Source organism: uncultured Chitinophaga sp., from assembly GCF_902168175.1.
Lineage (GTDB): Bacteria > Bacteroidota > Bacteroidia > Chitinophagales > Chitinophagaceae > Chitinophaga.
On sequence record NZ_CABHOU010000016.1, the window covers coordinates 1 to 57,671 of the forward strand.

The 57,671-nt window shown below is 47.9% G+C and carries 42 protein-coding genes (1 of these 42 running past the window's edge); 4 read left to right on the forward strand and 38 right to left on the reverse strand.

The window, feature by feature from the left end:
- Positions 1–382 precede the first annotated feature (382 nt).
- From QZT80_RS01705 to QZT80_RS01720, 4 genes are read right to left on the reverse strand one after another with little or no spacing between them, the layout of a single operon-like run.
- A complete protein-coding gene (locus QZT80_RS01705; RefSeq protein WP_295116975.1) occupies positions 383–910 on the reverse strand; it encodes a cytochrome c in 528 nt (175 codons plus the stop codon).
- Positions 900–1,496 carry an SCO family protein gene (locus QZT80_RS01710; RefSeq protein WP_295116977.1) on the reverse strand — a complete coding sequence of 199 codons (597 nt, stop codon included), beginning with the start codon at positions 1,494–1,496 and terminating at the stop codon, positions 900–902. Before QZT80_RS01710 ends, QZT80_RS01705 begins: the two co-directional genes overlap by 11 nt.
- 15 nt (positions 1,497–1,511) lie before the next feature.
- A complete protein-coding gene (locus QZT80_RS01715; RefSeq protein ID WP_295116978.1) occupies positions 1,512–3,182 on the reverse strand; it encodes a cbb3-type cytochrome c oxidase subunit I in 1,671 nt (556 codons plus the stop codon).
- Between the two features lie 4 nt (positions 3,183–3,186).
- Entirely contained in the window at positions 3,187–3,639 is a 453-nt protein-coding gene (locus QZT80_RS01720) for a cupredoxin domain-containing protein (protein WP_295116980.1), read from the reverse strand.
- 286 nt (positions 3,640–3,925) lie between these two features.
- On the opposite strand from QZT80_RS01720, the gene QZT80_RS01725 reads away from it, so the two are divergent.
- Together QZT80_RS01725 and QZT80_RS01730 are read left to right on the forward strand one after the other, a co-directional pair.
- On the forward strand, positions 3,926–5,482 hold the full coding sequence (locus QZT80_RS01725; protein WP_295116981.1) for a PAS domain-containing sensor histidine kinase: 1,557 nt from the start codon (positions 3,926–3,928) through the stop codon (positions 5,480–5,482).
- Positions 5,483–5,487: 5 nt separating this feature from the next.
- Positions 5,488–6,549 (forward strand): response regulator, encoded by a 1,062-nt coding sequence (locus QZT80_RS01730; protein WP_295116983.1) that lies wholly within the window; start codon positions 5,488–5,490, stop codon positions 6,547–6,549.
- Here the strand turns inward: QZT80_RS01730 and QZT80_RS01735 are convergent.
- The 5 genes from QZT80_RS01735 to bglX all read right to left on the reverse strand — a co-directional run bounded on the left by QZT80_RS01735 (position 6,538) and on the right by bglX (position 15,491).
- Positions 6,538–8,007 carry a SusD/RagB family nutrient-binding outer membrane lipoprotein gene (locus QZT80_RS01735; protein WP_295116985.1) on the reverse strand — a complete coding sequence of 490 codons (1,470 nt, stop codon included), beginning with the start codon at positions 8,005–8,007 and terminating at the stop codon, positions 6,538–6,540. The genes QZT80_RS01730 and QZT80_RS01735 overlap by 12 nt on opposite strands.
- A gap of 2 nt (positions 8,008–8,009) precedes the next feature.
- The gene (locus QZT80_RS01740) at positions 8,010–11,291 is read right to left on the reverse strand and encodes a SusC/RagA family TonB-linked outer membrane protein (RefSeq protein WP_295116987.1); all 3,282 of its coding nucleotides are present in this window, start codon (positions 11,289–11,291) and stop codon (positions 8,010–8,012) included.
- Between the two features lie 81 nt (positions 11,292–11,372).
- The gene (locus QZT80_RS01745) at positions 11,373–12,347 is read right to left on the reverse strand and encodes a FecR family protein (RefSeq protein WP_295116989.1); all 975 of its coding nucleotides are present in this window, start codon (positions 12,345–12,347) and stop codon (positions 11,373–11,375) included.
- 24 nt (positions 12,348–12,371) lie between these two features.
- On the reverse strand, positions 12,372–12,974 hold the full coding sequence (locus QZT80_RS01750; RefSeq protein WP_295116992.1) for a sigma-70 family RNA polymerase sigma factor: 603 nt from the start codon (positions 12,972–12,974) through the stop codon (positions 12,372–12,374).
- A gap of 249 nt (positions 12,975–13,223) precedes the next feature.
- A complete protein-coding gene (gene bglX, locus QZT80_RS01755) occupies positions 13,224–15,491 on the reverse strand; it encodes a beta-glucosidase BglX (protein WP_295116994.1) in 2,268 nt (755 codons plus the stop codon).
- A gap of 105 nt (positions 15,492–15,596) precedes the next feature.
- On the opposite strand from bglX, the gene QZT80_RS01760 reads away from it, so the two are divergent.
- Complete coding sequence (locus QZT80_RS01760) at positions 15,597–16,496, forward strand: bestrophin family protein (RefSeq protein WP_295116996.1); 900 nt, start codon at positions 15,597–15,599, stop codon at positions 16,494–16,496.
- Between the two features lie 2 nt (positions 16,497–16,498).
- On the opposite strand, the gene QZT80_RS01765 is transcribed toward QZT80_RS01760, so the two are convergent.
- The 8 genes from QZT80_RS01765 to QZT80_RS01800 form a co-directional block, all read right to left on the reverse strand.
- Entirely contained in the window at positions 16,499–17,890 is a 1,392-nt protein-coding gene (locus QZT80_RS01765) for a sialate O-acetylesterase (protein ID WP_295116997.1), read from the reverse strand.
- Between the two features lie 214 nt (positions 17,891–18,104).
- Positions 18,105–18,962, reverse strand: a complete 858-nt coding sequence (locus QZT80_RS01770) for an alpha/beta hydrolase fold domain-containing protein (RefSeq protein WP_295116999.1) — start codon at positions 18,960–18,962, stop codon at positions 18,105–18,107.
- 83 nt (positions 18,963–19,045) lie between these two features.
- Positions 19,046–20,230, reverse strand: a complete 1,185-nt coding sequence (locus QZT80_RS01775; RefSeq protein WP_295117001.1) for an AGE family epimerase/isomerase — start codon at positions 20,228–20,230, stop codon at positions 19,046–19,048.
- Positions 20,231–20,251: 21 nt separating this feature from the next.
- Positions 20,252–21,193 (reverse strand): DUF4434 domain-containing protein, encoded by a 942-nt coding sequence (locus QZT80_RS01780; protein ID WP_295117002.1) that lies wholly within the window; start codon positions 21,191–21,193, stop codon positions 20,252–20,254.
- A gap of 37 nt (positions 21,194–21,230) precedes the next feature.
- Entirely contained in the window at positions 21,231–21,899 is a 669-nt protein-coding gene (locus tag QZT80_RS01785) for a GDSL-type esterase/lipase family protein (RefSeq protein ID WP_295117004.1), read from the reverse strand.
- Entirely contained in the window at positions 21,896–23,767 is a 1,872-nt protein-coding gene (locus QZT80_RS01790; RefSeq protein ID WP_295117006.1) for a sodium:solute symporter family protein, read from the reverse strand. Before QZT80_RS01790 ends, QZT80_RS01785 begins: the two co-directional genes overlap by 4 nt.
- A gap of 37 nt (positions 23,768–23,804) precedes the next feature.
- On the reverse strand, positions 23,805–25,163 hold the full coding sequence (locus QZT80_RS01795) for a DUF5009 domain-containing protein (RefSeq protein ID WP_295117008.1): 1,359 nt from the start codon (positions 25,161–25,163) through the stop codon (positions 23,805–23,807).
- Between the two features lie 4 nt (positions 25,164–25,167).
- Positions 25,168–26,946, reverse strand: coding sequence for an FAD-dependent oxidoreductase (locus QZT80_RS01800; protein WP_295117010.1), 1,779 nt, complete (start codon positions 26,944–26,946; stop codon positions 25,168–25,170).
- A gap of 455 nt (positions 26,947–27,401) precedes the next feature.
- On the opposite strand from QZT80_RS01800, the gene QZT80_RS01805 reads away from it, so the two are divergent.
- On the forward strand, positions 27,402–28,631 hold the full coding sequence (locus QZT80_RS01805; protein ID WP_295117012.1) for an ROK family transcriptional regulator: 1,230 nt from the start codon (positions 27,402–27,404) through the stop codon (positions 28,629–28,631).
- Here QZT80_RS01805 and QZT80_RS01810 read toward each other — a convergent pair.
- The 21 genes from QZT80_RS01810 to QZT80_RS01910 form a co-directional block, all read right to left on the reverse strand.
- The gene (locus QZT80_RS01810) at positions 28,628–30,511 is read right to left on the reverse strand and encodes a hypothetical protein (protein WP_295117013.1); all 1,884 of its coding nucleotides are present in this window, start codon (positions 30,509–30,511) and stop codon (positions 28,628–28,630) included. The two genes, QZT80_RS01805 and QZT80_RS01810, sit on opposite strands and share 4 nt — an antisense overlap.
- A 105-nt stretch (positions 30,512–30,616) precedes the next feature.
- Positions 30,617–31,774: a DUF5009 domain-containing protein gene (locus QZT80_RS01815; protein WP_295117015.1), complete on the reverse strand. Its 1,158-nt coding sequence runs from the start codon at positions 31,772–31,774 to the stop codon at positions 30,617–30,619.
- 91 nt (positions 31,775–31,865) lie between these two features.
- The gene (locus tag QZT80_RS01820) at positions 31,866–32,708 is read right to left on the reverse strand and encodes an energy transducer TonB (protein WP_295117017.1); all 843 of its coding nucleotides are present in this window, start codon (positions 32,706–32,708) and stop codon (positions 31,866–31,868) included.
- Between the two features lie 256 nt (positions 32,709–32,964).
- Positions 32,965–33,690 carry a 6-phosphogluconolactonase gene (gene pgl, locus QZT80_RS01825; RefSeq protein ID WP_295117019.1) on the reverse strand — a complete coding sequence of 242 codons (726 nt, stop codon included), beginning with the start codon at positions 33,688–33,690 and terminating at the stop codon, positions 32,965–32,967.
- A 63-nt stretch (positions 33,691–33,753) separates the two neighbouring features.
- Entirely contained in the window at positions 33,754–35,262 is a 1,509-nt protein-coding gene (gene zwf, locus QZT80_RS01830; protein WP_295117021.1) for a glucose-6-phosphate dehydrogenase, read from the reverse strand.
- Between the two features lie 24 nt (positions 35,263–35,286).
- Positions 35,287–36,699 carry an NADP-dependent phosphogluconate dehydrogenase gene (gene gndA, locus QZT80_RS01835; protein WP_295117023.1) on the reverse strand — a complete coding sequence of 471 codons (1,413 nt, stop codon included), beginning with the start codon at positions 36,697–36,699 and terminating at the stop codon, positions 35,287–35,289.
- A gap of 145 nt (positions 36,700–36,844) precedes the next feature.
- Positions 36,845–37,996, reverse strand: coding sequence for a methionine aminotransferase (locus QZT80_RS01840; protein ID WP_295117025.1), 1,152 nt, complete (start codon positions 37,994–37,996; stop codon positions 36,845–36,847).
- A 59-nt stretch (positions 37,997–38,055) separates the two neighbouring features.
- On the reverse strand, positions 38,056–38,916 hold the full coding sequence (locus QZT80_RS01845) for a S1-like domain-containing RNA-binding protein (protein ID WP_295117027.1): 861 nt from the start codon (positions 38,914–38,916) through the stop codon (positions 38,056–38,058).
- A gap of 9 nt (positions 38,917–38,925) precedes the next feature.
- Complete coding sequence (locus QZT80_RS01850) at positions 38,926–39,834, reverse strand: S-adenosyl-l-methionine hydroxide adenosyltransferase family protein (RefSeq protein WP_295117029.1); 909 nt, start codon at positions 39,832–39,834, stop codon at positions 38,926–38,928.
- The gene (locus QZT80_RS01855; RefSeq protein ID WP_295117030.1) at positions 39,831–41,117 is read right to left on the reverse strand and encodes an MFS transporter; all 1,287 of its coding nucleotides are present in this window, start codon (positions 41,115–41,117) and stop codon (positions 39,831–39,833) included. Before QZT80_RS01855 ends, QZT80_RS01850 begins: the two co-directional genes overlap by 4 nt.
- A 35-nt stretch (positions 41,118–41,152) precedes the next feature.
- Positions 41,153–42,049: an aldo/keto reductase gene (locus QZT80_RS01860; protein WP_295117032.1), complete on the reverse strand. Its 897-nt coding sequence runs from the start codon at positions 42,047–42,049 to the stop codon at positions 41,153–41,155.
- Positions 42,050–42,506: 457 nt separating this feature from the next.
- Entirely contained in the window at positions 42,507–43,313 is an 807-nt protein-coding gene (locus tag QZT80_RS01865) for an endonuclease/exonuclease/phosphatase family protein (RefSeq protein ID WP_295117033.1), read from the reverse strand.
- Between the two features lie 14 nt (positions 43,314–43,327).
- On the reverse strand, positions 43,328–44,929 hold the full coding sequence (locus tag QZT80_RS01870; protein WP_295117035.1) for a hypothetical protein: 1,602 nt from the start codon (positions 44,927–44,929) through the stop codon (positions 43,328–43,330).
- Positions 44,930–44,941: 12 nt separating this feature from the next.
- Positions 44,942–45,820: an endonuclease/exonuclease/phosphatase family protein gene (locus tag QZT80_RS01875; protein ID WP_295117036.1), complete on the reverse strand. Its 879-nt coding sequence runs from the start codon at positions 45,818–45,820 to the stop codon at positions 44,942–44,944.
- Positions 45,817–47,583 carry a RagB/SusD family nutrient uptake outer membrane protein gene (locus tag QZT80_RS01880; RefSeq protein WP_295117038.1) on the reverse strand — a complete coding sequence of 589 codons (1,767 nt, stop codon included), beginning with the start codon at positions 47,581–47,583 and terminating at the stop codon, positions 45,817–45,819. Before QZT80_RS01880 ends, QZT80_RS01875 begins: the two co-directional genes overlap by 4 nt.
- Positions 47,584–47,594: 11 nt before the next feature.
- Positions 47,595–50,885 carry a TonB-dependent receptor gene (locus tag QZT80_RS01885; RefSeq protein WP_295117040.1) on the reverse strand — a complete coding sequence of 1,097 codons (3,291 nt, stop codon included), beginning with the start codon at positions 50,883–50,885 and terminating at the stop codon, positions 47,595–47,597.
- A 75-nt stretch (positions 50,886–50,960) separates the two neighbouring features.
- Positions 50,961–51,995 carry a FecR domain-containing protein gene (locus QZT80_RS01890; protein WP_295117042.1) on the reverse strand — a complete coding sequence of 345 codons (1,035 nt, stop codon included), beginning with the start codon at positions 51,993–51,995 and terminating at the stop codon, positions 50,961–50,963.
- A gap of 11 nt (positions 51,996–52,006) precedes the next feature.
- Complete coding sequence (locus QZT80_RS01895; RefSeq protein ID WP_295117044.1) at positions 52,007–52,558, reverse strand: sigma-70 family RNA polymerase sigma factor; 552 nt, start codon at positions 52,556–52,558, stop codon at positions 52,007–52,009.
- A 189-nt stretch (positions 52,559–52,747) separates the two neighbouring features.
- Positions 52,748–53,557 carry a tyrosine-protein phosphatase gene (locus tag QZT80_RS01900; RefSeq protein WP_295117045.1) on the reverse strand — a complete coding sequence of 270 codons (810 nt, stop codon included), beginning with the start codon at positions 53,555–53,557 and terminating at the stop codon, positions 52,748–52,750.
- A gap of 26 nt (positions 53,558–53,583) precedes the next feature.
- Positions 53,584–56,451: a TonB-dependent receptor gene (locus QZT80_RS01905; protein WP_295117047.1), complete on the reverse strand. Its 2,868-nt coding sequence runs from the start codon at positions 56,449–56,451 to the stop codon at positions 53,584–53,586.
- A 150-nt stretch (positions 56,452–56,601) separates the two neighbouring features.
- Positions 56,602–57,671, reverse strand: the 3' portion of a protein-coding gene (locus tag QZT80_RS01910; protein WP_295117049.1) for a helix-turn-helix domain-containing protein. 109 nt of this gene lie beyond the right edge of the window; the window shows 1,070 of its 1,179 coding nt (coding positions 110–1,179); its start codon lies beyond the right edge, outside the window — the gene reads right to left on this strand; its stop codon occupies positions 56,602–56,604.

Sequence of the window (57,671 nt, forward strand, 5' to 3'; positions counted from 1 at the left end):
TGCTTGTAGATACGCTGCAAGGCGGAGATAGTGGCTTTGTTGTATATACAGGCAACACCTGCAGTTACCTGTTGGAACTTAAACGTATTCCCTTTGACGCAGGTAGAAAAGGAACTATTGATAATGAAGCTTTTCATAACGATTTAGATTAGTAATAAATTGATGCGAGTACATGAAGCGGGTTTCTTTTCAGTTACCCGTTTATTTTTTCTCCACACACAAAAAAGCGCGGGTAAAAACCCACGCCTGTTCGATTGGTCACATGTTTGACTAAAATATATACACAATGTCAGAACTTATCCTAAGGTGGTGGCACGGGTAGATACCCGTACCGGTTATATGATCAGCCGCGGTGATGCAGCTGATGTTTAAGCATAAACCATTATTTCTTTTTCAATTCCCGCTCTACACCTTTCACACTCACAGCTAACAACAGCACCAGTATGAGCAACAGCACCACACTTACGAAACCGGTTATATAACCATAGTCGGTAAGCTGCAAAGGCCTGTAAAGCGGCGCACGTACGCCTACAGATACCGTTTTGGTTAAGGAAACATCGCCCCCTTCCTGCGATTTGATGTACGCCACAATACTCTCTACCTGTGCGGCAGTGATGTCTTTGTGGTCGGGCATCGGCGTATTGTTGTACTCTTCGAACAAGGCAACGGCCTCTTTATCGCCGCTTTTAATTACCGCCTGGGATGACTGGATGAAACTGGTGATCCAATCCATACTATGTCTGTCATAAACTTTCGACAGCGCGGGGCCCAGTACTTTTTTATTGACGTTATGGCAGCCGGCACAGCGGTTCTTGAATATCAGCTTACCCTCTTCTTCGGAAGGTGGCGCGGCATAAGCACTAACGCCCAATACAAGCAGCAATAGCAGGAAAAATATATTACGGTTCATGGTTGAGTTGTTTTATATGGTGAATAAGCATATCTACAGCCGCGGCATCGGTACCTTCATAATATCCCCTGATCCTTGACTGGCCATCCAGCAGCACCAGCTGATCGCTGTGAATGAAATCGGTTGGTCCGCCATCGCCTTCGGTAGCTATGAGGCGGAAGCCATTGCGGGCCAGTCGGTAAAGCGATGCTTTATCGCCGGTGATGAGCTGCCAGTGTATACCATGCTTTGTTGCATATTGGTTTAACATGTTAGGATCATCGTGCGCAGGATCTACTGTAAAGGATAACATCCGCACTTCTTCTCCCAGCGCTGCCTGCACCCGCAACAACTGCTTCATCATTTTAGGGCATACGATCGGGCAACTGGTGAAGAAAAAACTGGCTACGGTTACACGGTTGCTCTTTTGCTCCAGCACAAAGGGTGCTGCATGCTGATCGATAAACACATAACTGCTATCGGTTTGCAACTGACTGTATATGGACAGCGCTACAAATTCTCTTTCGTAAGCCCTTACGCCCAGCCAGGCGATGAGCGGCAACACCAGCACCATTATTGCCCAAATCCATTTTCTCTTATGGTTCATATTACAAGGCTTTTATCAGATACCAGGCATGGGGTTGTGAGGAAGATGTGGCGGTGCCCCGGGACCACTATTACTCAACACATCTACCAGGGCAGGCACATAAGCAATAAGGATAATGATGATCATCACCAGCAACCACGGCTTGAAGCCGTTGAACAAGGGCACCATTTTTTCGTCGTGGTACGCTTCACTCACAGGTAAATCCAGTGCTGCCTTTTCTGTTTGTTTGCTGAAGAAGGTCCCGAAGAACACTACGAAGTACAACATGCCTGCTATAAACATAATGAAACCTCCGGCCAGCGCCAGCATGGTGGATGGCACCCACTGCGGATGATACAATTCGCTCCCAGGGTTCAGGTAAGTCATGCCCAGGTTGGTGCGCCTTGGCTCTCCCATCAATCCACCCCACATCAACCCTGTAGAGAATATCAGTACACCGATCATCCATAGATAAGGAATGATAACGTTTACTGCAGGCAGGAATATTTTACGGCCGCGCAATGTTGCCACCAGGTGTAAACCCATACCGATAATGGCGAGGAATACAGGCCCGGCTACTGTCATATGGAAGTGCCCGGGCAACCAGGAAGTGTTATGTATCACATTATTCAGTGCATAACTTGAATTGACGATGCCGGTAAAACCACCGAATATGAACAGGATAAGACCTGCGATCATATAAGCGAAGAGGTAACGGCTGCTATCGAGATAAGGCAGTTTACCAAAATAACCGAGTAAACCTTTCGCTCCCCGCTGCCTGCCAGCGTACTCCAAAGAAGCAGACAGTGTAAAAGCGGTAATGAAGCTCGGAATAGCTACGGCGAATGTGAGAATAGTAGACAACCATTTAGTGCTGCTGCTGATATTAGGATCGCTGAACTGGTGGTGAACACCTACAGGTACAGATAACAACAGGAACAGGAACAGCGCGATACGGCCTGCCAGGTCGGAGTACAACTTACCACCGGCCAGTTTAGGCAGCATGGTATAAAACATGATGTAAGCCGGTAACAGCCAGAAATATACCAGTGCATGACCAAAGAACCAGAACAGGGTACGCGCCAGGGTTACATTTACAGTAGGCGTATAACCCATAGCCCATGGCAGCAACAGCACCAGCACCTCATAAGCTACAGCCAGCGTACACACGAACCAGATGATAAAGTTCACCAGTGTGCCCAATACTGCCAGTGGCACCTTTTGACCGGGGTTCTCCCGTTTCCAGGTACGGTACATTACCCACCAGTCAAACAAAGGCAGCCATGAACCTACAATGAGCAGGGCGGTACCGAGGTAAAACAATGGGTGACCTTTTAAGGGAGGATAAAAAGTATACAGCACAGAAGCCTTACCGGCAATCATCGCCCAGGCCGCCATTACGGTACCCACTACCATTAAGGCAAGAGATATCCAGGATAACTTTTTATTGGGTTCTTTTTTAAGGTAAAAGATCATTGTAGCGTGCCCGAAAGCAACCGCAAAAAAGGTGGTAAGCACTATGGCATTAATAACGCCGTGCAGTGTAAGTCCCTGGTAATAGTCCAGTTTAACCGCCGCCGCCTGGTGAAGTACGCCGGCCCTGTACACTACCTGCATAAGGCCGTGATAAATACCAAGAATAAGAAGAGTGATGGGAACGAATAATTCTATGATAATTACATTCCGCATTGAACGACTAACTGACATATGATTAAGGATTAGGATAATCTACAATTACTTCCGCCTGCATGTTCTGGTGACCTGTACCACAGTATTCATGACAGGTAATCTTATATACCCCGGGCTCTTTGAACTTTACCGTAGTTTTGGAAATACCTCCGTAAACCGCCATCATGTTTACATTCCTTTCGGCGATATTAAACCCGTGTACCACATCTTTGGAGGTCACGTAAAAGTCGACCTCGGTACCGGGAGGAATATTGATCACGGAGGGCTCAAAAGACCACATACCCGCTACGGCGAACACCTGGTACGTTTTATCATCGATCTTCTGAATACGGGGCTCCGTGTAGGCTTTATCGTACGGTATACACTCTGTTACATCTACCTTTCGTTTGCCGGTTACATATAAAATGGCAAAGAAAAAGATGACGATGAGCAGCCCGGTGATGCGTAAAACCTTGATTTCGAATTTATCCAGCATAGGAAAATAGTTTAGGCCCGTTCGAGCATGATATTATAGATGTAAAACCAGATACCGGCACAAAGCAGCGCCAGCAGGATGAAAAAGGCAAGGCTGCCTTTTGGAATGAATTTTTCAGTGTCGTGATTCATGGTGTTTAGGATTTACGACAAAACTACCGGGCACAGGCCGCAACATACATGAGTGACATAACCATGACGCATGAGAGTCGTCAAAGCAGGAAATGACTTATGTCAGGTATGCCTGCCATACATTTGTTAACTTGCATCATTATATTACTACAACCATGTTTCGCTTCGGACAGCAACAAATTCTGGCAATAGCCGTCTTTATACTGGTCATAACGACCTACTTACTGGTCTGGCGGCCGGATTATAACTTTTTTGACGGGGGACTGATGACCGCCATCCTGCTCACCATGTTCATTAAGAAGGACGCGGCCACTCACTGGATGGGTGCGGCCTGTACGATCATCGTGATCGTTATTGCCTGCCTGCCCCACCGAAACCCCGACTACGCCGAAGTATTCATCGAACATTTCTTTTCCCTGATACTGGTAATAAGCGCCACCCTGCTTACCCTGTTCGTAAAAAGACTGTACCGCACACTGGAGGCTGATGAAAATCAACTGGACGCACTGTTCCGTAACGCCACCGAGGGTATCATCCTTACTAATTCCAAAGGCCGCATTGTGCTGGCCAACCCGGAAGTAGAAAAACTGTTCGGTTATGCATCTGAAGAATTATTAGGGAAGGATATTGAAACACTGATACCGAAGCGTTACTATAAATCGCACGTAACCCAGCGCAGCGAATACATGCACAAACCCGTTTCCCGCCCTATGGGCCACGGTGTAAACCTGTTCGGGCTGCGGAAAGATGGAAGCGAGTTCCCCGTAGAAGTAAGTCTCAGCCATTTCCGCCAGGCATCGGAAGATTTTGTACTGGCCTTTGTGATGGACATTACCATGCGTAAAATTGCAGAGAACGAGCAACTGGAGCAGAAGAAACAACTGGAAACCATGGCTGCCGAAATGCAGTTACTGAACCAGGAACTGGAACGAAAGGTAGAATCGCGCACCAACAACCTGCACGAGGCCATGAAACAGTTGGAGTTATCACAAACAGAACTGCAGGACGCTTTACATAAAGAGAAGGAACTTGGGGAGATCAAGTCCCGGTTCGTGTCCATGGCGTCCCATGAGTTCCGGACACCATTGAGCGCGATTTTATCATCCGCCGCACTTATTGGTAAATATACCACTACAGGCGACCAGGATAAACGGGAGAAGCACGTACATAAGATCAAGGAATCGGTTAAACACCTGAACGAACTGCTCGAAGACTTCCTTTCGCTGGGCAGGATAGAAGAAGGAAAGATACAATCGAAACCCACCTACTTAGACCTGCAAACATTTATATCCGAAACGGCAGATGAGGTACAGGGCCTGTTAAAGCCGGGACAAATATTACATAAGGAGCTAAGAGGTACTACAGGTTTTGTGACCGACAAACGTCTGCTCAAACATATTTTCGTGAACCTGCTTACCAATGCCTCCAAATTTTCGCCCGCCAACACGCCCATTACCTGGCAGGTATGGCAGGACGATGGCCACATAAAGGCCCGCGTAAGTGATAAAGGCATGGGCATTCCCGAAGAGGACAAACCCTATTTGTTCAGCAGCTTTTTCCGCGCCCGTAACGTAACAAATATCCAGGGCACAGGGCTTGGCCTGCATATTGTGAAAAGATATGTAGACATGCTGGACGGAGAGATTATTATAGACAGTAAAAACGGAGAAGGCACGAGTATACAGCTTAGCTTTCCAAACCATACAACCTGACAACAATGGCCACCATTTTAGTAGTAGACGATCACCAGGACATTCGCGAAAATGTAGCAGAAATATTATCACTCGCAGGTTACCAGGCGCTGGAAGCCGAAAACGGGAAGCGTGCCCTGGAAATAGCCCGGGCGCAAAAGCCCGACCTTATTGTGTGCGACATTATGATGCCCGAACTGGACGGTTACGGCGTATTACACCTCATGCGCAAGAACCCGGAAACAGAACACATCCCCTTTATCTTCCTGACTGCCAAAACGGAACGCAGCGACTTTCGTAAGGGCATGGAAATGGGTGCCGACGACTACATCACCAAACCATTTGAAGATGTGGAACTGCTGACCGCCGTAGAAATACGCCTCAAAAAGCAACAACTGCTACTCGACAAATTCAACGCGGCCGAAAAACAATCGGTCACCGCCATGCTACAGGAATGGCAGCAGGCAGGCCTCCTGCAGCTCGACATGGACCATTACCATACGGCGGCACTTACGAAAAAACAGGCCGTTTACCGGGAAGGCAAATACCCGCAATTCCTGTACTACGTAAAAAGTGGCAAGGTAAAAACCTACCGCCAGAACGACGATGGTAAAGAATATATCACCAACCTTTACAGCACCGGCGATTACTTCGGTTATGTTGCGCTGATAGAAGATCATATTTATGATGAGAATGCAGAGGCACTGGAAAATTCAGAGATCGTACAAATCCCCAAAGATATTTTCCTGCAGCAGCTGCTGAACGACATTCGCGCCGCAAGGGTGTTCATCCGACATATTGCATTGGATGTGAAAGAGAAGGAAGATCGCCTGCTGCAACTGGCTTACGATTCACTACGGAAGCGCGTAGCCAGCGGGCTGGTAGCCATCCACGACAAGCTGCATAAGGAACAGGGGCCTGATGCGTTAATAGAGCTGTCGAGAGATGATATTGCGCATTTCGTGGGTACAGCCACGGAATCGCTCATCCGCACCCTCAGCGATTTTAAATCGGAGAAACTGATAGAGATGCAGGGCACACGCATCCGCATTTTACAGGCGGAACAATTAAGGAAATTACTTTATTAGCCACATGCGGGTAGTTTGCTCATCACCCCCCATCTGCGTTTTAGCCTTTTGATATTCAACCGCGTTGTTGAGTATTTCGGTAAGCGGGTACATGTAGCGCAACGGAATGTTGCGATGCGCCGCCAGCGGACCAGTAGTGAACTGCGGAAAGCCGGTACGGCGATGGTCCATCCAACCTTCGGCACCAACAAATAACTGCGACAGCCACTTCTGCTGAATGAGCTGCTGCAGTGTTCCGTTGTATTTTATACTGTATTGTTTGTAGTAGTTATGAGCATCGGGAGTACCCGTCAGCCCATAATATTCCATAGACTGCTCTATACCACGCGTATAAAGGCTTTGTGCTGTTTCGCCACCCACGGTAATTTTACCCGCCTGCACACATTCTGCCAGTATGAACGACACTTCCCAACAGCCAATCAGCATGGCTTGGAAGGCATTATCCGCGGCTTTGTTAAGCGCCGGGGCAAAGTGAGAGATGTTACTGTTACCACCGTTATACTGCGCCGGCTGGGAAATAGCATTGGGTACACCTACGTAATCCTGGTTATCGACGGTACCGCGCGTGCGGTCAGCCACCTTATCTACCCAAACAGTGATACGCGGGTCTTTTAAATACAACAAGGCATCCACCAACTCTTTAGAAGGCTTACGTTTATCAAATTCGTCGTAACTATTGGCGATATCGCTGCCGGGCCAGCTGTTCTCAGCATTGGTGCCCAGGTATTTCAAACAGGCATTCTGCGATTGGGTGCCGATGAGCGGGTATTGAGAAGGATTATTGATGATCTGCTGAATTTCGGTATAGGCGGAGGCATAGTTTTTCGCACAACGAAGCAGCATACGCAGGCGAAGTGAATTAGCGAAGCGACGCCATAACAACTGGTCGCCATGAAACAACACATCGTAATCTGCATCTATTGCCGGCAATTGGGCCATCAGCACTTCATTACTTTCCTTCAGTTCTTTTAAAAGATCCGGATAAATGTCCTGCTGGCGGTCGAATGGCGCGTGGATAATATCGTCTGAACGTGCCAATAACGCCTTTGAGTAAGGTGCATCGCCCCACAGGTCGGTGATATAAGCAAAGTTAAAAGCGCGCAGAATACGGCTGATCACTACGTATTGTGGCTGATCATGTTGTAACGCCTGGTCGTGCAGTTGTTTAATAGTGGCCAGGCGGTTGTAAATCGTTGTCCAATCGCGGGGGCCCCAGGCAAACTTGTCCATGGTTTCGTTACGTACCAGTGTGGTGTAACGGCCTGCCGATGCAGGGTGGCGAAAGAAAGCCTCATCCTGGTAACCGTAAGCGGTTTTTGTAATGGATGTAGATAACAGGTAAATCACATCTACATCGGTCACCTCACCGGGAGGGGTGTTAATGTCGTCGAACTTGCCGTCGCAGCCCGTCACAAGCAGGCAACAAAGTAAAAAGTATATGGTGAGTCTGAATGTCATCTTTAAAAATTAAAGTCAAGTTTCAGTCCATAGGAACGGATGGCGGGCAGGGTCCAGGTGTTAATGCCGAGATTATACCTGCCGTCGGATATTTTATTGGATGTTTCGGGATCGTAACCGTTATTGGCGGCCGTCCAGCTAAAAAGGTTGCGTGCAGTGAAAGTGATAGCCGTTCTTTCCACGAACCGGAACGGCTTGTTGATGGTGTACGAAAACGACAATTCACGCAACTTAATGTACGAGGCGCTGTACGAATTGCGGGCGGGATAATCCCAGTAGTAGTTGGGATAGTATGATTCGGGTCCTATCACCACATCATTTTTCCTGAACGTACCATCCGTATTTTGCAACCAGCCGTCGAGCAGCATACCATCGTTACGTGGCCTTCCCTGGTCATCTGTCCAGGCAACACCACCATTCTCTGCCCCCCTGCCACGTAAAGTATTTACTACCCTCCCATCGGACTGAAGATTATTCGCCGTGTACGAATAAAACACGCCGCCCTGTCGCCAGTCGAGCAAAAAACTGAGGTTAAACCTACGCCAGCTGAAGGTATTGGAGAGCCCCACCATAAAGTCAGGGTTATAGTTCCCAAATCGCTGGAAGTTATCGCCCAGTAACTGGTACTCGCCGTTGTCGGATAACCATGCTTCCCCTTTATTAGGGCCATCGGGTATTACCCGGTAGATCTCTCCGTACATATCGCCCATTCTCCCTCCAACACGCGCCAACACTTTGGACCATTCGCCGCCGGAGAGGTAAATCTCTCCTTCGGTTAACTCGGGCGTCAGTTCTATCACTTTCTCGCGACTCCTCGTAAAGTTCAGGGTCGTTTCCCATGTAAGCGCACGTTTTACCGGCACAGCATTCAATTGTATTTCCAAACCCGTAGTACGGATGTTGCCGGCATTTATAATTTTATCCGTTACACCAGAAGAACTGGCAGTAGGGATAGGGATGATCTGGTTCCGGTTAGCCGTGCGATAGTAACTAAGATCAAGTCCCAACCGGCCTTTAAAGAAACGAAGGTCCGTACCCACTTCAAAAGAAGTACTAATCTCCGGTTTCAGTTTATTGTTCTTCATCAGCGTTTCCATTTCGGCACGTTTAATATCGCCCCAATCGCTGATGAAGTCGTATGTATTGTAAAGATTGTATGGGTCCGTATCCTTCCCCACCTGCGCGAGATTCACACGTAACTTGGCAAAACTGAGGAAGCTGCTGGTTGGCACTTTCAACAAATCGGACATAATGGCCGATACCGATACCGCCGGGTACAGGAACGAATTATGCCTGCGCGGCAGCGTACTGGACCAATCGTTACGGGCAGATATATCAGCAAAAAAAGACCTGCCGTAAGCCAGTTGTGCGGTGGCGTACAAGCTGTTAATACGTTTACGGTAGTAGAATGGATCGTACCAAATGCTGCCGGGCGCACCGTTGGCAATGGTGTACAGGCCAGGTATTACCAGTTTAGCCGCAGTGATGGTATTACCACGATTGCGGCGGTCCATACGGTTACCACCAGCAGATACGGAGGCAGACCATTTACCAGCCAGTTGCTGATCGTACGTTAACAGGAAATCAGAATTAAGTTCACGGAAAAAGATATCGCCGGAACTGAAGTATCCCTCTGTAAAATCCGCAGAACTAAAGGCCTTGCGACTGTTCCTGCTTTCCACATACTGATCAACCCCCGTACGTAACATTAACTTCAGGTTGTCCAGTATACGGTAATTGAGCTGCAGCATTCCGTTGGTACGGTTACGGGCGAAGGCGTTAGGTTGCTCGTACGCCACGAAATACGGATTATCCTCCATTGGTTTGCCAGTGGACATATCCTGCACATGTGAAAATTGCTCTTTGCCTTCACGGCCCGGTTTCCAGTAATTGCGGAGTTTACGCACATCTACATTGGGCGTAGTAGTATAAAGATGATTAATTACTCCATTCCTGTCGCCGCTAAAGCGATTATCACTTCCTGAGGAATTATACATCATACTAACGTTTACGTTTACACGCGATGTAATATTATAACCTGCAGACATGTTCACGGAGGTTTTATGCATTTCCGTATTGGGGATAATACCCAGGTTATGCACGTCTGTATATGAAAGACGGAAATTGCCCTTTGCGTTAAGGCCGCTCTCTACCGCTATATTGTTAGTGTAAGTTTGCCCGATACGGAAGAAATCTTTTATCCTGTCAGGATAAGCCACCCAGTCGAGCGGCACCGGGTTACCCTGCGCATCCCGCGGACTATTCCACTGTACACGTTTAGAACCATCATTCAATTTCGCACCCCAGGAAGCTTCTCCATAAGTATCTGTTGCGTACAGGTCGCTGCCCGCACCATAGGTATTTTGGAACTTGGGGAATTGCCAAGCCTGGTCAAACATGGCGGAGGAACTTATACTTACGCCAAGACCTTTATTAGAATTTTTTCCATTTTTAGTTGTGATAATAATCACCCCGCCGCCCGCGCGGGAGCCGTACAAAGCAGCAGCACTGGCTCCTTTAAGTACAGTTATTTCCTCGATATCGTCCGTATTAATATCAGAAATTATATTGCCATAATCCACATTTCCGCCAATGCTTGCCCCGGCGGCTACCGGTATACCATCGATTACGAACAGCGGCTGGTTATTACCAGTAAGCGACGATTCGCCGCGGATAACGATAAACGCGGAGGACGCAGGATCCGGACTCATACTGCGGATCTGCACACCGGGGACTTTCGCTGAGAGGGCGTTGATAACGTTAGGCGTCTTTACGGTATTAACATCCTTATTAGACAAAGTATTTACCGCATACCCCACCGAACGTTGTGCGCGGCTCACACCGAGCGCTGTTACCACCACCTGGCCCAGTTGCAGTGTATCGGCCATATCGTATTGCGACGGCAGCACTACTTCCGGTATTTGCTTCAATTTAATTTTGTAGATGATGACCTGGCGGCCTTCAGATTTAAAGGCAAAGGGCTTGCCGGCCAGCAGGTCGGTAAGTATTTGCTGGAGCGATTGCCGGTCGTATTTACGCGCGGTTACTTTATGCCGCGATAGCTCCGCGGCATCATATATAAAAGAAACACCTGCTGCTCTTTCGAGCCGCATTATAGCAACATCCAGGTTCTCCCTACCAATATTAACGGTAACAGGTGTGCCTGACGGATGTTGCCTTGCAGACAAGGCTGCCGGCCAAAGGTACATTGTGCAAACAAGCACAATGATGCAAACCAGCATACTTTTCAGCATGCGCATAAGGTTGCGTACAATTACAGGCATAGGTGGTCCTGTTTAAATATTTTTTAATAGTAAAAACGGGCGAAAGCAGCGCTCTCCCCTATCAAATCATCACACGTGGTTTTACTCGGATATGGTATAACTATTTCCCTGCTTTGTATATCTATTGCCGTTAACGGTGCATAACGAGCTTAAAATTTCATCTGGCGACTGCCGGTAACTAAACCGTCCAGTCATGCGCAAAGTTGCCAGCTGTTCGTCTTTAAAATTCACTTTAATGTCGTAATAGTCTTCCAGTTCATTCGCAATACATTTAAACTGCTGCTGGCGGAAAACCATTTCTCCATTTTTCCAGGCGCCGCGCATGGCTGCAACCGGAATTTCTTTCACTATATAATCACCGTGCTCTTTTACAATTTCTTCTCCTGCGTCCAGCACTTCTTTGCTTCCCGATCCTATTGCCACCTGTACCTTTCCGGTGATCACACTTACCGATGCGACTTTTCTTTTATCATAATTCCTCACATTGAAGGAGGTACCTAATACGCGCGTTACACATTCGCCTGAAGTAAGGATAAAGGGTCTTTTTTCATCCTTTGCTACTTCCAGGAAAGCCTCGCCGTTCAATAACGTTACTGTTCTTTCATTGTTCGCAAAATGTTCGGGATAACTGATGCTGCTGCCGGCTTTTAGCCATACGTGAGTACCGTCCTCCATTGTCAGGTGCAGAATATCGCCTGCCTTAGCCGTGGTGGTGTCCCAGTTTTGCATCACATTTTCCATGTACGTGTAGCGGTGAGCATTATCTTCCCACCAGTTAATCGTCATGAATACCAAACCAAAAATTAACGCCGCTGCACCAACTTGCCACCATATACTATGACGGCCGAAGAAGGGTTTTCTGCTACGTAACATATTTGATGATACGTCGTTCCAAACCTCGGCTTTAAGTGCTGCGCGATCTTCTTCGCTTAATAACGACTCGTCGGGCAGATCAACATCTAACTGATCGTACCACTCGTCCACAAGTATTCGTTCTTCTTCTGTGCAGGTATTTTTCAGATATCTGTCTAAAATATGTCTATCTGGTATTCCCACATTCACCCTATTTATAAGTCACAATCAAAAGCCTGATAAAAAAACTGCTGCTACAAGCATTAACGGTACCAATGTATCCTCGTACGAGGCCATTGCTGCTCTCAATCTCTTAAGTGCCGATGTAAGTTGGTTCTTAACTGTTTGTTCACTCAACCTAAGCGAATTTGCTATCTCGTTCACACTCATAAACTGCTGCCTGCTCATTCTATATATTTCCTGCATACGCGCCGGCATACGTTGTACTTCTGCTTCCAACAATCCGGCAACTTCTTTTGCCTGCACCTTATGTAAACCGCCAATATGTTCGGTTTGCTGTACACGGTACGACCTCGATCCTGCTATCCGCGACACCGATGCCCTAAAGTGACTGATGATCCTGATTTTCAGGGCAGAATAAAAGAAAGTGCGGAAGCAACCTTCTACCTGCAGCAGGTGCCGCTGGTTCCACAACCTGATAAACAGTTCCTGGGTACAGTCCATGGCATCCGCATCATTACCCATCTTCCGCGTTGCCTCTAACAACGCAGCTTCCCAATAACGGCCGAACAATATGGCAAACGCCTGCTCGTCGCTACCGGTTACACGGCTCCACAAAACTTCATCCTGGATATGATATAGGTCAGACATAAGAAAAGGCTGCGAACGGATTCACGATAAGATCACTTAGTGCAGAAAAGGTGCTTCGGTATAGTATCTAATTCGTCTTAATGGTTAAATTTTCCTGCATTACTTCGCGTGAACGTTCAAAGACGAGCATAAAAATAACAAAATGTGTTATAACAAGAAAAGATAAGCAAATATTTAAACATTAATCTGGTAACTATATGTATTTACCAGCTATACATATATTATACACGTTACCGTATACAAGCATAACTATCTCATCAACTCAAAATCCGCCTCCTGGACGTCACGGCTGTTGCTGCCCACGAACACTTTGCAGGCCCCGGGTTCATTGATAAATTTCAGATCGCTGTTATAAAACTTAAGGTCGGCGGCAGCAATCCGGAAGCTTACAATCTGGTTGGCGCCCTTTGGCAAAAATATCTTTTTAAAGCCTTTCAATTCCTTCACCGGCCGGGTTACGCTGCCCACCAGATCCTGCACATACAGTTGCACCACTTCCTCTCCGTCGTATTTACCGGTATTGGTAACGGTTACACTCACCTCCAACGAACCGTTTGCGGCCATTTGCGCACGGCTTACCCGCAGGTTGCTGTAGGAAAACTGCGTATAGCTAAGTCCATAACCAAATGGGTACAGTGGTGTATTGGGTGCATCGAGGTACTTGGAGGAGTATTTATTATTAGGATCGATGGGACGGCCTGTATGTTTGCTGTTGTAATAAATGGGGATTTGACCCTCGTTACGGGGAAAGGTCATCGTGAGTTTACCGGCCGGATTATAATCGCCGAACAGGACGTCCGCAATGGCATGACCGGCCTGTGTGCCCAGGAACCATGTTTCCAGGATGGCCGGCACATTCGCATCTTCCCACTCAAGCGTCATCGGGCGGCCGTTCGTCAGCACCAGCACCACCGGTTTACCCGTGGCCAAAACAGCTTTGAGTAGAGCCTTCTGGTTGGCGGGAATGCCAATATCAGTGCGGCTGGCCGCTTCGCCTGTCATTCCCTGTGATTCACCCAGGGCCATAATCACCACATCGGCACTGCGCGCCAGCGCTACGGCTTCGGCCTGCATCTGCGCAGCATTGGCGGTGTCGGCCGGCTCCAGTTTACGGTAATTCAGGAGTTTGCGCAGCATGGCTGTATCGCCCGTAACATAAGCCCCCGGCGCGTAGCTTATTTTTACACTGCCGCCTGATTTTGCTTTTAACCCATCGAGCAAAGTCACCGCCTTTTGCCAGTCGCCTGCCGCCGACCAGTTCCCAATCATATCCCGTTTACTATCGGCCAGTGGCCCAATGAGCGCAATGCTTCCCTGTTTCCGAAGCGGCAACACATCACCTTCATTCTTCAGTAAAACAATGCTCCGCACCGCAATATCTTTTGCCACCTGCAGATGTTCTTCATTCATGATATCGCGCTGCGCACGAACAGTATCGCAGTACAGGTATGGGTTTTTAAAAAGACCGAGATTGTATTTCGCTTCCAGCACCCGGTACACTGCCTGGTCTATTTCCTTTTGTGTGATTTTTTTATCTTTTAAAAGCCCGGCAATATGACCCGCAAACACGCTCCCCTGCATATCCATATCTACACCGGCACGCAGCGCCAGTCCGCCCGCTTCGTATTCATCTTTCACCACACCGTGATTAATCATTTCGTTAATGGAGGTGTAATCGGTTACCACAAAACCTTTAAAGCCCCACTGTTTGCGCAGCAGGTCGGTAAGCAGCCACTTGTTACCGGTAGCGGGCACGCCGTCTATTTCATTAAAGGATGTCATGACGGTAGCGGCGCCTGCATCAATAGCAGCTTTGTAGGGTGGCAGGTAAGTTTCGAGCATGCGGATGCGGCTCATGTCGACCGTATTGTAATCGCGGCCAGCCTCGGCAGCGCCGTAGAGGGCAAAGTGTTTAACGCAGGCAAGTATGGTGTTAGCGGCCGACAAATCGGTTCCCTGGTAGCCTTTCACTTTTGCCTTGGCTACCTGCACCCCCAGCCATGTATCTTCCCCTACTCCCTCTGCCACGCGGCCCCAGCGTGGATCGCGGGCAATGTCGGCCATGGGGGAATACGTCCAGTGCAAACCATCGGCACTTGCTTCCACGGCGGCAATGCGCGCACTTTTTTCCATCAGGGCTAAATCCCAGGTACAGGCTTCACCTAAAGGAATCGGAAAAATAGTCTTATGTCCATGAATTACATCGTAACCAAACAGCAGGGGGATTTTAAGCCGGGTCTTCATAGCCATGTCCTGCAGTTTGCGCGTAAACTGCGGCGTATAGGCATTAAAGATGGCTCCACAGCGGCCCTTCTCAATATCGCTTACATAATCATCTTTCATAAAAGGACCCGTTTGGTCCATGAAGCTGGTCAGCAGGTTCAGTTGCCCTACCTTTTCGTCCAAAGTCATTTTGGCAATAAGGCTGTTAAGGAACTGCGCTTTCGTTTGCTGCGCCAATGCGGAGGTACCGAGTAATATGGCCGTTGCCAGGAACAGTATTTGCTTTGGGATCATTATTGTTCAGTTTTTGGGAATCCAGGGGATAAACGGGGCGTATGTTATAAAGTTAAGCTTTTTTGAACCTGAACAAAGGAACGTTGTTTATTATTAAATTTAGGTATGCTGCTAAAACAAAACCTGAGCCTCATCCGGGTACTTAAGATCACCTGGCAAATTGACCTGCTGATGCTGGCCTCGTGTACCCTGGCGTATTTCGTAGATACCAGGATACTTATGAGCTGGCATTTGCCTACTACTTTTCCGGCCCTGATGGGTACAGCCATTGCCTTTTTTATCGGCTTTAGTAACAATGAAGCCTACAGCCGCTGGTGGGAAGCGCGTATCATCTGGGGCGGACTGGTAAACGACTCCCGCACATGGGCCAGGAACCTGATGGCCTACAGCCACCTGGACAATTACAAAGGCATCACACAGTTCGAACATAAAATGATCAAAAGGCACCTTGCTTTTCTCTATGCACTAAAAGCATCGCTACGCAGAAATCCGGATGGCCTCTATGAAAAATACCTCGACGAACAAGACCGTGAGCTGGTAAAGAAATTTACCAATATCCCCAACGCCATTTTAGATATACAGGCCCGCGACCTGCAAACGCTGCAGGACATGAAATATATCGATGGCTTTAAGTTCATGGCGTTAAATACCACCTTACAAAACTTTACGGACGGGATGGGAAAATCAGAGCGGATCAACAATACCGTATTTCCTACTACTTACGTTTATTTTACAAGACTTTTCATCTGGATGCTGGTGGTACTTGTTACCATTGCCAGTTCAGACATAGGGCCGTCCTCTATCATCCTGGGGTGGATCATCGGTTTTGTATTTCATACCACGCACATCAATGGTATGAGCCTGATGAACCCTTTTGAATACATACCTTCCGCCATACCACTCGACAATATTACGCGCACCATAGAGATCAACTTATTAGAAGGGCTGGGAGAACGATTCATCCCAGCCCCAATACCCCCTGTAAACGGGGAATTTGTTTTGTAAACTTACCAGTTATCTGTACGGAACGGCGTTGCCGGCAAACCTTCTTTACTAAACAGGTTACCTTCGCCCATATTGGTAAAACCAAAACGCACGGCCACCGGCTCTTTCACCGGGCTAGATAGCGTGATGGTATTACCTTTAACCTTACCTGTCGCTTGCACGAAATTCTTATCGGCACCAGCTACAAAGAATTCTTTCAGGGTATCGCCTTTGATTACCAGACCACCCGGCACGTCTTTAAATGTAACCACCACTTTACCTTTCACTACTTCCATCTTCTCATAAACAGGGTATTGGTAAGGCAAAGAAGCTACAGGTTTGTTGTAAGTTTTAGCTAATGCCAAACCTGCCAGGCGATAACCAACATCATGTTTATTGATCGGATGAATGTCCTTTACATTATGTACCAGGTCGGTAACAACGGCCATACCCGTATTTGGCGTAACAGCCAGGGTATTGAACTGTGCTTCACGCAGCAGCGAGCCGTTAATATTATCAGTTCCGTAGTTGAAAGGCGCTATCTGCACGAAATAGAAAGCAAAATTCTTTTTCCACTCCTCTCTCCATTTATTGATCATGGCTGAAAATAATTTGGTATAAGAGCTATTGGTACCTACGTTAGATTCGCCCTGGTACCAGATTGCACCTGCAATATTAAAATTGCGGAGCGGAGCGATCATCCCATTATAGGTATAACCCGGGTCGCGCGGCCAGTATTGTGAAACACCTAACTTTCCGGCAGCGCGGGAGAGGATGCTGTCTGTTTTTACGGCAGACTCGGGCGTCCAGGTTTCCGCAGGGGTCCCCCCCCAGCTGGCGTTAATAAGCCCCACGGGTGCGTTAAGTTCGCGGTGCAGGGTTTTTCCGAAGAAGTAACCTACGGCGCTGAAGCTTTGCAGCGATTTCGCATCACACTCCACCCACCGCGCATTTACATCATCCTGCGGCGTAGTAGAAGTAGTTTTAGGAATGTGGAAGAAGCGGATTTTAGGATTGGCTGCTTTGGGCAACTCCGCTTTAATGTCTGGCAGGTTGTTGTTGCCACTGTATTCCATATTCGACTGGCCGGAGCAAAGCCACACTTCCCCAATAAGAACATCATCAAGTTTAATAGTGTTCCAGCCTTGCAGTGTAATCGTGTAAGGACCACCCGCTGCGGGCGTCTTTATCTCGATAAACCAGTTCGCGTTTGGGGTAGTCGTTACCGAATCTACGCTGTTGTTCCAGGAGCAGGTTACTTTAACTCTTTCGCCAGGAAGCGCCCAGCCCCAGAGTTTAACCGTAGCGTTTTGCTGCAACACCATTTTACTCGAAATAATAGCGGGCAAACGAATTTCGGCCCTGGCAGCGCCAAAAACGGCCATCAATAATAAGAATGAAAGGATCTTCTTCATTTGGGTGGAATTTTATAGAGAGGGGTAAGATAGGATATTTGGCGAATGGATGCAATGCCCTTCATACTTTTGCGGTAGAACGGGGTTATTTAATTTAACCAGCGGCGGCTAATCAATTAAGCCGCCGTTGTGTCACTCCCTTCAGCGGCCGTAACAACATTCGGCAACGTGCAGTTCTTCTATTGCGACGGTCTATACACCGACATGCTACCCCCTACTGCTTAATTTCCTCGGCCTTAAACCCTTTACCGCTATTCACCTTCGAAGTAAAATTCTCTATCTCTTTATAATGCGTAAACATGTACCACGAAATTTCGTGTCCCTTATTAGCAAAGGAATACAACAACGCCGGTTTATCCAGTTCCTTCGCCTTTTCAAATATTGAACCGGCACCAAAAAACATTAGCCAGCCTGGCGAAAGTGCGTTACAAAAACGGTGAGCCGCTGTACCATAAGGCACCAGCTGGTCGCTCGTACCGTGCAACAGCAGCAATGGTACAAAGTTATCCTTCCTCACCAGGTTTAAATCTATCAATGCCCCGGCAAACACCATCGCACCCGCAAAACGGAACGTCTTGAAGAAGTCGTAGCGTTTAGTATCTGTTTTCGCAAATGGGTTAAATACCAGGTGCAGAATGGCTTCTGCGCCCGCACTGCTGCCTGCTATATAAAATTTACGGTTATCAACGCCCAGCTCCACGGCGTGGTCGTAAATATATTTTGTCGCATCTGCTGCATCTTCTACGGCCAGGCGAATGGCCTTCAGCTTCTCCGGGGTCGGTGTATTACAGCCAAAACCAACACCTTTCAGGTATAACCTGTACGACATTACAAATACCCTGTAACCACGCGCGGCCATACTATCACCGAACATTTTTTGGTTATCGGGATGCCCGTTTTCAAAAGCCCCTCCGTGCATAAACAGTACGGTCATGCCGTTTGACTTCCCAGTTGGCGCGTAATGGTCCAGGTATTGAACAGTATCTTTTACGGCATAAGTGAGGTGCTTTTCCTGGGCCTTTGCAACAAACACCGGTAATAACAGCAGTAGTAAAAACAGTTTCCGCATCATCCTTAAATTTATAATAATACCCGGGAAAGTCGAATTCCCCGGGTTCTCCATTTCTAAAATCAACATTTGTAGAAGAAAAAATATTATAAGGCGGGCAACGCTTCTGGCACTGCTACGGGCTTTTCTAATGTTTTCCATACCTGGAACAACGCCCGTGGCACATGGAAACAACCTTTCCATTTTCCACCTTTCAGCGGCAACAACACTTCGCCCTGGCGGTTCAGGTAACCGAACCACTCCATGTATTCCGGATCGCGGAAGTGCTTCCAGGTATATTCGTGTACTTTATCGAACCAGGTTTTACAGGCCTCGCTGCCGGTAAGCTGGTAACCTTTGGCCAGGCAAACCAGGGTTTCCATATGTACCCACCACAGCTTCTGGTCCCACTCAAGCTGCTGCACCGGCTGACCTTTAATATCCATGAAATAAAAGATGCCGCCGTATTGCTGGTCCCAGCCGTATTCCAGCGTGCGTAACGCAATTTCCACCGCACGCTCTGCCAGTTTCGGATCGTTCAGGCGTACCGAAAGGTCCATAATAAACCACATGGCCTCTATTGCGTGCCCGGGGTTTAACAGGCGACCTTCGAAGGTATCGGAGAAGCTGCCGTTCAGCTCAACGTTCTCCAGGATCAACCCTTCTTCTTTATGATAAAATACATCCATTACCTCTTCAATCACTTCCGGGATAAACTTGTTCACCACTTCGCTTCCCAGGATATGCTCCAGTTCCAGCGAAAGATTACAAAGGATCATCGGCAGTGCGAAGTTCTTCAGATTACGCGTACCGGGATAGGCCTTGCTGTATTTGCCTTTAGGATTGTTCCTGCGCGCTACTATGTTTTCGAAAGTATACTTCGCCAGGTCGTGGTAACGCATATCGGGCATGGCTTTGTACAATGCACCAAAAGCCATGGCAGCAAAACAGTCGGAGAAAATATTGTAAGGCTGTACCAATGGCTCGCCCTGCTGGTTCAGCGAAAAATAGAAGTTCCCGTTTTCATCATGACCGTACTTTTCCAGGAAACGGGCTCCGTGCAGGGCCATATCCAGCCATTCCGGGCGTTTTTCTACTTCGTTGTAAAGCATGGAGAACATCCATACTTCCCGGCCCTGCAGCCAGATGAATTTATCGGTATCAAACACGTTCCCAAAACGGTCGAGGCAGGTAAAAAAACCACCATGGTTTTGGTCCTTGGAATGCTTCAGCCAAAATGGGATCACGTTGTTCAGCAGTTCCTGTTTATACTGCTCTGCGTATTGTTTCATATTTGTTACGGGTCTGTTAGTTTATTGGTTCAATAAAGACTGTGTGTACTCTTTGTAACGGTTGTACAAGTGTCCCGCCTGCAGGTACGCCGACTGTGGACTCATAAAATGCGAGAACTCGAAGGTGATGGCCTTGTCGTACCCCGCTTTGCGCGCCGCTTCCAGTTTCAACCGCAGCTTCTCGAACTTGATGGGCAAAAACTTAATGGGCATATCGCGGTCAAATGACTCGGCATTTGTCCAGCATTGTAACCCGAAACGGTCGGCCATACTTTTATTCACTGCAAAAAATTCTTCCAACTGGTGATAATCAATGTGCCCGTCCTGGAACGCAACGGCATCTACCGCACCGCGCACGCCTTCAAATATTTCGCTCCACTCCTTTTCATGTTCCTGCACCGATACGGCGTCGGCCTTTGTGAGTTCACCCGATGCTGCCATCACTGCTTTCTTCCCATCTATCCAGGGCGATATAAAAGTGGGCAGGCCGCCGCTCACCTGTTTGCATTGTAAGCCCAGGGTGCGGAAAGCATCGGTAGCGCCTTTGGTTCGACGGCTAATTTCCATGCTCAGGTACCAGCCTTTAAAACTTTTATAATGGCCATATTGCGCCCATACTTCATCAATCACGAAACGGTTCGCATCTATCTCTCCCTGCATATCGCCACTGTCCCAGTAATGACCGCTGTCATACAGGCCAAAGTAAAAGCTCATGCCATGTTTATCCGCCAGTTCCAGGTACATTTTTACCAGGTCGACCGGTGGTCCGTAGCAGCCGTACTGCTTTTGCAGGTATGCCGACGGGTAAGTAATGAAACGGCGGTAACCGCTGCGGATCATGATCACTGTATCTATACCCACTGCTTTCATATATCCGAAATCGCGGTCCCATTCTTCGCGTCCCCAGTTCTGGTGCGGAATATCGTGGCTTATCTCATCCAGGAAAGTGCCTGTTATTTTCATATCGATGTATGCTTGATTGATGAAAATTCTTGTATCATCACAAATACCTTTTTTGCTTCAGATAGTTTACCCATTTGATGTAGGCGGCGGCTTGCAGATGTAACCCATCCGTAGTCAGCTCTTTTACCAGGTGTCCATCGGGCCCTGCAAATACTTCGTGCAGGTTTACATAATACACAGCGTACCTAGTAGCAAGTGCTTTTATCAGCCCATTCAGTTCGTTTATCTTCTCATTTCCCACCTCCTTATAAATCGCCTGCAGCATACTTTCATTTACCGGCAAAACGCTTTGCAGGTAAAGTTTGGTTTTAGGAGATGCGGTAACGATGTGCTTCACGATGTCCTCATAACTTTCCGCGATCACGGCTGGTGAATGCCCACGTTTCATCTCATTTACACCAATCAGCAAAAATATTTTCGCTGGTTTGGATGACAGTACTTCGTCCAGCCGCGCCTTTATGCCAAATGTTACGTCGCCGCTGATGCCGCGGTTAACAACATGTTTACCTGGCACCAACTCCTGCCACTCTCCCGCTTCTGTAATACTATTGCCCAGGAAAACGATTTCCTTCTTTTGATCGGGCATTTGCCGGAAGTAGTTGAGCCGCTGGCGGTAGTGACTGTTATTATAACTCGTATCTATCTGCTGCGCCTGCACTACCAGCGGCAACAAGCCCAAAACCATTATGTAGCTCCACTTTATCATGCCCTGTCTGATATAACTGATGGCTGCACTGCTTTTGCCGGCACCGTTTCATCCGCTTCGCTCAGTTTGTCCCACCAGAATTTTTTCAGCAGGTAAGTGGTAAGCAGAAATATTGCGCTCCAGGCCAGCATTTTGTAGTTCTCGCGGATCATGAAATAGATGGGTATTACTACCTGCGCCATTTGCCATACAATACCGGTAACGATGTTAAACACGTCGCGTTTAAAGTCTCTGTTTGGTTTAAAATCAGGGTTCTCCGCCATCACTTCTCTCTTAATCGGCCCCCAGAAACCCCATGGGCGTGTTTGACGATAAAACTCCTTCACCGTTTCCCTGTTTTCCAATGGGTTCATAAATGTTCCGATAATGCAACCAATGAACGACATCAGCAGGATAATCGGGAATACGTAGATATCTACTATTTCAGGGAAATAGAACAGCTTAACAGATGACCCCAGCAGGCCGAACAGCATACCGTAAAAGTAACCCATGCCGGTAAAACGCCACCAGATCCATTTCAGCACGTTAGAGGCAGCGTAACCGCCATACAATGCAGAGGTGATCCACAGGGTGAGTTTGGTAAGCGACGAGGCATTAAACCCGAATACAATACCCACCATTACCAGGCATAAAGAAGAAATGATGCTCAGGCGGATGTACTTTTTATTGGAAGCGTTAGGGTTTACGTATTTCTTGTAAATATCGTTTACAATGTAGGCCGGCGCCGCATTTACGAAGGCTGAGAAGGTGCCCATAAAGGAGGCCAGCAACCCGGCCAGTAACAATCCTTTCAATCCTGCGGGTACGAACTGCGAGATGGCCATCGGCAACACTTTCTCAAAATCTATATCACCACCCAACTGCGGACCGATGTACACCAGTGCCAGTACAGCGAACGAAGCTACCATCAGGTAACGCGGCATGTACATCACCAATATGGTGCTGGCACTCATTTTGGCAGCATCGCTGGGTTTGCGGGTAGACAATACACGCTGCATATCGTAGCTCGGAACCGGTCCGGCCAGCGAAGCGAAAATGCCTTTAAACAACATCATCATAAACAATAAGCCAAACAGCCCGAAACCATCCGATTCAATTTTCTTATTTACACTGGGTATTACGGTTGTACTCCAATCAAGGTCCAGCTTCCAGCCGAAAAATAATTCGCTCCAGCCTTTAGGTACTACTGCATGTATCTGTTCGGCAGTAACCGCGTTGTACGCCACATAACCAATTACAAAAGCACAAATCGTCATAATGAAGAACTGCAGTACTTCCGTGGCTACCACGCTGTACATACCTCCTTTCATGGTGTAAAGCGTAGTAAGTATACAAAGAATAAGTGCGTAAGATCTTTCAGACGAAAGGTGCATGGTACCGAGGTTAGCGGACAAGTCCCAGGGTAATATGGAAGTACTGAACTTGCCGATACCTTCGAAGAAATAGGCGATAAAACCGATTACACTTACTACCGCAAATGCTACGATAATGATATGCGACAGCCTGGCCCCTTTTCCATCGCCGAAGCGGAAGGTAATCCACTGCGCGCCCGTCATGGTATTCGATCGCCGCATCCAAACCGCCAGGTACACAAATACGAACACCTGGTTCCAAACGGGCCACAGCCAGGGTATCCAGGCACTTTTCAGGCCGTAAATAAACAGGATGCTCACCGTCCACATGGTGCCCGAAATATCGAACATACCCGAAGCATTACTCAGCCCGAGGTAGTACCACTTCATGCTGTTACCGCCCAAAAAATACGACTGCAGATCTTTATTGGCCTTCTTGGAAATGTAAAATCCCAGGAAGATCATGCCTGCGATGTAGGCGATAATAATGCTGATATCTAATAAACTTAACGACATTGATGAAAATAAAATGGTTGATAAAATGTGTTGACAATTATGTTTTCCAATACCATTTCCGCTTTACACAAAAAATGGTGATCAGTGATACGATGCCTGTGAACAACACGCCACGCAATACACCCTCAAAGGCGTTATGTTGCAAACTGTCGAACAGGGGCATGATACCTGTGATGTGTAATATTGGTATAAGGACGAGGTTGCCCGCCGTATAAGCCACCATCGGGTTCCTGCCATTAAGGGCAAAAAAATAGATGATCTTACCGAGGTAACCGAAATATTCGGATATGCTGAAAGCCAGTAGCGTAAGAAAGGCCAGCCCTGCTGTCACAAAATAATAGCTGTACGTGGAAGGGTCTTTTTTGATACCAGCTTCATAACCTTCAAACGCAAGGCCAAGCAGCAGAAGATATACGCCGGCCTGTAAATACTTTTTAAAGCAACTGTTCTCCGTTCTCATCCTCCCCATCAACCCTAATAAAATTGTACATAACAACAGGGTAATAAACAGGTTGATGAGCAGCAGGCGGCTGAACAGGCCTGCCAGGTTCACCAGCACTAGCAGCAGGGAAATACAGGCAACCGTCATCCATGCTGTTTTATCATCCTTTACCTGCTCCCTTGGCCTTTGCATGAGCCACTCGCCTGCAAAAGTGCCCGGTATAATAATGAACAGGTACTTTAGGTAATAGAAGGTGTACATCCAGGGCAGCGGCGACCAGGTGAACAGTTCGTGGTTCCAGGTACCTTCGGTTTTACCGGCCAGGAAAACAGCCATGATAAAAGGAAGTATGCCAATACGCAACCACGGATTATTTCGGGTCCCCCACCATATCAGCGATCCGAAGAAAGCCATATTGGCAAGTACGATGATGATGATATCGCTTTTGTTGATGTCAAAACCTTTGGGTGTAAGCGCCAGGAACAGTACCGCCAGTGCATAAGCCAACAGTTTTATGATCAGTCCCCACCTGCCTTCCCACTTCACGTACATAAAGAACAGCAGTACGAAACAACCTATCGACAACAAATAGGTAGCTACGCCCGGATCAGCATTAATATTTTTCGCCCTTGCATGCACTGTGAACAGTGCGAAGAACACTAACAAAAGGTAACGCTGCAGTATGTAACCAAACGTTTTATAAAATGGCCCCTGCGCTACCCTCTTGTGCAAAGCCAATGGCAACGCGGCCCCCATCGAAAACAGGAAGAAGGGAAATACGAGATCGACCCAGGTAATACCTGGCAACTCCGGGTTAAACGCATGGTACGGCGGCGGCACCTGCGCATGGAACATCCAGGCGGGCAGCGCGTTGCCGAAAGCAATGCTGCCCGAAAGCACCATCGCCAATATGGCAATACCTCTTAATGCATCTAAACTGTTGCTGCGTTCCATGATATTATTTTATCCAACGGCCGGTAAAGGACACTTTTTTACTGTTAAAAGGATTGATCTTGTTATCGATCAGCACCGCCAGTTCGCGGCGGCTGATCAGGCGATGACCATCGGCAGTTGCTGCCGGCGTTTGGTTATTATAAGCAGCCACTATTTTATTGGCATCGTTCACGGTGAGTGGCTGATGGCTGGCAAAACGAGCCAGATCTATCGTACTGTTAAAGTCCTTAAACCCTTCTACGAGTGTGGCTGCAGTGATCGCGCTGTCCGGGTAAAACCAGGTTTGGTTTGCCCATTTATACGGAACGCCTTTTCCTTTAAGTATACCGGTAACGCCTATTCGCTGAATGGCAGCAAACGCCGTATCGGTTGGATTTACATCTATATAAGGAAGTAAATATGCTTTTGCTTTTAACAACTCCGCCTGTACCTGGCGTACATCAATTTTAGCGGGTGTTGTTTTTTGTTGCACTGTAAGCGCGGCCAGTACACCGGCGGCCTGTCCGGTAAGCAGCACGCATGGCTGCAAACGCGTTGTACCATTCACCACGTTACTAACTGAAATGCCTTTCTCCGCTACAATCAGACCTTCTGTTTTTTCCGGTATCATTACGCCCAAAGGCACACCAAATGACGGTATCGGATAAAACTCCAGGTGCTGCGGGGCTTCCTTTCTATTTTTCTTATGATGATGATCAATGGGATAATCGCCTACACTGATCGCAGTGCGGTACAGCGGATCGCCATAATGATAAGGATCGTCGATGTGGCGCATGGTGAAACGTACCAGCCCTTTTACACGACGGCCTTCGCGGTGATAGGGAATAAGCGGCAGCAAATCTTTGGTCGGATATTCATCATCGGCCAGCCCCAGGTGTTTGAAGCCCAGTTCCTGCTGTACGAAATAGATGAAACGTAACGTGGTTTCTTTCGCTTTTACCAGTTCTTTTTCGCGCTGCGCATCGCTCATCTCCACGATGTTCAGATAAGTATCGTTGCCGTACTTCGGCCAGTTGATCAGGTATTTATGATGCGGCAACTGCGCATACTCCAGCATCTTCGCCGCATCCACACTCGGTTTTTCCCGGGTGGTATCGTGGCAGTAAGATGTATTGGAACAGTCGAACTCCATCGGGTCATAGTTCGCCGGACGGGCAATCGTTTTATCTGCACCAGCGCCATAGTCTTTCAGGATGGCTGCGTAAGTAAGGTCCTGCACAATGCGATTGGTTTGGGTAATGCCTACCGTTTCACCCGTAATGCTGCCTGCTTCCATCCCCAGGTCGTAAGCTGCGCCGGCCTTTGCCAGCACATCACCCAACTCTGTACCGTCGACCACTACCGTGGCGCTTATCCGCAGCTCTTTGCCGGTACTGTCTTTAAATACAGCGCCCGTTACCTTTTTGCCGGTTTTAAGGACCGATACGAAACGGCATTTATATAACACCTGCAGGTTCTTTTCCGCAGCGGCCATTCTTTTCAGGATGCTATCAGCTACATGCGGTTCGAACTGCGTATGGCTCACCCAGCCGGTGGCTACCTTTTCGGGCCCACCATACACATTATATATCTTTTCCCGGAACTCGTTCCATAAGCCAGAAGGCAGGTTGTGGTTACCATCAATGGCCGATACGCCTGCCGAAGATAACATACCACCCAGCCAGGGCGTAGCCTCGGCTATAATCGTGGCCGCACCCGAGCGCGCCGATTGGATACCTGCTGCCGTACCGCCGGTACCACCGCCAATCACCAGCACCTGGGTAGTCACCTTTCGTTGTGCCACTGCTGTTATACATGCGCAGCAGCTCAACATCAACAATACTATATGCTTACTGTTTATCATTCTGGTTGCCTCTGCGGTACCCTCGTACCGTATTTTAATTATTAGATGGAGAACACGACGCGGTTCCTTATCTTTAAAACCAATAGCCCTCATTACAGCCTCACCTGGTTGTAACGCAGTTATTAACGATTTAGATCAAGTTGAAGGCTAAATAAGAATATTTTTTACTAAACTCAAAGTACTTTTTTAATTTTTTTTAAAACTATAGGTAAATTAACCGTTTTCTAAAAGAAGATCAGTGTGCCGGTTTAAGTAAAGATAGCCAGTGAAATTGACCACCAATAAGTATTACAACCTCATAACTAACTGATAATCTGACACATAAGTATCTGTTCGTGATTTGTTTCTAATATTTTTTAAAAAGGGCGCATATTTGCCTAATATTTTCAAATTGTATGACTGCCAAGCAGACTTTCTTTGACGAACTCACTAGCGATGTTGCAGGTGGTGTAGCTTATAAGAACCTTTATCTAAAGAAGAAGATCATCGCTTACTTTGCCAACAATGGTAACGCTACCATCGCTGACCTTAGCAAGGAGCTTAACTCCAGCGCCCCTAAAGTAACCACTTTGCTTACCGACCTCATATCGGATGGCATGGTGCAGGACTATGGCAAGATAGATTCCACTGGCGGCCGCAGGCCTAACCTTTACGGACTGGCACCGGAATCGGGCTTCTTCGTAGGCGTAGAGGTAAAGCGGAACCACGTTAACGTTGGCCTGCTCGACTTCAAAAAGAACCTGGTGAAACATGCCGAGCGTGTTCCTTATAAATTAAACAACACACAGGCTTCCCTCGACGACCTTTGCCGTATCATCATCGATTTTCTACAGGAGTACCCGGCGGCTAAGGATAAGATACTGGGCTGCGGCGTTAACCTTTCGGGCCGTATTAACTTCGCTACCGGCTACAGTTATAGTTTCTTTTATTTTGACGAAGAGCCCTTGAGCAAGATCATTGAGTCGCGCATTGGTATTCGCACCTACCTGGAGAATGATTCCAGGGCTATGGCTTATGGTGAGTTCAGCAACGGTGTGGTGAACGAGGAAAAGAATGTACTGTTCGTGAACCTCGACCATGGTATCGGCTTGGGCATATTGATAAACGGGCAGCTCTATTACGGTAAGTCCGGCTTTGCGGGCGAGTTTGGCCATATTCCATTCTTCAACAATGAAATCATTTGTCACTGTGGTAAAAAGGGCTGCCTCGAAACCGAAGCCTCCGGCCAGGCGCTGTTACGCATATTCCGCGAAAAGCTGGACGAAGGCTCTTCTACCGTTATTACCCGCAAAAACAAACGACCGGAGGATGTAACACTGGAAGACATTATTCAGGCTGCCATTAACGACGACGTACTGGCCATTGAGCTGATTGCTGAAATAGGCGAAAAGCTCGGCCGCGGTATTGCGTTGCTCATCAACCTGTTTAATCCGGAACTGGTCATCCTTGGCGGCAGCCTCAGTTACACGGGCGATTACATCCGACTCCCGATAAAAAGCGCTATCAACAAATTTTCACTGAGCCTGGTCAATAACGATACACAGCTTAAAATCTCCAAGCTGGGCGAAAAGGCTGGTATGATGGGCGCCTGTTTACTTGTGCGTAATAAGCTGCTGACTTTTTAACGGAACTGCAGGAAACCGGGCGCTTTAATACCGAAGATATCGAAGCGGAAGTCCGTGATGGTGGTAATTTCAATGAACAGCGGGTTCATGCCCGGCGGATGATTAGGATAGTAGTTCGCAGAAAGTTTTAAAGTATTTAGCGACAGGTTTTCGTTCCTGATACGGCAACCGGCGCCAATACCTGCATAGATAGGATTCTTGAAGATCGCATTATTCTGCTCTGTCAGTTGCGAAACCTGTAACGCGGAGAAGAAGTTCGCTTTAAACCCAAAGAATTTCCAGGGACTGTAATACACAGTTTCTGTGCGGAGGTTAAGCCTGGCGTAACCATTTACCCTGGTGTGCCTGAAGCCCCACACCCCATATTCCATATTGATATTAAGCGGTTTGTACAGGTCATTGTTCGGCGTACCCAGGTAATCGGCGTACAGGAACTGGCGAAAACGGTGGCGACCGTTAGGATTAAACATACGGCTGTAGTAATCGATACGGCCATGTAAAACGGCGTCCGCGGATTTGCCGCCTTCCCAGAAACTGCTCACACCGGCCTGTACGGCCAGTATGCCTTTCAACTTTGTTACCCAGTACTTCTGAATTTCACCTCCTGAATAATAGCGCCTCCTACCCGTCCAGTTTTCCCAGCCACCAGATATGTTGGCATTAAAGCCATAGGGAATATCCTCCGTTCTGCCGAAGCCGAAGAAGTGGTGCGACTTTAAAAACTCCTGTTTAAACAGCACCAGCGAGGCTATATAGTAGTGCCGGTGGTTATATATCGGGTCTTCCTTAAACACCTCCTGGTTGGGACGTTTGTCGAAAAACAGGTTTTGGTAACGGAAGGTTAAGGCCAGGTTAGGGCAGTCCTTGTAACTCCCGTGTTTGCCCTGGCGATTGACGATGTTATACCCCGCCCACGCGTCCAGCAACTTATAGCTGTAATCGCGGAATACCGAATCGGGGTAGTCGCGGATATTCATCGACCATTTACGCGCCAGTTGCAAACCGCCTGCAATACGGGCCGAGGTACGGTAAAGCGGCCGGTTGATGTTGATGTAATACGACCCTTCGTACACATTGGTATCCAGCGGGGAGTTATTGTTCACCGTGGAGTAACCGATGGATGCATCAACGAAGGAGCCGCCTATGTTGTACTTCGTATAACGCGCTTCGGAACCCCATTGGGGCGTCCAGGTGTTGTGCCATTGCACACCCAGCATAAGACCCTGGGCCGCGCCAAACAGATTGTTATTGAACGCACGCGACTCAAAGTTCTGCGTAGTGATTGATGAGAGGTCTACACCATATTCAAACACGTCTTTGGTTACTACCAGCACATCTACCGAATCTGCATCTTCCGGAATTTTAATTACGTAGATACGCGCATCGTTCAAAAACGGCCTGCTACGCAGGTAACGTTCATTATCAGCAAATTCAAAAGCATTGATCGTATCTCTTTCCCGGAAAAACAGCGACTGCCTTATTACCCATTGCTGCGAATGAACGTGCAGGCGGTTGGCGAACTTCAGCAGTTTCATATTGGTGGTAAAAGTGGTATCGGTAATGTTTTTGGGACCAAATACGTCCACCTTTTTGTAGTAGATGTTGCGGATGGGCATGCCCGAATAGGGCGTAAACTGCCGTTCACTTTTCACCATAACACTGTCGGTGGAAAGTGGCTCCGTTCTCTCGCGGTTCATGCGTTTGATCATGGAATCGCGGTAGCTGCGGCTGCGAATTGAGTCCATATAACGGTTTACCGAGCGAAACCACCCACTTTTGGGTGTACGCGCAGTATCTACCTGGGCCTGCACAAATAATGGAAACAGGAGCAGTAAGATGTAACAGCCGATGTAGGGAGGCAGGAATATTTTTAATCTCATCTTCAATGTAACCGCACTAATACCTAAGACAACATTACAAAATTCCGACCAATTATAGCGCAGCCCCGGATACAATAAAGCACCCGGCCCTTCCGTTCGCCCCGGTTACAACTGTAGCCGGATGCCGATTTTATTCAGCAATTTCACCAAACCCATTACTGCCAGGGCAAATACCGCACAGTAAGCCGCCCCCAGCCACCCCGTCCGCCAGGCATCCGGGAACAGGAAAAAGTGAAAATAGTACATCAACGCATATAAAATAGACGGTATAATATAGGTAAGCAGTGGATTGGCTGCAGCAGGCCGCAGGAACCCCGTCCAGCGATTGTACCCCTTTACGTCGGTGATCCAGTACACAACCGTGTATAACACGCAACAACTGGCAGCGCTGTAAAGTGCCCAACTCGGCGTAGCCCATATCTTTGAAATGGTATAATATGGACGTAACACATAGGCGGCTATGGCCAGCAATACGGCAAATACGATCGCCCAAAAGTAAGGCTGCTTCGTTTTCCCATCAAAGTAATTGAGTGAAAGTAACAATCCGCACAGTGCAATGCCTGTATGAATAGCATGCCCTGTTTGCCCACTCGCCCACGTATCGGTTTCGCGGCCGAGTATGAAAAAACCCATACTGGCTATAATCGCGATGGCTACCCCGGCCTTATGACCTTTACACGCCAGGTAAATTAAACTGGTAAACAGGTAAGCCCATCCTATCAAACCCAAAATACCCCACCAGTGCACCTGCATACCATTACCTTCGTTATCGCGGTATATCCATCCCAGTGTTATCAACCCAACTACGCCAATACCGCGCAACAGGTAGGCGATAAAGGGCTTTTCAAACTTATATACGTTCCAAACCAGTATTACGCTGGCGTAGAATAACAATGTCCATAACGACTCCCTCAACCCGGTAGCTTCGGCATTGTAACCCGATTCGGCATTCACCATAAAAAGACCTAACACCAATAACCCCAATGTACGGAAACCAATGTGTAACAATATCTTAGCTGTACTATCGCCCTTACTTTGCCGGTTCTTTACCGCAAATGGTACCGACATGCCCACGATAAACAGGAAGAACGGGAACACCATATCCACAAAGGTCATCGCATCGGCATCGGCCTTCATATGCTGCGCCCATTGCGGAATGTTGCGGATACCCGCCAGTTCGTTCACAAATATCATTACAAGTATGGTAATGCCACGCAGGGCATCGATAGAAAGTATACGCGGTTGCGGTTTTAGTTCAGGCATAGACGTGGTTGATAAGGTATTGCTAAATATAAATAAAAAACGCCGCCCTTACAAACGTAAGGCGCGGCGTATATCCTAATGAAAGAAAACTTTATTGTTCTGCGAGGCGGAAGTTTACAGGGAGATTGAACTGCACATTTACATTCTGACCATTCTGCCTGCCTGGTTTCCATTTTGGCATTTTCCTCACCACACGGATCGCCTCTTCTTCTAATCCACCACCTTTCTTCAGGCTTAAAATTTTCACCTCACTGATTTCGCCCGTTTTGCCTACTACAAACGACACACTCACAATTCCCTGGATACCATTATCCGAAGCTACAGCGGGATAGCTAATATTCCGTTGTAAAAACTTATTCAAGGCGGCTTCCCCACCAGGAAACTCAGGAGGGATCTCTACGAAAATATGCACCTTGTTTGGATCTTCTTTAATGGTCTCATTAGCAACGATACCGGTATTATTGCCTCCTTTTTCAAGCAATGCCGCGATCTCGTTCGAACCATCTTCACCATCCTGTCTTGCATTCGCAATTACTTTATTCTCCAGTTCAGAAATCTTTACCACTTCCTCCTCAGGCGCCACTGGTTCATCTGTAACCCTGAAAGTGTTAAACTTCTCTGTTGCGATCTTAACAGGCGGCTCCTCAACTTTAACAGGCGGGGGCGGAATAAACTTAGGCTCTTCTATCTTCACATCAATCAGCTCTGTTTGGGTAATTAACGGTTTGTTATCCCTGTGCACATCGGCTGCACGTAAGTTGGTACCCAATACGTAACCGCCGATAATCACCAGCGCGATAGAGGCTGTACCCGCAATGGCATTGCGCACGCGCTTATCATATGTTACGCGATGTTTGTAAGCACCATAGTTTTTATTCCTTCCATCAAAGAGGATGTCGATAAATTCGGGAGTGGTAGATTTAGTGATGTCCATGGCTTGTAGATTTGCATATAAGATGGCGCGCTAAATACTTTTCCATAGGGTTTTCGTCAATATTTATTTTTATGGAATTTTTTAACCGCTGCATCTGCGGGCCACTATGGCGGATTATAAAGGATTGGTGTAGTCATCATCGGGAACACTACCAATCCCCCGTTGCGTCGCACACTTCTACTTTATATTCCCTCATCAACATAAAAAACCCCTGTTACACCAATGTATAACAGGGGCTCAGATACTATATAAAAACTTATGCCTGCAAAGCAGCAGCCGCAGCTTCATCAACAAACCAATGCAGTTCGCCCGTAACAGGTTTAATCACCTGCGAGGGATAGGTATCGGGCTTATATTCTCCTTCTATTACGCCCTGTAACGTAAGCGCTTTACCATTACCTGTGGCCAAAAAAACGATGCGTGCCGCCTGGTTTACTACAGGAGCAGTAAGCGTAATACGGTACATTTCCTGCGCCGGCAAATAAAATGCTTTAGCCCATGCTTTTTTCTCATGCACTATTTCTGTACCCGGGAAAAGTGATAAGGTATGACCATCATCACCCATGCCTAACAACACGTAGTCGAATGTAACACCGGTACGTTTAAAATATTTTTGCAGCAATAATTCATATGCTTCTGCCGAAGCTTCGGGAGCAATATCGGTGCGCATTAAATGAATGTTTTCTTTAGGTACACCTACTTTTTCCAGCAGTACTTCGCAGGCCATGCGGCCATTGTTGCGATCGTCGCTGTAAGGCACGGCCCTTTCATCACCCCAGAAGAAATGTATTTTATTCCAGGGAATCATTTGTGCATAAGGCTCTTTCGCCAGCAATGTGTACAGCAGTTTCGGCGTGCTGCCACCGGAGAGTACGAAAGTAAACAGTTCTTTTTCCTGTAGTGTTTCCAGGATGTAGTTGCAGGTCCACGCGGCGAGGTTTTCGCTCAGTTGTGCCGGGTCTTTTGCGATGTGCAGTTCCATGATCTAAAGGCTGTATAAAATGAAACCGGCAGGCCTTATAGCCTGCCGGTCGATAAATATATTTTACTTCGACGGCGCCAGGTTGATCCAGGCATGACCATCGCGTGCAATAAGCGCTTCGGCATCTTCAGGTCCCCAGGTACCAGGAGAGTAGTTAGGAAAGTCTGTAGGTGTCCGGGCTTCCCATGCATGCAGGATAGGCATGATCACCTTCCAGGCAGCTTCTACCTGGTCGGCACGCATGAACAGCGTAGCATCGCCTTCCATTACGTCGAGCAGCAGCGTTTCATATGCTTCTGGTGCATGTTCGCCGGCAGCATCGTCGTAATTAAAGATCATGTTCACCGGGTCAAGGGTCATCGTCTGGCCCGGACGTTTAGCCTGGAAGCGGATACGGATATCCATTTCGGGCTGTATACTGATGGTGAGCCTGTTACTTCTCCAGGTTTCGGCCGCTTCCGCCGGGAAGGCGTACTGTGGCGCGGGACGGAACTGGATAGTAATATGCGTGGCTTTCTGGTTCAGGAATTTACCAGTACGAACGTAGAACGGAACACCCTGCCAGCGCCAGTTATCAATGTAAAACTTAACGGCAGCGTAGGTCTCGGTTTCAGATTCAGGATTTACTCCTTTCTCTTCACGGTAACCGGGTACTTCTTTGCCTTTAATCCAGCCGGCGCCGTACTGGCCCCTCACTGCATACTCATGCACTTCTTCCTTTTTAATCGGACGCAGTGCATGCAGCACATCTACCTTTTTATTTCGTACCTCGTTCGCATCGAAGTTAACGGGTACCTCCATAGCCACCATACATAACAGCTGCAGAATGTGGTTCTGCACCATGTCGCGCAGGGCGCCGGAGTTTTCGTAGTAACCACCACGGCCTTCCAAACCAACACTTTCGGCAGCAGTGATCTGTACATGCTCAATGTATTGCCTGTTCCAAACCGGCTCGAACAATGCGTTCGCAAAACGAAGTGCCAGGATGTTCTGCACCGTTTCTTTACCCAGGTAGTGGTCTATACGGAAAATTTGTTCTTCCTTATAAATGCTGCCCAGTAAGGTATTTAACTCCAGCGCGCTCTTAAGGTCGTGACCAAAAGGTTTCTCTACTACTATACGCGTAGAGTGCGTGTCTTTGCAAAGGTTCAGTTTACCCAGCTTCACCGCAATATCCGGCACCAACTGTGGCGCTACGGCCAGGTAAAATATTACATTGGGATGTTCGCCCCACTCCTGCTCTTTCTCTTTCACTTTGTCGGTGATTAAGCTGTACGCAGCTTCGTCGCCGGCATCCATTTGCAGGTAGTTTACGTGCTCAAAAAAATCATTATAGTGACCATTTTCCTCACCCTTACGGCGGGAGAACTTCTGTATACCATCCAGCAGGTGCGCACGGAAAGCCTCATCGGTGTAGGAACTACGGCCCAAACCGGCAATGGCAAATTTCTCGGGCATCCACTCATCAAGGAAAAGGTTGAAGAGTGCTGGTGTAAGCTTTCTCAGGTTCAGGTCGCCACTGCCACCGAAAATAAACAACACTGAGGCAGGGGGACGTTTATGGTTTTGCATATAGAAATTATAAAAGATCTTGAGTTATTGCCATTCTGTGTGAAAAGTGCCAGGCATATCTATTCGCTGATAGGTATGTGCGCCGAAGTAATCGCGCTGGGCCTGTACCATGTTGGTGGGCAGGCGTTCGCTGCGATACGCGTCGAAGTAAGACAGGGCCGACATAAAGGCAGAAGCCGGTAAGCCGGTTTGTGCTGCTTCTACGATCACTGCTCTTGCATTCGCTTCTGTTTGTTGCAACAGTTTCGCTACTTCTGCATCTAATAACAAATTTTGCAGGCCGGGGGTTTGCTTGTAGGCAGTATAAAATGCCGGCAGCAGTCCCGAGCGGATAATACAACCTGCTCTCCATACGCGTACAGACTCTGGCAGGGAAATATCCATACCCAGTTCTTTAGACGCGGTCTGCAACAGGGCCAGGCCTTGTGCATAACAAATGATGGTAGAGAACATCAGTGCATCGTGTACCTGTTTTACAAACGCTTCCTGCGAAGCGGTTACTTTGCCGGTAACGGTTTTGTACAGCGCTGCCGCCTGCGTTCTTTCTTCTTTGAGAGAGGAAATATTACGCATGGCCACCGCCGCATCGATCACGGTTACAGGCAAAGGCAAATCGAGCGCGTCCTGGGAAGTCCATTTACCGGTGCCTTTGGAGCCCGCCTTATCGGAAATCTTATCCAGCAGTTCGCCACTGCCTTTATCATCTTTTTGCAGGAATATATCGCGGGTAATTTCGAGCAGGAAGGATTGGTTAACGCCCTCGTTCCATTTGGAAAACACCTCGTGCAACTGCTGGTTGCTTAAACCGGCACCCTGGCGGAGCAGGTTGTAGCTTTCGCTGATGAGTTCCATAATCGCGTACTCGATACCATTATGCACCATTTTCACGAAGTGGCCTGCCGCACCTTTACCGAGATAACCAACACAGGGACTGTCGCCCACCTTGGCAGCTACCGCTTCCAGCATGGGTTTAACATGCTGATACGCTGCTTCGTCGCCGCCTGGCATAATGCTAGGACCGGTACGTGCGCCTTTTTCGCCGCCGGAAACGCCCATCCCCATAAAGTGGAGGCCTTTCCCTTTCAGGTAATCTACACGGCGCAGGGTATCTTTCCAGTACGAGTTACCACCATCTATCACCACATCGCCCTTTTCGAGCAGTGGCAGCAGTGATTCTATAACATCGTCTACCGGTTTACCTGCGGGTACCAGCATCATAATTTTGCGGGGTGCTTTTAACAACTGTACCATGGCGGAAAGTTCGGCTACGCCCTTTACCGTTGTACCCTTGGTGGCAGATTGTTCAAGGGCGTCTGTTTTTTGCTGGTCTTTATCAAACCCTATTACAGAAAACCCATGATCGGCCATGTTAAGCAGGAAGTTCCTTCCCATAACACCGAGGCCAATCATTCCAAAGTCAAATAAGCTATTTGTCATAGATATGTATGATGTGGTAAAACGAAGGTGTAAATTTAGACAATTTGAGCATACACTGGAAGCCTAAAATGAGGTGTTATAGTCCCGTGACAAAAAGGGGGTAAATCATTGTATATATTGAGGATGGGGTTGTACAAATTACTGCCTACATCCTCCTCAACCGCTCAGCCGCCTGCTCCAGCGTCGTTTTACGCTTCGCAAAGCAAAAACGGATCACCTTATCGTCCTTACCATCCTGGTAAAAGGCAGATACCGGGATAGTAGCTACACCAAACTCTTTCGTTACCCTTATCGCAAAATCTTTATCGCTTTCGTCGGATATCTGATGATATTGCATCAACTGAAAGTAGCTACCCTCGCCTGCTAAAGGGGTGAAGCGGGTATCTTTCATCAGTTGCAGGAAATAATCTCTTTTTTTCTGATAAAAATCCGGAAGTGTGAGGTAGTGTTCAGGATATTCGAGGAAAGACGCCAGGCCGTACTGCATGGGCGTATTCACTGAGAAGCAGAGGTATTGGTGTACTTTACGGTATTCGGCCATCAGGTGAGCAGGTGCTATGCAGTAACCCATTTTCCAGCCAGTGTTATGAAACACTTTACCGAAAGAGAAGGTGACAAAACTCCGCTGCAACAGGCCGGGGTAGCGCAAAACGCTCTCATGCCGGGCACCGTCGTACACCAGGTGTTCATATACTTCATCCGAAATAACCAGCAGGTTATGTTCCTCTGCCAATTGCTCAAGCTGCCGTATATCCATTTCCTTTAGAATACTACCGGTGGGGTTATGAGGGGTATTGATGATGATCATCTTTGTACGCGCGGTTACCCTGCTTTTCACAAGGTCCCAGTTAATACTGTAGCCGGGAAAATCCAGTGGTATACGTACAGGCACGCCTCCGTTCACTAATATATTGGGAATGTAACTATCATATGCCGGTTCAAACACGATCACTTCATCGCCCGGACCAATACAGGTGGCAATAGCCGTGAATATAGCGTAGGTGCCTCCGGGTGTGATGGTAATTTCCGTATCCGGATTGATGGTTTGCTGGTACAGGCGCTGCACTTTGCCTGCAATTACTTCGCGCAGGGCCATGAGGCCGGGCATAGGTGCGTACTGGTTATTGCCGCGCTGCATGGCGTTATTCACCATATCCTTCAGCTCCTGGCTGCAGTCGAAATCGGGAAAGCCCTGCGAGAGGTTAATTGCCTTATGTTCTGCCGCCAGGGCCGACATTACGGTAAAAATGGTAGTGCCGGTATTGGGTAACTTGCTGTTGATATGGTAAGGTGCCAAGTGCTTAAGTATTTAAGCATCTAATTTACGGCACCAGTTGTTGATTTTTATCTAAAAAATCAAGCTTCTTCGTCCAGCAGTTTTATTCCGGTTTGGGTAAAGATGATGCGCTTTTGTTTGTAGAGGTTACCCGTAGTCATTTTGAAGGTTTTTTTACTCATTCCAAAGAAGGCGTAAATTTCCTCTGGGTCCGACTTATCGTGGTAAGGCAGGTAGCCATCGTTTTCCTGCAACAGGCGCAGTATTTTGCCGGCTTCGTCTTCTACTTTATCGTAGCCACGTTTGCCCAGCACCACGTCGATCTTGTTTTCTTCCTTAATGCTTTTGACAAAACCTGGTATTTTATCACCAATATCCACCTGTTTGAATATTTCGTTGGCATGCAGAATACCGGTGTGTTTACCATTAATGATCACCTGGAAACCGAGGTCGTTGCGACGGTAAATGAGCAGCTCCACAGGATCCAGCTCTTTTACGGTTAACTCTTCATTGCTCAGGTACTGATCTATTTTTTCGGAAGCGGCTACGCGGCCGGTCATTTTATCGAGGTAAATCATCACCAGGTACTCCTGGCCTGCTACCATCGTAGCATGCTGCTGTGATTTAGGTACAAATATATCCTTCATCAGCCCCCAGTCGAGGAAAGCACCCTGACCAGTGGCGTCTACCGCCTTCAGCAACACGATGTCGCCTACTTTGCCAAAAGGCCTTTGGGTGGTGGCAATCAGGCGGTTCTCAGAATCGTGGTACAGAAACACTTCCAGCTCGTCGCCGGTTTTGGTACCGCGGGGTACAAAACGTTTGGGAAGTAGTATTTCTTCCTCTCCGGCTGCCATATAAACGCCGAAATCGGTTTCCTTCTTTACTCTGAGATTGTTGTATTCGCCTACTTTGATCATCACATTTTTACTAAGAGGCAAAGGTATGATTTATTTCCCCGGTTCAATTTTCTTTATTACTACCTGCCAGCCGGGACCACTATTTATATGATGCTGTTCGGAAAAATTGCCCATATTCAGCGCAAAGGAAAGCTGTAACAGACTGTTAAGATAAGCCAGGGGCGCACCTTCCGGCACGGCCGAAAAGGTATTGGCAAACGGAATGCTGTCGCGATACACCAGCGAATCGGCCTGCGTAAACTCCACCAGCATCCTGTCGCCCGCCTTCACAGCTAGCTGACGAAAGGTGCTGTCATCGATATTGGTCCATACGTTGCCGTACTGCACATCCAGTATCGGAATACCGCCGGTTAACACCCCGTTATTAAAAGCAGGGCTGGTGAAGGGCAGACTGATCACTTTCGCCGGCAGTACCGGGCCTACTTCTTCGAAACGAATCACCCCCGCAGCCAGCCTGGCGCCCGTATAGGCATACACGTCGCGGCCATGAAAGGTGTACGACTTGCCAGAATCTTTACGGCGGTTCTTCACCTCATCTATCTCCCTCACTTCACTTATGCCCATAGAAGCCGCTACCAGTGTAAGTGTACCATTATCCGGCGTTACAAAGTAATGTCCCGTCTGTGTTTTCAACACCACCGACTTCCTTTCCGAACCAACGCCCGGGTCTACCACCGATACGAACACCGTACCGGAGGGCCAGTACTTCGCAGTTTGTTCAAGGCGGTAAGCTGCTTCCCATATATTATAGGCCGGTATCTCGTGTGTGAGGTCGTACAGGTGCAGGTCGGCCGATATGCTAAAGGCCACGCCTTTCATTGCCGACACGGCCCCATCTTTCAAACCAAAATCAGACTGAAACACCAGCGCGTGTTGGGGTACCGGTTGCTTACAGGCAAGCAGTAAAAGGGTTAAAAGGAAGAGATAACAGTTCCTCATGAATTCAGATTTTCTTTGTCCATCCAGGACGTACGTTTGGAATCTTTAATGGCGGTATACACCAGTAACGATATAAATATACAACCCGAAACGTACCAATAGTACAGCGATTCGTGGCCGATATCTTTAAAGTACAGCGCCAGCATTTCTGCCGTACCGCCGAAGATAGCCACCGTAAGCGCATAAGGTAAACCCACGCCCAGCGCCCGTACCTCCGCCGGAAACATTTCCGCCTTCACTACTGCGTTAATCGACGTGTAACCGCTTACGATCACCAGCGCCGCCAGTATGAGGAAAAAGGCGGCCGCCTCGGTATTGGCGTGACTCAGCGCCGTTAAGATCGGCACCGTCAGCAGGGTACCCAATACGCCAAAGCCTACCAGCAACGGTTTACGACCTACTTTATCCGACAGCCAGCCGAACAGCGGTTGCATGCCCGCATATATCAGCATCAAAAAGAACGTTAACTGCGTTGCCCTGTCCTTACTAAGATGCACAGTATTCACCAGGAACTTCTGCATGTAAGTGGTATATGTATAGAACGCGATCGTGCCTCCAAGCGTAAGACCCACCACCGTCAACACCGCACGCGGGTGTTTTTTCAGCATCAGTCTTAGTGTTCCCCTTTCTTTGGTCGTATCTATTTTTACTGATTCCTCCATGTTGCGCCGCAGGTATAGGGCCACAATGGCCAGCGCAGCACCGATCACGAACGGAATACGCCATCCCCATTCCTCCAGTTCGGCCGGTGTTAAGAACACCTTCTGCAGCAGCATTTGCACACCCAGCGCCGTAAGCTGACCACCAATAAGCGTTACATACTGGAAGCTGGAATAAAATCCACGTTTGCCGGGCTCTGCTACTTCGCTGAGGTAAGTGGCCGAAGTGCCGTACTCCCCTCCTACACTGAGGCCTTGTAACAGGCGGGCCACCAACAGTAATACCGGGGCGGCCAAACCAATGCTGTTATAAGTGGGGGTAAGAGCGATAATGAGGGAACCGAAAGACATCAGCATCACCGACAGGGTCATGGCAGCTTTACGGCCGGTACGGTCGGCAATGCGGCCAAACACCCAGCCGCCGATCGGGCGCATCAGGAACCCTACTGCGAAAATGGCAGCGGCGTTTAATTGTTGGGCGGTTTGATTGCCTTTCGGGAAAAAAGAGGGCGCGAAATAAAGTGCGAAGGCGGTGTATACGTACCAGTCGTACCATTCCACCAGGTTTCCCACAGAGCCGGAAAAGATAGCTTTTAACCGGGCGCGCGTTGTTTTTATCGTCATAGGTTGTTACGAAATTGCGCCCAAAAGTAATATATCTAGCGGTGTTGGTCGTACAAATTAATGCGAACGGCCTGGCGTAAAAAATCCATTTCGGAATCTTTTAACGGCGGGGTATTGGTGGTACCTGCAGCCTCTTCCAACTGCTCCAGGGTGCGGATGCCTACTACGGCCGAGGTAATGGCCGGTTGCTGCAACACGAAACGCACGGCGGTTTGCGATGGCAGGCGTTCGCTGCCCGATAAGCCAGCCACATGTTTGGCAGCCATGGCCACGTCCAGTATATTGTAGTTCAGGAACTCTTCAGGGGTTTTGCCCGTTAACAAACCTTTGGCCACGGTGCCGCGCGCCAGTACACCTACATTATACTCCTGTAATAAGGGCAGGCAAATTTCTTCGGGGCGGCGATCGAGCAGGCTATACTGCATCATCACACTCGTCAAATGAGAACGTTGCAACCAGGCGTGTATCACGTTAGGGCGTATAGAGGAAATGCCATAATAACGGATCTTTCCCTGCAACTTCAATAATTCAAACGCCGCTACGGCTTCGTCGATAGGGTCGTCAATAGTACCGCCGTGTAACTGGTAGAGGTCGATATAATCCGTTCCCAGGCGTCTAAGACTATCTTCCACCGCAGCCAGAATGTATTCCTTGGTAGGATTCCAGTCCCAGCCGCTTCCATCGGGTCGCCACTGATTACCCACTTTGGTAGCGATCACCACATCTTTCCTCTTATCTTTTAATGCTTTGCCCAGGGTTTCTTCGTTACGGCCGTGGTCGTATAAATCCGCCGTATCAAAATAATTAATGCCAAGGTCGGCGGCGCGAGCCACCAGCGCGGCATTCTCCGCATCGCTGCCCTTCAGCGACATACATCCGAAACCAATTTCGCTAATCCTGAGGTCTGACTTTCCGAGTAGATTATACTTCATACTGGCGATTTGAGGTTTACATATCAAATTTAACACCATTTATCTGGTTTTGTTAACATAAAGCCGTCTAATTCAGGGTTTAAAGTATTAATTGCTCAAATGCCCGTACCTGGGCAGCTACGGCCTTCAATATTATATTCACCATCTTCAGGTTCTCTTCTCCTAGCTTTCAGGTATACTTCAGGTATACTTCAGCTACTCTTGACGCTTTTTGTTAAGATACTATCAGTGATAAATATTTTCTGCTTTCAGGACAACTTTTTCTGCTTTCAGGACAATTTTCCGGGGTTAGCGGAGGCTATCTTTGTGTAACATTCAATAAACGAGGCTGGGTTGGTGTAAATGCGGAGGGGCACCGCATGCGCGTTCAGAAGGGCTTTTGTTTTACAGGTGATTTACGGTTTGGAGGTGCCGTAAAGAAAAAGGCTGCCTCGTTCGAAGCAGCCCCGTTATCTCTTTAATAACTTAACACCGCCTTATAACCGAGGTGGTCCGATCCATAAAATCCTTCCATCAATACCTGCTCGCTCACTGTTTTAAAGCTGCTGGTTTTAGGGAAGAAGATATAATCGATCCTTCGTTTTGGGTTTACATTCGGAATCGTAGGCGCTTTATTAATGCTGGCGTCGGTAAAGAAAGCTGTGAGTGGTTGTATGGCACCCTTTTCATCAGTAGCGTTGAAGTCGCCGCCAATTACCAGGGGCAGGGACAAACTTTCGCCCAACTTCACGATAGCGGCCGTTTGCAATACACGGTTCTCTTCTTTACTAACATCGAGGTGGGTGCTGGCGAACCAGATATCTTTTTTACCGGGCAGACTTACACGTCCCAGGGCCACTACGCGATCCTCGCCTGTAAAGCCTTCTATTTTAGGCAACATGATCGTACGGGTTTCAGTAAGCGGGTATTTTGATAAGATACCTACGCCATAACCACCGCCCTCGTACGGGATAGCTTTTCCGTAGTAATAGTACATGCCCAGTTTATCGGCCAGCAGTTTTAACTGGAACTCCTTATTAGCACGTACCGTTACGCTATCGAGTTCCTGCAGGGCTACCAGCTGGGCACCAGACTTACGGATCGTAGCAGCAATGGTGTCCAGGTCAATTACTTCCTTTGGCTGCGATGGCGGGTTAGCGTGATGCACATTATATGTAACCACAGTTACCTCGCGACTGGCAGGCCCGGAACTTGTTTTCCGGGCACTGTTACAACCAGCCAACATCATCAGCATGAGTGAATAAAAAAAGAATGTTCTTATCATTGGTACATAGATTATCAGGGGTAGGCTAAAGTAGATACCGGATTATATTTCGTGCGATTGTCTTCCGCAGGTGCTTTCACTTCAAGGGTTACGGTGGCCTGGCCATTGACAACCGCATACTCTTTAACCATCACTACCGCAAAAGCCTGGTTATTGGTCGGCGTCCATGAACCCCAACCGATAATGAAACCTTCGCCCGCTTTCAGTGCGCTGTTAAAGCGACGATTGGTGGTAGATACGTTATAGTTTTCTCCACCGGCAGCTACCGGTGCCTTCACTTTGTTATTGATGTAATCCGTAAGCTCACCATCCCACAACATACCATCAAAAAAGGCATTAGTAAGACTTGGACGGTTTACAGTAACCAGTGTATACGTGGCGGTATTGAAACCAACCATGTAAGGCGCCATGCCAGTGGAATACGCTGCTCCTGCATTAAATGCAGCAGCCGAAGATATACGGAAGTCCGTAGCACCGTGTTTGTACATCAGGAAGTCCATAGCCAGCTGGTTAGCAGCGGCACCTGGCACATCAAATGTATAAGGTGCCTTGTTCATAGAGAACCAGTTATGTTTACCGGCTCCTATTTCAGTAGTCAGTTTAATGTCTCTAACATGTACCAGTTTATTATACACCTGCGCTACCACATACTCTGCCTGCAGACTTTTACCACCTTCGTTCGCACCGCTGATGCGTACGGCCTGTACGCCATTTGTGCCCTGGTATTGTACACTGAACGCAAATTCATCCTTCGGCGTTCCGATAGTAATCGCTGTTTCCGCACCATACGTACCATTCACTTTCAGCGCGTAGGTAAGGGTGGACACTGCGGAACCAGAGAACACTGTACCCGCCAGTGTATTGTCAATACCCGCATACACTACCGGAATGTTTGTTTTATTGCCATCCAGCGCGATATTCACCGCATCGTCTACCACCGTACCAATCTTGAAGGTATCGAGTGCAGTACCATTGAAGCTGTTTTTTGCTTTTACGATAATACCGCTCATGTTTTTCACCACGGTAACGGTCAACGCAAAAGGCATGTTCTTTGCGTTAGTGATAGTGATCGGACTTTCGGACGATGCTGTGCCGTTTACAATAGTCTGGTAAGTAAGGGCCGTTACATCATGCTCTGATGTAAAACTACCTTCCACTTTAAATTGTTTGTTCTCAAAAACAGAGGCACGGAACTTCACATTATCCTTAAAAGAAAGTACCGGCATAAGTCGTACGCCTTTTGGTTTGATATGCTTTTCGCTGTTCTTCATTTGTTTATCGAACGAAATGACAACCAGTTCCACCATGTTCTGTGGCACCGTAAACACAATGTTCTGATCGAGTTCCTGTGGATGATTTTCTTTATAGTCAATCGTTACAGGCGTTCCTGAAGAGAGTCCCGATGCTGTTTGGGTGATGAAGTAGTAAGCCAGGCGGCGTATACCGGCGGGTGCTTTCACGTTCACGGGCACTGTTACCTGCTCACCCACGTTCAGGTTTTCCACTTCTTCAAATCCCGCCCCGAGTGTAATTACCGGCCCGGCAACCTTGTCGTCGTTTTTGTTACAGGCCAGCAGGCTTAAGCAACATACGACTAGCAGTATATATTTTTTCATGATCGTTGTTGTTTATCGGTTAAACTTTAATTCCGCTATCACCGGCAGATGATCCGAGGCAACACGTTCCTGGATAACGTTGTGTGATAGAATACCGAATGCGTTCGAAGGACGGAACCCCAGGTGATCAATGATCACGGTTGGGTTCTGCGCGCTGGAAGTATTCGGACAGTTCACACCAACGCAGGTGCGGGTAAAGGCGCCGTCAAACACGTTAAAAAAATCGGTAGCTGAAGGGTTCTCATTTAAATCGCCGCCGATCAGTATGCGATCGGAAGTTTTAGAAAGATGAGAGATCACTTCGTTGATCTGCGCCAGGCGTCCACCGCCAGCTGTATGCTGCAGGTGTGTTACCGCAAGCGTCAGTGAATCAACACCAGGAAGATCAACGGTAGCAATACCCAGTACGCGCTGCTCGTCCGTAGCATTTGCTTTGGGCAGCATGTACTTCCTGTTATTTTTCAGCGGATACTTACTGAGGATGGCGATCCCATAAAACCCACGCATGTAAGCAATAGAAGAATAAAACGAATAGTTCATTTTCACCAGCGCCGCAATCTCTTTTGCCATATCACCTGTATAACCATTCCTGTTAGTTCCTTTATCCACTTCCTGCAGAAACAACACATCCGGATTGGCCTGTATGATCACATTGGCAATGGCGTTTATATCCACCGTACCTGGCGCGCCCGGCGGGTTTGCTGCGTGAATGTTGTAGGTCATGTATTTGATGGTAGCCATTTTGGGCTCGGCATCGTTATTATTTCCGTAGGTGGCATCGCTGCTGCCCAACTCCACATAAGCAGGTGGTGTATTAGGCAGATAAGGATCTTTATTGCAGGCCAGCAGCAATAACGCCGCCACCATTATACTTTTAGCATTGTTCATCATTTCCAGAAAGGATTTTGTTCCAGTTTAGGATTAAGGGTGATGTCTTGTGTAGGCAGGGGCCAGAGGTAGTCTTTGGTTTCATCAAAAACCTTTACCACACCTTTGTTCGTGAGTACATTACCGCTGTTACCATTCGTCAAATCGGTAACAGGTAACTGGTAAGGACCAGTAGCCGGTGGTTTCGTACCTGCATATATTTCTACATCATTGGTACCGTTGCGGTCCAGGTCATAGAAACCTGCGCCGGGGAAGTACATTCCCCTGTATGCAGTAGTTAACAACTGACCTTCTTTCCAACGCATCAAATCGTCCCAACGGAAGTTGCTTTCCATTACGAGTTCTACCCTGCGCTCTCTTCTTATTTCGAGGATAAGGCCTTTATTGGCACCTGCCACATTAGGGTACAAAGCTGCCTGGTAAGGATCGGGGTTTGCGTTTGCCGCTACCACATCGAGATTAGGCATGCCTGCACGGTCGCGCAGCAGTTTAATCGAAAGGTCAATATCTGCCTGTGAAATGGTATTTAATTCTGCTTTAGCCTCTGCATAGTTCAGCAATGTTTCTCCGAAACGGAAAATGATCATATCATTGATAGACTGGCTGTTTCCATCGTAAGTAGCGATGTTCATCCATTTGATAGGCTGATAGCCGGTCATGGAAGACTCAAAGTCGGGCGCCAACACCTGTGTACCGCCAATACGCATGTAACCGGGTGTGCGGATGGTTTGTGCCAGGCGCGGGTCACGGTTCTGCACCTCATCGTAAAACTGCATGGTTTCGTAGCCTGGGATGTCTGTAAAACGGGTACCGTCTTTCATCAGGTAACTGTTAACCAAACGTTTCTCCAGGCCGGGTTTACCCTGCGAACGGGCAGTTGTGTAGAACTGCAGGTTGTGTTTCAGGTTCAGCTCATTTGAATAACGACGGCCCAGTATCACTTCATCCGCCACTCCATCAATTTTAAGCGTAGCAAATAAATCCTGGTAAGCCTTTTTAGAAGGACCATCGATTTTAGTGTACACTTTGTATATACCGCCCTGCATCAGTTGCTCCGAAGCCGATACACATTCGTTCAGCCACTTATCGGCATCGGGCAATGACATTTCTGTATGATATTTACGCCAGGTACCTTCGTACAGGCAAATACGCGATTTAAGCGCCAGCGCTGTCCATTTGGTTACACGCTCTACACTTTTAGTGGCATCGAGTTTTTCTACTGCAAAGTTAATATCGGCCAGTACGGAGTCCATTACCAGCGTTCTTGGATCGCGGGCTTTGTACAGGTTAGCCTGGTCGTTGGTTTCAATCACTACATTATAGAACGGTACATCACCAAAATACTGCACCTTGGTGAAGTAGAAGTAAGCACGGAAGAAACGGGCCAGAGCCACGTATTTATCACGCACCGCCACATCGCGATAGTTCTTTACGTTTTCGCTGTTCAGCAAAAAGTTGATACTGCGCAGTTGTGAAAAGCTCCATTTCCCGTCTGTAAGCGGAATAAGCCTTGTACCCGCCACTTCCCTGTCTACAGAGGATTTAGCGATATTATCGGCTCCTTCGCTGTACAGGTAATCTGCCGCAGGGAAGTAGGTATAAAACTGGTTCGTATAAGTTTTAAAATCTGCTTCATTGGCAAAGAAGGTGGGTGGCGATACAGATGATGTAGGATATCGCTCCAGGAAGTCTTTACCACAGGATGATGTAAGTACAGCCGCAGCCGCCAGCATCCCTATTATTCTAATTTTTTTCATACTCATCATGGCTACAGGTTTTAGAAGGTAACATCAAAGCCAAAGGCATAAGTTTTGGAAAATGGATACACACGTCCGTCGATGTTCGACATAGCCTGCTCCGGATCGATGTATTTGGAGCGGAGTTTAGTCCAGGTCCACATATTTTCGCCGCTGACAAACACCCTGAAGCGTTCGATTTTTGCGCGCCTTGTGAGATGGGCGGGCAGGCTGTAACCGAGCGTCATGTTCTTGAGGCGCAGGTAAGCCAGATCTTGCATGTAACGGTTATTAGTAGCACGCAATTCGTTGTTGGCATTCAGCGCCACGTATGCAAGCAGGTTCGGGAAGTAAGCGTTTTGGTTCGTTGGTGAATAAACGTCTTTCTCAAAGTCTGCAGGAATAAAGGAGAAGTACGGCCTTGAATAAGGCCCCCAGAAACGGTCGGCATTATTACCGGGGTACCAGTCCATTTTACCTAAACCCTGGAAGAGTGTAGTGAAGTCGAAACCATTCCAGTCGGCACCCACGTTAAAGGAATACTGGAAACGGGGCGTAGAGTTACCTACCACTCGCTGGTCGCCTGGGTTGGCGAGGGAGCTGCCGTTACCATTGGTGATTTTACCATCGCCGTCCAGATCTACCCAGCGAAGATCGCCAGCGCGGAGCGGGATGTTATTGTCTACACGCATTTTGTTCAACCATGTCTGGTCAACAGGATAGGTTTTTGCTTCCGCATCCGTTTTGAAGAAACCATCCGTTACATATCCCCATATCTCGCCTACATTTTTACCAACATACAGGCCGGTAATAATGGCCGCAGAATTAGAATTGTTTACCACTTTAGTGATGCGGGAACGGTTATCGCCCAGCACACCGCCAATATTGTAGTTAAAGTTTTTGCCCGCCAGTTTAAACCTGTCACGCCATTCGGCAGTAAGTTCAAAACCCTCTGTACGTAAGGAAGCGGCGTTTACCAGGGGCTCTGCAGCACCAAATACATCGGGTAGGGCAATACCATTAGTAAGTACGTCACTGGTATTACGGATATAACGATCGAAGCTAAAGTTCAGGCGGTTACGCAGGAACGCAACATCGATACCGGCGTTGTAGGAGGTAACTTTTTCCCATGTAAGACTGCCCGATACCGGAGCCGGAGCACCGTAGTACTTCGACAGTTCGCCATCTAATATATAAGAAGCCGTACCGGGATTCATCGTAGAAATGTATGGGTATTGCCCACCAATAGCCTGGTTACCCAGCGAACCATACGAACCGCGTAATTTCAGATCGCTGACAATTCCTTTAAGTGGTAAAAAGAACTTCTCTTCGCTCGCACGCCATCCTGCAGAAAAAGAGGGAAAGAAACCCCAGCGGCCGCCTTTAGGAAAACGGGAGGTACCATCGTAACGGCCATTCGCTTCAAACAGGTATTTACTTTTGTAATCGTAGGTGAGGCGGTAAAAAAGACCCATCAACGCATATTCGCTGCTACCACCACCAACAGTTTGTTCACCGGTACCCAGGGCAAGGTCATTCAGATCTTCGGAAGAAATATTCATACGTGCCGCTGTAATTCTCTTTGGACGGCTTAACTCCTGGTTATACCCCACTACAAGTTTGAAATTATGGGCGTTGTTAAACGACTTCAGGTAATCGGCATACACGTTAGCCACATGCACCTGGTTAAACTGCTGCGTTTCCGTCAACTTATCTGTACTATACTTCGGCGTCATCGTTACTACACCTGGATATAGTGAGTAATAAGCTGGAGCAGCACGGTAAAAGTTAGGGTCGGTGTACATATTGTAGCTGTAGTTAGCCGTAATATTCAGGTTCTTGAGTGGCGTGATCACCACTTCATTAATCGAAGTCAGTTCAAACTTACGATCCACGCCCTTACTGTTACCATTTAACATCATGGCAAAAATACCGTCACCAATATCGTAGGCGTTTAAACCAGTAATGTAACTGGCGGTACCGTCGGGATTATACGGCGCGTAAGCAGGTGAGGCATGCACGTTGATGTGCGTGAAGTTAGCCGTACCACCGCCTTCGCGGCCGTGATAGGAATAATTGGAATGATAGAAGTTAGTGTTCGAAGACACTTTCAACCACGGGTACAATTGAGCGCCTATTTTGGCACGCAGTGTTTTGGAACTGTATTTATCAGTGTTGATGCGGGTAATACCATCCTTGGTTTTCAGGTTACCGTTAATCATGAAGTTCACTTTATCGTTACCGCCGCTTAACGAAATGTTATGCGTTTGCATAGGCTGCCATTTGGTGAACATAATGTCCCACCAGTCGTAGTTGCCATAATACACATACTGGTCCTGCCCGTTACGGTTCTGGATAGTTACCCATGGACGCGAAGGGTCTTCCGTTTTATCGTTACGACGCGCCAGCAGTTCTGCATAATCGCGTTCTGTATACCCGGAGTAACCGCCAATGTAATACAGTGCGCGGTCGTTCAGGCTCATCCAGTCGTAACCCTTAGTCATAAAATCGGTACTAACCGTAGGCGTCGAAAACGAGAAAGAATTGTTATAACGCACCACTGTTTTACCCGCAGTACCACTTTTAGTGGTGATCAAAACCACACCAAAAGAGCCACGGGCACCATATATCGCAGCAGAAGCCGCATCTTTTAAAACGGAAATAGACTGCACCTCTTCCGGGTTAAGCCGGTCGAGCGTACCCGGAATACCATCGATCAGTACCAATGGACCACCAGATACAGCGCCGCCATTACTACCATCGATAGAAGTAACACCACGGATGTTAAGGGAGCCCATTTGGCCAGGCGTGCCACTCGCCACACGGATAGTTAGATTGGGCATAACGCCCTGCAACAGCGAGGAGATATTGGTGGCAGGGCGATCGCGCAGCTCATCACCGGAAATCTGGTTTACCGCACCCGTAAGATTTACTTTCTTCTGGGTACCATAACCCACTACCACTACTTCCGACAGTTTACTTTCGTCGATAGTGAGACTCACCATTACGGAATTAGGCACACCGCTTTTCACCACATACCCCGTAACCGAACGTTTCTGGTAACCGTAGGAGGAGAAGTCGAAAGCATAAGTACCTACTGTGGGCACGTTAGCGAACCGGAACCTTCCGAGTGAATCGGAAATGGCCGGGAATGATTTTTTAGTGAGCGTGTTGCGGGCCAGCACCGACACGAAAGGCAGGGGAACGCCCTGCTCGTCGGTAACCACGCCTTCAACGGTGGCTGTTTGCTCCTGGGCAAACACGCCAGTATTTAGCATAAGGAACAGGGAAAGGAAGAAAAGCCTCCCCCAACGCGGTAGCATTGTAAGCATATCAGCAGATTGAATTTTAAGAAACACAATCTGAATACGTTTTACAAACTCAGTTGCCCCTAATGCGGACTAAAATTATTTTGAAATGATGTACAAAGAATCGCCGGAAGCCTTGACTTTCATACCGATAGTGCGACAAATATTTTGCAGCATCAGGTGTACTGGCTGGCCGGCATCAACCGATACGAGCATATTAGTGGCGAGCGCCACGTCAGTTGGATACCGTATTTCCACATTATACTGCACCGCAAGGTAGTCGAACATATCGCTGAGGGCCTGGTTCTGGAAATTGAGGTATGTTTTATGGTTAACGGGATCGGTCACCTTTCTTGGCAAAGCAATTTTCTTCTTTATCATACGCGAAGCTACTACCTGCTTTACCAGTGGCACACCATTGATATCTACCGCTACAAAGCGTTTTTCATCAATGCGATAGGCCAGTGCTTCGCCCGGTAACGGGTATGCAGGTTGTACCGTATTAGCCGTATCTCTCACCCGTACCTTTCCTTCGTACAGGTGTACAAAAGCATTTTCGCCCCAGCCATCTACCCTAAACCTGGTACCGAGGGCCGTGGTGGCTATATTGCGGCAATACACCGTAAGCGGTTTGCGATCGTCTTTAAATACCTGGAATTCCGCGCTACCCTCGAGGTAGATGTCGCGGGAGGTATCGTTATAATTATCGGCGTAGTAAATTTTACTGTTGGCAAATAATAATACCTGCGTACCATCCGGCAGGTTTATCCGTTCGGTACCTTTAGATTCATTTAGATGATCATATGCGGCCATCTGTGCAGGGCGGGGAAGTGTATTGCGGTACAGGAAGTAGAACGCGCTTCCGCAAATACACAACAACAGTATGATACCGAATCCTTTATAGAAGTTTTGTGCGCGTTTGGTTTTGAGAACAGAGGCTTTATAAACCGGGCGGTAAGTATCGTCGGGGAGTTCGTTATTACGGCCGGCATCGTTGGAATCGAGGTATTGTTTCCATTCATCCTCGGAAAGATATTCCTCTATATCCAACGACTTATCTTTAAGACGGCTTTGCAGTGCAGCGATCTCTTTTGCTCTTTTGGAGTCATCGTTGTATAAATGCTCATCTCTCATTAAAACGCCTGTTAAGGCATTACAAGATTAGCAAATATTATTAAAACAAAACTAAAAAATGGGCGGATGAAACGGATAGCGAGGGTTAAATGGTTTTCTACAGTTTTGGGAGAGATGGATAAAATTTCGGCTATTTCGCTGGTGCTGCGGCTATGGATGCGGCTCAACTCAAACACCTCGCGACGTTTGGGTGGCAGCAGGTCCAGCAGCTTATGGAGCCGGGCTTTCGTATCGTTATAAGTTACCTGGTTCATTACCTCTTCCGATGCGGCGGGCCCCATGGTATAGGCATGGTAATGTTTTTCGCGCACCTGTATTTTCCGTAACTCGTCAATCAAAGTAGTTTTGGCAATTCTAAAAAGCTGAATGGCAATGTCTACGTTCGGATCGAGGTGGTGACGGAAGCGCCAGAGTTTAATAAAGGTGAGCTGCACTACTTCTTTTGCATAATATTCCGATTCAATTTTCCTGTACAGGAAATTAAATAGTGGATAGCGGTATTCCACAAAGATGCTTTCGAATGCAGCCTCACTGTTATTCCTTAGTTCAGATACCCTATGCATTTTAAACAACAGTTTAAAAATTAAAAACCGCGATAAAAGTAAAAAAGTGACGAGTAATTAGTTCCCTTTGGTTGATATGATAACCTTAAAATAATAAATAAACCCAGATTCCAAAAATTCCCGGGATAAACAGAAGATGGCGTCACCCAGCCGGGCAACGCCATCTTTCTGAAATATAAACAAACTGCTTTACATTGTGTATTTAGCGCGAAGCTGCTTCAGTTCTGCATCGCCCAGGCCTAATACCTGTTTAAAAAATGCATCTACCGAACCGTACTGTTTGCGGATAGCATTGAATGAGGCCTCCAGGTAGGCTGGCTTTACGCCCATCATGTCGTTCACCATTTTCTCGTCCAGCCCGTACTGTTTCACCATCATTTGTGTCATCGCCTTGTTCGCTTCTTTGCGGTATACAGCGGAGGCCAGGTAGTCGTTTTCGACCGTTTTATAAGGAACACCCAGCGCAGTAAGGATCAGCGCTGCGCCTACACCGGTACGGTCTTTCCCCGCAGAGCAATGAAACACCAGGGCCGAAGTGTCCTGCATGTCCAGCAGTTTCTGGAACATAGGTTTGTACTTTACTTCGTAATGGTCAATTTTTCCGTAGAAAGAAGTCATCAGCGAATCGCCGCTTTTGGTGTACTTGAGCATGCTCATAAAATCACCTACATCTTCGGAGGCAGCGCAAAGGGTATAGTCAGCGTAAGGCAATAAGCGATCGGGCGCTTTCTGTGCTTCTTTTGTTTCGCGCAGATCGATTACGGTGTTGATGTGGCTGGCCGCCAGCTTTTGCATATCGGTATCGGTAAGTTTGCTGATGTCGGCCGAGCGGTACATTTTACCCCACTTCACTGTTTTACCGTTGGTGGTTTTATAACCGCCCAGGTCGCGGAAATTAACGCCGCCTTCCAGTTTAACTAAACGTTTGCTGCTGTCGGCAACCTGCGCCGTTGCCAGTAGGGGCATAGCGGCCAGGGCCAGGAGAATGATATTCTTCATGGTAATTGTTTTTTATAAGATGATGATTATTTGATGATGTCCCAACGGAGGCCTGCCTGTCCGCGCAACCCATAACTTTCCAGCATGGTGATACGGCGCTTGTCGCCCATATAAGTGCGCAGCGGCTCATTGGTGAGGTTATTAAGCTCTACGAATACTTTAATACGTTTGGTAATGCTGGCAGTAGCCGAGGCATCGAGCGTAAAGTTCTTGTCGGTCCAGATGTAGAAATCGGGGCCTAACTGCTGGTTAATAGTTTCGAGCGATTTGCCCCTGTAGTTACCAGCCAGGCGTACCATTACACCATTACGTTCGTAAAAGAGGATAGCGTTGAAAAGGTTTTTAGACTGGTTCGGCAAACTTGCTTTTTCTGTCACCGTTGCACCGTTCAGTAATCTCGGCACTTTCACTTCGGAGTGGATATAAGTGTAGTTAAACTCCACACCAAAACCGCTAAATAAGCCAGGCAGGAAGCTCAAACGCTTGCTGATACCCGCTTCGGCACCCACCAGTGAAGCGTCCTGCAGGTTCTTGGGCTGCGACATCAGGTAGCTGGTACCTTCTATCGTTTCCATCGAACGATCGGTGAAGATCACATCTTTAATCTGCTTATAAAATACACCACCAGATATTAAACCGATGTTAGAGAAATAATACTCTCCCATTACATCGAAGTTATTGGAAAAGGTAGGCTTCAGCGACGGGTTACCTTTGGTGATCGTTGCAGGTGTTTTAGTAAGATCGGCCGTTTCGCCCGGACTCAGATCAGGAAAATTAGGGCGAACGAAAGTACGCGTGTATGCTGCGCGCAGGTTAGCCTGCTCGTTCAGCGCATACTTAAGGTGTACCATCGGCAACAACGCGTTGTAATTGTTATTAACGGTTTGTGGTGTTACTTTAACACCCGAAGCATCGGTAGTTACTTTCGTACTGTTCAGTTCCAGGTGGGTGTATTCATTACGAACACCGGCTACCATTTTAAGTTTAGGTGTAACGTTATACTCGGCCATTACATAACCAGCCGTTACCGACTCATATCCTTCATAATAAGAACTGGCGTTGGAGGCAGGCGACACATCGCGCATTCCATTAGCACGCAAAGCGGCTGTATCGTACAACCTGAACAATTGATCTTTGGTTAGCGGGTTCATTACGTACTGGCTGTAATCACCATCCAGGTTACCAAAGAAAGAACCTTTATTCGGAAAACTTTCTGTTTGCAGTTGCGAGAGAGTAAGTAATGCGGGAGAATTAGGTACGCCCAGCGCAGCATTCGGAATAAACACCTTGTTTGCGCCAAACGACCCTTCTCTATCTTTATGACGGTACTTCGCCCCCACTTTAACCGATAACTTTTCGTTCACTGTAAATTTAAAGTTTGCCTGCGCTACTTTATCATGTTCCTTCGTATCCAATTTCGAAATAACCAGCTGCTGTAAAGTCAGTTTCGCCGGGTCCATTTTCTCGTTGGGATCGGTGAGGTTGGCGTTAAAACGCATCGGGTCATCGCCTGTACCATCGGGCGAATCGAAGTACCAGTATTTCATACCATCGGATGCCAAACCATTAATACCGCCCGTAATGCGCTGGCGGAAGGTTGCAATCGGTAATCCCTTAAAACCATTTGTGGGCGGAGTTTCCAGGAAGAACTTCGACTCATGATCTGACACACTCCAATCGGCCTGCAGGCGTTTGCCCAGCTGATGCTCTCCACCTAACTCAAAGCTGTTGAGGGTAGTCTGGTAATGAGAGTAACGATAGTTATACTGATAACGCTTATTCGTAAAATCTACATACGATTCGTATACCGGGCGGATGTCATTGAACTTGTCCAGCAGTCCGCGGAAGAATAATTTATGGCTGGCATTGAATTTATATTCGAGTCCCAGGTTAGAGCCGTAGGTCTGGCGTTTACCCATATAACGTTTGAACATTACGGAGTTGATCGACTTTTGCTGGGTAGTGTTGGTAGAACCCGTATTGTACGAAACGTCGTAAGAGTCGGTACCCCATTGCCTGTCCCAGATGGCACCTGCGAGCATTACACCGAGTTTGCCCTTAAAAAAGCGGTCGCCGTAAACAAGCGAGCCGTTATACGTACCATCTTTAGAAAAGCTGTTATAACCACCGGCAGCGCTCACGTTCAATTGCCTTTTCGCAGGTGCGGTGCGGGTGATGAAGTTGATAGATCCGCCAATGGCATCGCCTTCAATATCCGGCGTAATAGCTTTAGACACTTGTACATACTGGATCATTTCCGAGGGCACCGCGTCCAGTACCGACGCTCGGCTACCGGTTACGGAAGCGCTGGGCATACGCGTGCCGTTAAATAAGGTGGATGTCCAGGCGAACGGCGTACCACGTACGGTAGCAGCATCGGCCTCACCATGATAGCGGGCTACTGCCACACCCTGCATACGTTGTACAGCCTCGGCAGCGTTACGGTCCGGCAGTTTACCAATGGCATCGGCGGCCATTACTTCCATGATGCCGAGGGCATTTTTCTTAATACTGAGGGCTTTGATTTGCGAAGGGGCCATGGTGCCATTTACCACCACTTCGCCCAACTGACCGCTGGCGGGTTGAAGTTCCAGCGCGCCGAGGTTGTTTAAACCGGCCTTAACGTCCAGCTCCATTTCCTTTACCTTAAAACCCGTGTAAGTTATTTTAAGGGTGACTTTCCCCGTTTGTTGTGCATCGAGCGTAAACTGTCCATAGAGATCGGTGGCTACGCCTTTTTTCGTGTTGGCAATACTTACGGTGGCACCCGGCAACGATCCGCCTTCGCCCGTAATGGTGCCTTTAATTACCTGTGCGCCGGCCAGTGTTGGCAACAGTAGTAAACCTGCTACCGGCATTTTTTGCATCAACCTGAAAAGTAAACAATTACTCATACCAGTGTTTTTTTCTGCAAAGTTGCCGCGCTTACCGATGCCGGTCGACCGGGTGTACACTCCCGCACTTCTCGCCCCTTTTCCCGATCTATTCGCACTCACATATTTTGATTTTCAAGCAGTTAGACTGTATTAAGGAAACGTTACCAATCAGGCCAGACTATCCTTTGGGACTAATGGAAACTGCTCCTGCCGCAGGTATTCAGAAGGCGTATGGTGGGTTATTTTTTTAAAATAAAGGTTGAAGGAGGACTTTGATTTAAAACCTGCATCGTATGCCAGCAGCAGCAGGTTAGGAATCACGGAACCCGAACGGCATTTATCCAGGGAGCGGATCACCTCTCTTACACGGTACTCATTTATATATTGATAGAATGATTTGCCGGCAAACTGGTTCAATACTTCAGAAATGTGGTTGCGGGAAAGGCCGAGGTTGGCGGAGAGTTTTTCCAGGGTGAGGTCGGCATCACGATACAATTTCTCCTGCTGCATTTTTTCTTCCAGCTTTTGCATAATATCCTGCTGCGCCTGGTGCTTTTTAGCACACCGGTCGTCGGTGATGATCTCTCCATCTACCACCAACACCAGCTCCGGCGTTGGCGCGGGCATCGGCTCCGGTTCTGCGTGGGCTGCTATTTCTTCATGGGTAACCGGCCGGGTCATCAGGTGGTGCATGCTCAACTTGTAATGCGCCACGCGTAACACCATCAGTACGAGCATAGCGTAAACGATGCTGCGGTATAAGATGGCATAAGGAGCGCCATCAATATGAAACAGATCAAACCCATACGTCAGCACCAACGCGGAAGCCGGCAACACCAGGAACAACACCGAAATATGCTGTAGCAGTTTTTTCTCCATACTCCAGAAATCCGGCACCTTCCTCGAAATACGCAGCGCCAATAGCGCAAAACCCCCAAAAGCGATCGTGCAGAAAACCATTGCATTGTTATAGGCGTCAATCAGCGGATGCGGCACCTTGCCTGTAATCATAATAAACACCACGATAAACATATACCAGAACGCGGCCAGCGAAGAGGGCAGCAACACGTACCAGTGACGGGCCGGCTGGTAGTGGTGGTCGTGCACTTTACGCGCGTACATCCACAGCAACGGGCCATAAGCCAAACCAATAAACGTCACGAGCTGGCGCTTTATCTCCTCGTACTCTACGGAAGTAAAAATGATAAATTTAAAGGTAAGATGGGTAAACACGCAAG

Excerpts from the sequence above, each read along its gene's own strand:
- QZT80_RS01780 (WP_295117002.1), bottom strand. The coding sequence starts at position 21,193 with ATGAAAATAACAGGCACTTTCCTGGATGAGATAAGCCACGATATTCCG.
- QZT80_RS01815 (WP_295117015.1), bottom strand. The coding sequence starts at position 31,774 with ATGCCTGAACTAAAACCGCAACCGCGTATACTTTCTATCGATGCCCTG.
- bglX (WP_295116994.1), bottom strand. The coding sequence starts at position 15,491 with ATGATCCCAAAGCAAATACTGTTCCTGGCAACGGCCATATTACTCGGT.
- QZT80_RS01895 (WP_295117044.1), bottom strand. The coding sequence starts at position 52,558 with ATGCATAGGGTATCTGAACTAAGGAATAACAGTGAGGCTGCATTCGAA.
- QZT80_RS01855 (WP_295117030.1), bottom strand. The coding sequence starts at position 41,117 with ATGACGATAAAAACAACGCGCGCCCGGTTAAAAGCTATCTTTTCCGGC.
- QZT80_RS01905 (WP_295117047.1), bottom strand. The coding sequence starts at position 56,451 with ATGAGTAATTGTTTACTTTTCAGGTTGATGCAAAAAATGCCGGTAGCA.
- QZT80_RS01710 (WP_295116977.1), bottom strand. The coding sequence starts at position 1,496 with ATGAACCATAAGAGAAAATGGATTTGGGCAATAATGGTGCTGGTGTTG.
- pgl (WP_295117019.1), bottom strand. The coding sequence starts at position 33,690 with ATGGAACTGCACATCGCAAAAGACCCGGCACAACTGAGCGAAAACCTC.
- QZT80_RS01760 (WP_295116996.1), top strand. The coding sequence starts at position 15,597 with ATGCTGCTAAAACAAAACCTGAGCCTCATCCGGGTACTTAAGATCACC.
- QZT80_RS01725 (WP_295116981.1), top strand. The coding sequence starts at position 3,926 with ATGTTTCGCTTCGGACAGCAACAAATTCTGGCAATAGCCGTCTTTATA.
- QZT80_RS01890 (WP_295117042.1), bottom strand. The coding sequence starts at position 51,995 with ATGAGAGATGAGCATTTATACAACGATGACTCCAAAAGAGCAAAAGAG.
- QZT80_RS01720 (WP_295116980.1), bottom strand. The coding sequence starts at position 3,639 with ATGCTGGATAAATTCGAAATCAAGGTTTTACGCATCACCGGGCTGCTC.
- QZT80_RS01900 (WP_295117045.1), bottom strand. The coding sequence starts at position 53,557 with ATGAAGAATATCATTCTCCTGGCCCTGGCCGCTATGCCCCTACTGGCA.
- QZT80_RS01735 (WP_295116985.1), bottom strand. The coding sequence starts at position 8,007 with ATGACATTCAGACTCACCATATACTTTTTACTTTGTTGCCTGCTTGTG.
- QZT80_RS01850 (WP_295117029.1), bottom strand. The coding sequence starts at position 39,834 with ATGAGGAACTGTTATCTCTTCCTTTTAACCCTTTTACTGCTTGCCTGT.
- QZT80_RS01810 (WP_295117013.1), bottom strand. The coding sequence starts at position 30,511 with ATGAGATTAAAAATATTCCTGCCTCCCTACATCGGCTGTTACATCTTA.
- QZT80_RS01730 (WP_295116983.1), top strand. The coding sequence starts at position 5,488 with ATGGCCACCATTTTAGTAGTAGACGATCACCAGGACATTCGCGAAAAT.
- QZT80_RS01715 (WP_295116978.1), bottom strand. The coding sequence starts at position 3,182 with ATGTCAGTTAGTCGTTCAATGCGGAATGTAATTATCATAGAATTATTC.
- QZT80_RS01790 (WP_295117006.1), bottom strand. The coding sequence starts at position 23,767 with ATGTCGTTAAGTTTATTAGATATCAGCATTATTATCGCCTACATCGCA.
- gndA (WP_295117023.1), bottom strand. The coding sequence starts at position 36,699 with ATGACAAATAGCTTATTTGACTTTGGAATGATTGGCCTCGGTGTTATG.
- QZT80_RS01805 (WP_295117012.1), top strand. The coding sequence starts at position 27,402 with ATGACTGCCAAGCAGACTTTCTTTGACGAACTCACTAGCGATGTTGCA.
- QZT80_RS01765 (WP_295116997.1), bottom strand. The coding sequence starts at position 17,890 with ATGAAGAAGATCCTTTCATTCTTATTATTGATGGCCGTTTTTGGCGCT.
- QZT80_RS01740 (WP_295116987.1), bottom strand. The coding sequence starts at position 11,291 with ATGCCTGTAATTGTACGCAACCTTATGCGCATGCTGAAAAGTATGCTG.
- QZT80_RS01865 (WP_295117033.1), bottom strand. The coding sequence starts at position 43,313 with ATGATAAGAACATTCTTTTTTTATTCACTCATGCTGATGATGTTGGCT.
- QZT80_RS01770 (WP_295116999.1), bottom strand. The coding sequence starts at position 18,962 with ATGATGCGGAAACTGTTTTTACTACTGCTGTTATTACCGGTGTTTGTT.
- QZT80_RS01795 (WP_295117008.1), bottom strand. The coding sequence starts at position 25,163 with ATGGAACGCAGCAACAGTTTAGATGCATTAAGAGGTATTGCCATATTG.
- QZT80_RS01820 (WP_295117017.1), bottom strand. The coding sequence starts at position 32,708 with ATGGACATCACTAAATCTACCACTCCCGAATTTATCGACATCCTCTTT.
- zwf (WP_295117021.1), bottom strand. The coding sequence starts at position 35,262 with ATGCAAAACCATAAACGTCCCCCTGCCTCAGTGTTGTTTATTTTCGGT.
- QZT80_RS01750 (WP_295116992.1), bottom strand. The coding sequence starts at position 12,974 with ATGTCTGACCTATATCATATCCAGGATGAAGTTTTGTGGAGCCGTGTA.
- QZT80_RS01775 (WP_295117001.1), bottom strand. The coding sequence starts at position 20,230 with ATGAAACAATACGCAGAGCAGTATAAACAGGAACTGCTGAACAACGTG.
- QZT80_RS01785 (WP_295117004.1), bottom strand. The coding sequence starts at position 21,899 with ATGATAAAGTGGAGCTACATAATGGTTTTGGGCTTGTTGCCGCTGGTA.
- QZT80_RS01885 (WP_295117040.1), bottom strand. The coding sequence starts at position 50,885 with ATGCTTACAATGCTACCGCGTTGGGGGAGGCTTTTCTTCCTTTCCCTG.
- QZT80_RS01875 (WP_295117036.1), bottom strand. The coding sequence starts at position 45,820 with ATGATGAACAATGCTAAAAGTATAATGGTGGCGGCGTTATTGCTGCTG.
- QZT80_RS01880 (WP_295117038.1), bottom strand. The coding sequence starts at position 47,583 with ATGATGAGTATGAAAAAAATTAGAATAATAGGGATGCTGGCGGCTGCG.
- QZT80_RS01870 (WP_295117035.1), bottom strand. The coding sequence starts at position 44,929 with ATGAAAAAATATATACTGCTAGTCGTATGTTGCTTAAGCCTGCTGGCC.
- QZT80_RS01705 (WP_295116975.1), bottom strand. The coding sequence starts at position 910 with ATGAACCGTAATATATTTTTCCTGCTATTGCTGCTTGTATTGGGCGTT.
- QZT80_RS01860 (WP_295117032.1), bottom strand. The coding sequence starts at position 42,049 with ATGAAGTATAATCTACTCGGAAAGTCAGACCTCAGGATTAGCGAAATT.